This window comes from Mycobacterium sp. SP-6446, assembly GCF_001954045.1.
In the GTDB taxonomy this organism is placed as follows: domain Bacteria; phylum Actinomycetota; class Actinomycetes; order Mycobacteriales; family Mycobacteriaceae; genus Mycobacterium.
On record NZ_MBEM01000187.1, the window covers coordinates 1 to 55,914 of the forward strand.

Sequence of the window (55,914 nt, forward strand, 5' to 3'; positions counted from 1 at the left end):
TCGATCCACATCGACGTCGGCAGCTTGCCCTTGGTGAGCACCCAGCGCACCTCGTCGTCGAGGATCTCGGCGGCGGTACCGGGGATGGTGTCCAGCCCGGCCTCCCGCAGGCTGATCAGCCACTCGCGGACGCTCAACCCGCTCTTGGTCACGCCGTTGGCGATCTCCATCGGGGAGAACGCGTGCACGTGCATCGACGGGACGCGAGCCTTGACGGCGCGCACCAGATCGGCGTAGCCGGTGACCGGCAGCTCGGGGTCGATCCCGCCCTGCATGCAGACCTCGGTCGCGCCCTCGACGTGTGCCTCCCAGGCGCGGTCGGCGACCTCGTCGGTGGACAACGAGTACGCGTCGGCGTCGCCCTTGCGCTGCGCGAATGCGCAGAATCGGCAGCCGGTATAGCAGATGTTGGTGAAATTGATGTTGCGGTTCACCACGAACGTCACGTCGTCGCCGACCACGTCACGACGTAGCGAATCGGCCAGTGCGGCAACCGCTTCCAGTGCGGCACCGTCGGCCGTCGCCAGCGCCAGGTACTCGTCGTCGGTGCAGCCGGCGGGATCGCGTTCGGCCGACCGCAGCGCGGCAAGCACGTCGGTGTCGATGCGCTCGGGGGCGTGCGCGGCGAGCTCGTGCACGTGCGCGCGGATCGATTCCCAATCGCCGAAGGCGCTATCGAGATCGCTGCGCGCCTCGGTGTTGCGGCCCTCGGAGTCGATCGCCGCATTGAGGTCGACCCGGCCGGAGGACTCGACATCGTCGGGCTCCTGCCAGGGCATGCCGACCGGATTGACGTCGCGGGCGAGGCCGGTCGCCGGATCGGCCAGCGCCACAACGTGTCCCCGTACCCGTGGGTCGATCCACGCGGCGCCCGCCTGGACGTATTTGGGCTGCGCGGTCAACCGCTGCACCAAGTCGTATCCGGCTTCGGCGGTCACGGCGGCCAGCTCGTCCAAGGCGGGCCAGGGCCGTTCCGGGTTGACGTGGTCGGGCGTCAACGGCGACACCCCGCCCCAGTCGTCGACCCCGGCGGCCACCAGTGCCAGGCACTCCTCGCGCGACACCAGATTCGGCGGCGCCTGGATGCGCATGCCGGGACCCAACACCAATCGCGCGACCGCCACCGTCGCCAGGTAATCCTCGATCCCAGCGTCGGGGAAGCCGGCCATCGCGGTGTGTTCCTTGGCCCGGAAATTCTGCACGATCACTTCCTGAACATGCCCGAACTCCTTGTGCGACTTGCGAATCGCGTGCAAGGTGTCGGCCCGTTCGGGCAACGTCTCCCCGATACCCACGAGCAGTCCGGTGGTGAACGGAATGGACAGCCGGCCCGCATCGGTCAACGTGCGCAACCGAACCGCCGGGTCTTTGTCCGGGCTGCCGTAGTGCGCCAGCCCTTTCGTCTCGAACAGCCGCCGCGACGTCGTCTCGAGCATCATGCCCATCGACGGGGCCACCGGCTTCAGCCGCGACATCTCCGACCAGCTCATCACCCCGGGGTTCAGGTGGGGCAGCAGACCGGTCTCCTCCAGCACCCGGATCGCCATCGCCCGCACGTAGGACAGGGTGGAGTCGTAGCCCCGCTCACCGAGCCAGTCGCGCGCCTCGGGCCAGCGGTCCTCGGGCCGGTCCCCCAGCGTGAATAGCGCTTCCTTGCAACCGAGTTCGGCCCCGCGGCGGGCTACGTCGAGGATCTCGTCGGGCTCCATGTACATGCCGACGCCCTGGGCGCGCAGCCTGCCCGGAACCGTGACAAATGTGCAGTAGTGGCAGCTGTCCCGGCACAAGTGAGTGACCGGGATGAACACCTTCCGCGAATAGGTGATCGGCAACCGGCCGCCGGGGCCACGCCGACCGGCCGACTCCAGGCCCGCGTCCCGCACTCGCGCCGCGCTGGCGCACAAGTCGGCCAGGTCCGCTCCGCGCGCGGTCATCGCGACGGCCGCCTCGTCGATGTTCAGCGCGACCCCGTCCCGGGCCCGCCGCAACACCCGCCGCAGCGCCGACCGACTGGCCTTGGGCGGAATGACGGGGCTAGGCAGAGCGGCGGGCTCCGGAGGCACCGGTGTCAGTGGCACGTTTGTGTAACTTCCCCACGATCGAATTTCATCCACGCGTCCCAACATTTTTGGAAGCTTGGCAACCATGGCGGGTGCCCTTTGCGCAACAGTAGCGCCAGGCGCCGCCCGGCCCGCGCTCGCATTCCCGGCCGGAATCTCGTCGACGCTCAGCGGTGCATGCTGTACCGCCACAGCACCCATACCGGCGGCACCACGCCCAGCACGATCAGGATCAACGCCCCATATGCCATCAACCCCTTGCCGCCCAGGATGACGTCGTCGGCGGGACCGCCCATGCTGATCGCGGCCACCGTCAGCAGCCACGTCCACAGCGGCAACGCGGCCACGCGTGGCGAACTCGTCCAGCGCCCCGCGGCCCAGACCAGGGCGGCGTTGATCAATCCACTGATCAATCCGCTGATGGGAAAGGGGACCGTGCCGATATAGAACGGCAGCAGCAGAGCCCCGGCTAGTGCGGACAACACCCCGTCGACAGCCAACAGCGCCAGGACAACGACGCGAATAGCGGGGTCTGTCGTGCCGCTGTCTTCGACAGACGCGGCGCGCGGCCTGGTTTCGGTCAGGTCGGGACGCTGTCGATATTGGAGAGGATGGAGCCGAGTACCCACTGCAAGCTGTCCAGGCGGTCCTGCCAGTGCTGCAGGTTAGGGTCCAGGTCGGGGTCCATGCGAATTCCTTCCGTGGCTGCCTGGTTGGCAGCCTACCGCGTGCCGAATCCGTTGAAACCCAGTCCCGCGAGCAGATCCGTCTCCCAGCCGCGCTCATCGCGATCTCCCGCGGATCCCGCAGCCAGCACGTAATGCTCTTGCGCCAGTATCGGGAGCGCCATGTTGTTCGACAGGGCACACACTCGGCCGGTCGGGCCGACCACCACCTGGGTGGCGTGCGCGGCGAGCGCCGCCGACTTGGCCGCGAGCGCGTCCGAGCCGGCCTCGACCACGGCGTCGATATCGGAATCCGCATATCCGAAGTCGAACTCCTCCGCGGGCGGGATCGTCCACCCCGGCAGCAGATCATCGGGCTGCAGGGCGCGCCAGCCCGCCACGAAAGCGCTCGCCGCGATGACCGCCCAGTAGAACTTCGGGACCGTCCATGGCTCGCCGGGGTAGTCGCCGGTCCCCGCCGCCGCGACGGCGGCCGAGGTGACCGTGTGGGTGCGGATGTGGTCGGGATGCCCGTAGCCGCCGTTGGGGTCGTAGGTCACCACGACGTGGGGCCGCTGCTCGCGAATGATCGCGACCAGCGCCCCGACCGCTTCGCGTTCGTCGGCGTCGATGAACCGCTGCTGTCGCCGCTTTGCGGTCCCGGCCATCCCGGAGTCGCGCCAGCGGCCCGCGCCGCCGAGATAGGTCGGTCCGCCGATGCCGAGCTCGCGCAGCGCCGCGGTTAGCTCACCGATTCGGTACCCGCCGAGTTGGTCCGCGTGATCGACGGCGAGCCGGGCCCAGTGGTCGCCGATGACCTCGCCCTCCTCGCCGAGGGTGCAGGTGACGACGCTTACCTGTGCGCCGCGGGCGGCGTAGTGGGCGATGGTGGCCCCGTTGCTGAGGCTCTCGTCGTCGGGATGCGCGTGGACGAACAGCAGCCGCGGGGTCTCAGGCATGGACGCACCCTACCCGCGGCGCCGAGTTGATAGCCGTTGTTCCACCTGGCCGCGGTGAATAGGAACGCGGACGGCTACTATCGAGTAATGGCCCAGCTCACACCAGCCCGCAACGGCAGCCGCAGCCGCCGGCGGGGCGAAGTCCTGGAACGTGCCCTCTATGAGGCCACGTTGGCCGAACTGACCGAAGTCGGTTACGGCGGGCTGACGATGGAAGGGATTGCGGCGCGCGCCCACACGGGCAAGGCGGCGCTGTACCGTCGCTGGGCCACCAAGTGCGAGCTGGTGCACGCCGCGCTGGTTTTCGCGCTGCCGCCGGTCCCCGAGCCGCGGTCGGGCCGCCCGGCCAGGGACAACCTGCTGGCGATGTTCACCTCCCACCGCGACATGCTGGCCGGCAAGACCGACTTTCCGGGCCTCTACGTTGTCCAGCAGCTGCTCCACGAACCCGAGATGCGGGCCATCTTCGCCGACGCCGTCGTGAGCCCGCGATTGAAAATCATCGAATCGATCCTGCAAGCCGCGGTCGACTCCGGCGACATCGACCCGGCCACGATCACCCCGCTGACCGCGCGGATCGGACCGGCGTTGATCAACCAACACTTCCTGCTCACCGGGGAACCGCCGAATCGGCGGGAGCTGGCACTCATCGTCGACACCGTGATCCCGGCACGGGCGCCGGCGGCGGCCGTCGACTAGGAGGCCGTCACGGCCCGGTTTTGATCCATTCGCCGGCGTCGCCGACGATGCCGACCGGTACTGCGCCCGACAGGCTGACGTTCCGGACGCTCGGTCCGGCCGCAACGATCGTCGTGTCCTGCAGGATCGGCAACACGGTCGACATGTTCCACAGCCGCGGTTCGACCGCCGTGATCACGTCGTTGATGCTCTTGGTGCCGTTGAGGGCGGCGTCGATGTTCGACTGGATGCTGCGATCGCAGATCCCGGTGAGGTTCGACGGCGCCTGCACGAGCGCGCCGGGGTCGGGTGCGCGACTGGGTGGGGTCGACGTCGGCGTCGTGGCGGAGGGGCTTGGCGGGGCGGGCGACGTGGGCCCGGGAGGACTGGAGGGACCGGTGGAGGCCGCATTGGTGGGCGTGTTGGCGGTCGGCACCGTCGTCGACTGCAGCGCGGGGCAGCCGTAGCGCGAGGCCAGCAGGGTCGCCAGGTTTCCGCCCGCTTGGTGCCATCCGACGATAGCGTCCACCTGGTTGTTGTTCAGCGCGTCGCGATACAGCGTCACCGGGTCCAGCGCCAGCACAGTCGCGGCGATCCCGACGTTGCGCAGCTGATCGGCGGCGGTATTGGCCACGGCGACCGCGGTCGGGTCGTTCGCGGCGACCCCGATGACGAGCGACAGCTGCTGGCCGTCCTTGCTGATCCGCCCCCGAATGACTTCGGGCGGCCCGGTGCTCACCGGCGGCGTCGCGCTGGGCGGCGGCGGCACCGGCGACGCCGAGGTGCTGCTCTCGATTTGGTATCCGGACGACGTCAGCAGGGCCAGCGCCGCCGGCGTCGTCATCGCGGGAGGCGCGGTTGGCTCATAGCCCGGGTCGCTGGGCGAGCGGATCTGGGCCTGCGCCAGCGTGACGGTGTTGTCGCTGCCGGCGCCGACGGCGGCGAGCAGGTCGACGTCGAGCAGCCCCAGGATCGCCTTGCGGACCTGCGTGTCGGACAGCTTGGGCTCGTTGGCGCGCAGGGTGAGCTGCATGACCCGCGGTGTGACGATCCGCGCCGTCCGCACGTCGGGGATGGCGGACAGCTGCGCGAAGGCCGCGGACCCGCCGTGCACCTGGGCCACCTGGGTATCGCCGTTGCGCACCGAGTCGGCCAGCGCCGCCGGCGCCCCGGCGCGGCGGAACAGGATCAGTGCGGGCTTGGCCGGCGGACCCCAGTAGCGGTCGTTGCGGGCGATCAGGATCTCGTCGCGCTGCGGGTCGATGTTCTCGACGCGGAACTGCCCGCCGGTGACCGGCAGGGCCCGCGCCAGCCCGGCCGCGAAACCGCCCGGCACGTCCTTGACGATGTGCGCGGGCAGGATGTCGCTGAACAGCTCCTTCCACGCCGGGTAGGGCTGCGCGAAGGTCACCACCGCCTGCTTGCCGCCCTCGAGCGACTGCACGCCGGTGATGAGGTCGTAGCCGGCGGGATCGACGACCCCCGGCTGACTGACCATCTGATGCCACAGGTACCAGAAGTCGTCGGCGGCGATCGGGGCGTTGTCGGTCCATTGCGCCTCGGGCCGGATCTTGTAGGTCACCGTGAACGGGTTCTGGTTGGTCACCTCCGCCGACACCAACAGCGTGGGATCCATCTCCCAGCGCGAACCCGTCGGCGTCCCGGGATCGGGCACCGGCCGAAATGCGCTGGGCAGCACCAGCGAGCTGATCGCCGCGTTCACCGGGGACAGATCGGACAGCAGATGCGGGTTGAACCCGGCACCGATCGAGTCGATGCCCATGATGATCTGGGTGGGCCGCTGCGGCGGCGGCGCCGAGTTGTGCGGCGTATCGGTGCTTTGCGGTGCCGGCGGCGGGCTGACCGTGCACGCCGCCAGCGCCAACCCGGCGAGCGAAACAACGGCGACCATCGAGACGCCGAGCTTCGCGAAGAAACGGCGGGGGCGTCTCGGCACGCCCATCAGGGTATCGAGCACCCGCCCAGCAACGCGCCCGACCACGAGCGGCCTAACCCCTGGCCTTCGCCCGCGCCCGGCCGCGGGCCCGGGAGGTGGCGTCCAGCTCGACCTTTCGTACTCGCACCACCTCGGGAGTCACCTCGACGCATTCGTCGGGTGCGCAGAATTCCATGGCCCGTTCCAGATCGAGCTCGAGCGGCTTGGCCAGCGTCTCGATGACGTCGGCGGTCGACGACCGCATGTTGGTGAGTTTCTTCTCGCGGGTGACGTTGATGTCGAGATCCTCTGGGCGCGGGTTGATTCCGACGACCATGCCTTCGTAGGTGTCCTGCCCGGGTTCGACGAAGAACTGCCCGCGATCGGCGAGCTGCAGTAGCGCGAACGGCGTGATGGTGCCGGAACGATCGGACACCAGCGACCCCGTGTGCCGGGCCCGGATCTCCCCCGCCCACGGCCGGTACCCGTCGAACACCGCATGGCCGACGCCGGTGCCGCGGGTCTCGGTCAGGAAGTCGGTGCGCCAGCCGATCAGGCCGCGGCTGGGAACGACGAAATCCATGCGCACCCAGCCGGTGGTGTGGTTGGCCATCTCCACCATGCGGCCCTTGCGCGCGGCCATGAGTTGCGTGACCGCCCCGACGTACTCCTCCGGGCAGTCGACGGTCATGGCCTCGAACGGCTCGTGCAGCTTGCCGTCGATGGTCTTGGTGACCACCTGCGGCTTGCCCACCGTCAATTCGAAGCCCTCGCGGCGCATCTGTTCGACCAGCACGGCCAGCGCCAGCTCGCCGCGCCCCTGCACCTCCCATGCGTCGGGCACGCCGATGTCGACCACGCGGATCGACACGTTGCCCACCAATTCGGCGTCCAGCCGGTTGCGCACCATGCGCGCGGTCAGCTTGTGCCCGGACACCTTGCCGGCCAGCGGCGAGGTGTTGGTTCCGATGGTCACCGAGATCGCCGGCTCGTCCACCGTAATCCGCGGCAGCGCAACGGGATTCGCCAAGTCGGCTAGCGTGTCGCCGATCATGATCTCCGGCAGGCCGGCGACGGCGACGATATCGCCCGCGATGGCCTCGTCGGTCGGGCTGCGTTCGACGCCCTCGGTGGCCAGCAGCTCGGTGATCTTCGCGGTTGCGATGGTCTCCTGGCCGTCCACTTCGCGGATCCACGCCACCTGCTGGCCCTTGCGGATGCGCCCGTTATAGATGCGGATCAGCGCCAGCCGGCCCAGGAAGCTCGACGCGTCGAGGTTGGTGACCAGGGCCTGCAGCGGCGCGTCCGGGTCGCCCTTGGGCTCCGGCACGTACTTTTCCAGGACCTCGAACAGCGGGTCCAGGTTCGAGCCGTCGGGGACCTGGCCATCGGGCGGCTGCGTGGTGCTGGCCACCCCGGCCCGTCCGGACGCGTACAGCGTCGGCAGGCCCAGGGCGTGCTCGGCGGCCGCGGCGGCCTCGTCGTCGAGATCCGAGGCGACATCGAGCAACAGGTCGTGGCTGGCCTCGACGACCTCGTCGATGCGCGCATCGGGCCGGTCCGTCTTGTTCACCACGAGAATCACCGGGAGGTGGGCGGCCAGCGCCTTGCGCAGCACGAACCGGGTTTGCGGCAGCGGGCCCTCGGACGCGTCGACCAGCAACAGCACCCCGTCCACCATGGACAGCCCGCGCTCCACCTCGCCACCGAAATCGGCGTGGCCCGGGGTGTCGATCACGTTGATCACCGTGACGGTCCCATCCGGGTCATGGCGGTGCACGGCGGTGTTCTTGGCCAGGATGGTGATGCCTTTTTCCCGTTCCAGGTCGCCAGTGTCCATCACGCGTTCCTGCACTTCACCGCGTTCATGCAGCGCGCCGGACTGCCGCAGCATCGCGTCGACCAGCGTGGTCTTGCCGTGGTCCACGTGGGCGACGATGGCGACATTGCGAAATGGCACGTCGGTGATTCTGGCAGCGGGGGCTTCAGATAGCGAACTGGCGGATGCTCGACCGCCCCGCGGCGTTGAGTGTGCGGTGACGGCGGTGAGTGTGCATTGGCGTCGCCCTAGGTGCACAACCAAAGCCCGGGAGGCGCACTCACCAGCCGCGGCGCCGCGGTGCCGCGCTGATCAGTTCTTTGTCGGCCACTTCCCGGGTCCGGTACACGATGTAAGGGCGGAACAGGTAGGCGACCGGCGCGCTGAACGCGTGCACCAGTCGGGTGAACGGCCACAGGGCAAACAGCGCAAGCGCGATGAACACGTGAATTTGGTAGTAGAACGCGGCGTGCGCCATCAGATCCCCCCGCGGATCGAGGATCCAGATCGACCGGAACCAGACCGACACCTTCTGCCGGTAGTCGTGCAGCTCGCCGAAGTGGGTGGCCCCGGCCAGGGTGCAGCACAGCCCCGCCACCAGCGCGCACACCAGCACCAGATACATCAGCTTGTCGTTGCGGGTGGTGGCCAAGAACACCGCCCCGTACCTGCGCCGCCGGTAGATCAGCAACCCGATGCCGATCAGGGTGGCAAAGCCGGCGGGCACGCCGAGCAACAACGCCTGCAGGTGATAGATGTGATCGCTCATCCCGACCGCGCGGGTCCACGATTCCGGAATGAACAGCCCCATGACGTGGCCCATGATCACCAGCAGGCTGCCGAAGTGAAACAGCGGGCTGCCGATCGACAGCAACTTTGACTCGTAAAGCTGCGACGAACGGGTGGTCCACCCGAACTTGTCGTAGCGATACCGCCACCAGGTGCCGACCGCCGCGACCGACAGCGCGACGTAAGGCACGTCGTCCCAGAAGATCTCGACCAATTTCATGTGAACCACGGTCAGCCTCTTTCGGTCCGCTTCGGCGGGACGGTCAGGGTAAACGGTTGCAGCCCAACGGCTTCCGCGGGAGGACCGGCCTTCGCCAGCCGTTCCGCGCGGCGCGCCTCCTGATCGGTTGCGCCCGGCAGCGTTTCGCAAACCGCCGCCACGGCGTGCCGGTACGGCGACTCGGCTTGCGCCAGCGCCCCGTGCAATACGTCGATCGGGACCCGGTGCTCGGTGAGCAGCCGCCGGCCCGCCTCGGGATCGACGGTCGCGGCGAATTCCAGCACGACGGGTAGGTGATCCGGGGCCTCCTTTCGCGGCGGCTCGACACCCGCGTCCCGGTAAGCGCTGGCGAACACCAGCATCTCCCTGCCGCGGTTACGGGTATCGCCGGCGGTCCAGTAGGTGAGGTACATCGTTGCGCGGCGGCGCAAGTCGAAGGTCTCGACATACTCCGCGGCGGCGGTCATCGGGTCGCGGCCGCGCAGCGCGACAAGCGTCCGTTCGAGCAGCGCCGCCGCGGGCCCGCTGATGTGGTCCAGCAGCTCGCTCACGGTGGCCAAGCGCTGCGCCTGCCCATCGTCGGGATAGGCCAGCAACAGCGAGGCCGCCTGCCACACCAGTCGGTCCTGCATCTCCCGGGAGGTCCCGCGCTCGGAGATCTTGGACAACAACCTCATCGCTACCCCGGATCTTCGTTGGAATCGGGGAACAGGCCCGCGGGTGCGCCGTTGCCGTCCCAGTTGAGCAGGTTGATCCTGGAGCGGCCGCCGCCGCCCGTGCCACCAGTCCCGGCGACGGCACCCGTCTGGCGCTGTTGCAGGGCGTGGAAGGTTTCCACGGCGATCGGGACCGGCGCGCCGCTGCCCTCGCCGAACGGTCCTGATTCGTACATGCCCGGCCCTCCCTCGAACGACAACGAGCACCCCATCTCGTCGGCCATCGCGGCGGCGGGCACGTCGGCCACGTATGACGTCGGAATCACGTAGCGCTCTTCGTATTTGGCGACCGCGAGCAGCCGGTACATGTTGTAGATCTGTTCTTCGGTCATCCCGACGGCATGCGGGATGTGCGGTTGCGTCTCACGGCCGAGGTTGATGTCGCGCATGTACGACCGCATCGCGGCCAGCCGCTTCAGCACCCCGGCGACCACTTCGGTGTCGCCCGCGGTGAACAGCTCGGCCAGGTACTGGATGGGGATGCGCAGCGCTTCGAGGGCGCCGAACAGGTTGCCCAGGTCCTCGCCGTCGTGGCCGTCATGGCTGACCGCGTCGACCACCGGTGACAGCGGTGGGATGTACCAAACCATCGGCATGGTCCGGTATTCCGGGTGCAGGGGAAGCGCCACCCGGTAGGTGTTGATCAGCGCGTAGACCGGTGACCGCTGCGCCGCTTCGATCCACTCATCTGCGATGCCCTCCGCCCGCGCGGCGGCGATCACCTCGGGATCGTTGGGGTCCAACAGGATCCGGCGCTGCGCCTCGTAGAGGTCCGTGTCGTTTTCCACCGACGCCGCCTCCAGCACGCGGTCCACGTCGTAGAGCACCAGCCCCAGATAGCGCAGGCGTCCCACGCAGGTTTCCGAGCACACCGTGGGCAGGCCGACCTCGATGCGCGGATAGCACAGTGTGCACTTCTCGGCCTTGCCGGTCTTGTGGTTGAAATACACCTTCTTGTAAGGACATCCGGACACGCACATCCGCCAGCCCCGGCAGCGATCCTGGTCGACGAGAACGATGCCGTCCTCGCTGCGCTTGTACATCGCGCCCGACGGGCAGGAGGCCACGCACGACGGGTTCAGGCAGTGCTCGCAGATCCGCGGCAGGTAGAACATGAAGGTCTCTTCGAGCTTGAGCTTGACCTCTTGGCTGACCTTCTTCAAAACCGGGTCGTTGGGCACGATCTCCGGCGAGCCCGCGAGGTTGTCGTCCCAGTTCGATCCCCAGGACACCTTCATCGGTTCGCCGGTGATCTGGCTGCGCGGCGCGGCCGTGGGGAAGGTGTCGCCGGCCGGGGCCTGGGTCAGGTTTTCGTAGTCGTAGGTCCACGGCTCGTAGTAGTCGTCGATGGTGGGCAGCTTGGGATTGGCGAAGATGCGCAGCAACTTGTTGATGCGGCCGCCGTCGCGCAGCCGCAACCGGCCCCTCTTGTCGCGAACCCAACCGCCGCGCCAGCGATCCTGGTCCTCATAGGTGCGCGGATAACCCACTCCCGGACGGGTTTCGACGTTGTTGAACCACACGTACTCGGTGCCCGCGCGGTTGGTCCAGGCCTGCTTGCAAGTCACCGAGCAGGTGTGGCAGCCGATGCATTTGTCGAGGTTCATCACCATCGCCATCTGCGCCATGACCTTCACTAGTAGGTCACCTCCTGGCTGCGACGGCGTACCACGGTCACCTCGTCGCGCTGGTTGCCGGTGGGGCCGAGGTAGTTGAAGGCGAACGCGTGCTGGCCGTAGCCGCCGGCCAGGTGACTGGGCTTGATCCGCACCCGCGTCAGCGCGTTGTGGTTGCCGCCGCGCTTGTTGTTGGTCTCGGTGCGCGGCATGTCAACCGTGCGCTCCTGCACGTGGTAGACGAACACCACGCCGTCGGGCATGCGGTGGCTGACGATGGCCCGGCACACATAGATGCCGTTGGCGTTGCTCGCCTCGACCCAATCGTTATCGCGCACTTTGATTTTCGCCGCGTCCCCCGGACTCATCCACATCGTCGGGCCGCCGCGAGACAGCGACAGCATGTACAGGTTGTCCTGGTAGGTCGAATGGAACGACCACTTCGAGTGCGGCGTCAAATAGCGCACGGTGAGGCCGATTCCGTCGTATCCGAGCTCGGGCTGGTTGAACAGCCGCGCCATGTCCAGCGGCGGTCGGTACACGGGCAGCTGTTCGCCGAGCTCTTCCACCCAATCGTGGGCGAGATAGAAGTGCATCCGCCCGGTGAGCGTGTGGAACGGTTTGAGGTGCTCGATGTTGATCGTGAACGGCGCGTAGCGGCGTCCGCCGGTCTCGCTACCGGACCACTCCGGGCTGGTGATCACCGGGACCGGGCGAGCCTGGGTGTCGGCGTAGGTGATCCGCCGTTCCTCACTGCCCTCGGCCAGGTGCGCCAGCCGTTGCCCGGTGCGCTTCTCCAGTTCGAGGAAACCCTCGACTGCCAGGCGCCCGTTGCACGTCCCGGACAGGGCGAGGATGACGTCAGCCATCCGCGCGGCCGTGGTGATCGCCGGACGGCCCGCTGCCGCACCGGAATTCATCACCCCGAACTTCGCGGCCAGCTCGCTGATCTCGCGGAACGGATGGACGGTGTAGCCCTTCACGGTCATGCCGAACTGGTCGACGAGCGGGCCCAGGGTCACCCATTTGTCGTAGATCGCCGCGTAGTCGCGTTCCACCACAGTGAGTTTGCTCATCGTCCTGCCCGGCACGGGCACGTCGCCGGTGCGCAGCCAATTGCGTTCGGTGCCATCGGGATACGCCATCGCATCCGGCGTGTCGTGCTGCAGCGCGGTCAGGACGACGTCGTTGCGCGTGCCCAGATGCTTCCGGGCCATGGCGCTGAAGGCGCGGGCGATGGCGCCGAATGCCTCGAAGTCCGAACGTGTTTCCCACGGCGGGTCGATCGCTGGGGAAAACGCGTGCACGTACGGGTGCATGTCGGTGCTGGACAGGTCGTTCTTCTCGTACCACGTCGCGGCGGGCAACACCACGTCCGATACCAGAGTCGTCGACGTCATCCGGAAGTCGATCGACATCATCAAATCCAGCTTGCCCTCGGGAATTTCCCGGTGCGCGGCCACATCCACGGGCCGCACGCCGTCGGCGGGCGCCTCGCATTGCACGTTGGAGTCCGTGCCCAGCAGATGTTTGAGGAAGTACTCGCCGCCCTTGCCCGACGAGCCGATCAGGTTCGACCGCCAGACCGACAGCACGCGCGGCCAGTTGACGGGATCGTCGGGATCGGTGATCGATAGCTTCAGCTTGCGCTGGGCGAGCTGTTCGGCGACGTACTCGGTGACGTCGCGCCCCGCCTGGGTTGCCTCGTCGGCGACATCGAGGCTGGAGCGGTCGAACTGCGGATAGAACGGGCTCCAGCCCATCGCCGTCGCCGAGGCCAACAGGTCAATCGTGTGCTGGTCGTCGAACTTGCCGCGGCCCAGCGGGCTGGACAGCTTGTCCGCCCCATAGGTGTCGTAGCGCCACTGGTCGGTGTGCGCATACCAGTACGAGGCGCCGGGCACCTGCCGCGGTGGCCGCGACCAGTCGGTGGCATTCGCCATCGTCTGCCAGCCGGTCAACGGGCGCACCTTCTCCTGGCCGACGTAGTGCGCCCATCCGCCGCCGTTGCGCCCCATCGACCCGGTCAACATCAGCAGCGCCAGCACCGAGCGATACATGACGTCGCTGTGGAACCAGTGGCAGATGCCGCCACCCATGATCACCATGGAACGTCCGCCGGATTCCTCTGCGTTGCGGGCGAATTCCTTGGCGACCCGAATCGCTTGCGCGGCAGGCACACCGGTGATCGGTTCCTGCCAGGCCGGGGTGTTCTGCTGGCTGGGGTCGTCGTAACCGGTCGGCCATTCGCCGGGAAGACCGTCGCGCTGCACCGCGTAATGGGCCAGCATCAGGTCGAACACCGTGCACACCTGGTGCTCGCCGACGCGGCGCACCGGCACGCCGCGGTGCACCGTCTCCCCGTGGCCGTCGATCGTGTCGAAGCTGGGCAGTTCGACCAGTTGAACGTCCTGCGTGCCCGCAACGCTCAGCGCCGGGACAACTGGGCCCAGGTCGAGGTTCCATTTCCCGACGCCGTCCTCACCGAACCGGAATCCCAGGGAGCCGTGCGGCACGACGACCCGGTCGGTGACCTCGTCGACCAGGGCGGGTTTGAACGTCGCGTTCTCGACTTCCTCGCCGATGTCGGCCGCGGTCAGGAACTTGCCGGGCACTAGCGAGTCGCCGCGCCGCTCCAGCTTGATCAGGAACGGCAGGTCGGTGTAGCGGCGAACATAGTCGACGAAGAACGGAACCTGCTTGCGCACATAGCATTCCGAGAGAATGACGTGGCCCATCGCCATCGCCAGTGCGGCATCGGTTCCGGCGGCGCAGCGTATCCACTCGTCGGCGAACTTGGTGTTGTCGGCGTAATCCGGGCTCACCACAACGACTTTGGTGCCCCGATAGCGAGCCTCGGCCATCCAGTGCGCGTCCGGGGTTCGGGTGATCGGGACATTGGAACCCCACATCATCAAATACGACGCGTCCCACCAATCCCCGGACTCGGGCACATCGGTCTGGTCTCCGAACACCTGCGGCGAGGCCACCGGCAGGTCGGCATACCAGTCGTAGAACGAGGTCATCACCCCGCCCAGCAGCGAAACGAATCGCGAACCCGCCGCATGGCTGACCATCGACATGGCCGGAATCGGCGTGAAGCCGGCGACCCGGTCCGGGCCGTACGTCTTGATGGTGTGCACGTGGGCCGCGGCGATCAGCTCGGTCGCCTCGGCCCAGGTCACCCGGACCAGCCCGCCCTTGCCGCGGGCCTGTTGGTAGCGGCGACGACGTTCCGGATCGGCCTGGATATCCGCCCACGCGAGCACGGGGTCACCGAGCCGCGCCTTGGCCTCACGGAACATCTCGACCAGCACGCCCCGCGCATACGGATAGCGCACCCGCGTGGGCGAATAGCTGTACCAGGAGAACGACGCGCCCCGGGGGCAGCCACGCGGCTCGTATTCGGGGCGGTCGGGGCCCACCGACGGGTAGTCGGTCTGCTGGGTTTCCCACGTGATGATCCCGTCCTTGACGTAGATCTTCCACGAGCACGATCCGGTGCAGTTGACCCCGTGCGTGGAGCGGACCACCTTGTCGTGGCTCCACCGGTCGCGGTAGAACACGTCACCTTCGCGGCCGCCCTCGCGCGTGACGGTGCGCAGATCGGCGGAGAACTCGCCGGGCGTGAAGAAACGCCCACTACGCTCCAACAACTCCTCGAGCGGTCCACCAACGTGAGGTGTGGCAGTCAAACGGTAAACCCCCTACTCAAAACAACGGCGTGTCTCGCTGCTGGGTTCGAATGCGGTAGTCCGCCCGCGCGATCCGCACAATCGGCAATCGCGTGTCCGACGGCGTTGGCGACCCGCGCGCTGGGCGGCAATCGACCCTCAGCGTAGGTCCCGGATGACCGTCCTACCACATCGACCACGCGGGGCCTGTGAGTAGAAATTACTGCCATCGACGTGGGGTTTCCGTATTCGCGTACGCCGGATCACGGCGTGGAAACAGCGCCCACGCCGTCGGGCCAACCATCGGGATCGCTACCGGCATGCAAATCGAGGTTAGGGTCTATTTGAGCTTGTTAGCTTCCAGTTTCACGCGTGTCTGCTGCAATAGCGCTGTACGTTCCCTGCGGAGAAACTGTGGACTCGTCAGGAGCTTGCTCGCAGCGCCCGAATCAGGTCCGCTAACCAGGCCCGGTCGGCCGGCACCCAATCGACGTCATGCAGTTCGTACGCCGTCACCCAACGCAGCGCCCGATGGTCATGCGGGTGCGGTTCCCCGCCGAGCAACCGCACGCGGTACGCCCGCAGCGTCGTCATGCCGTCCAGCGCAATGTCGTCGCCGAGGCGGTCGCCCACCGCGACATCGCCGACGTCGAGACCAAGCTCCTCGGCCAATTCGCGGGCCAGCGCGTCGCGCTCGGTCTCGCCGGTCGCCACCTTGCCGCCGGGCAGCTCCCAGCGGCCGGCCAGCTCCGGCGGCCGGACGCGTTGCGCCACCAAGAGCGTCGAGCCGGCGATGACTGCCCCGGCGACGACGATCTGGGTCGGCATGGCCAGTCACGGTATACCGCCCGTCGAGGGCGCGGCTGGACTTACCTAATGCTGCGGTTGGCCGGGGTGGCGGCGAGACCCGCCCAGATTCCCTGCTCTAGCTGTGCCTCCATCGCCGGGCCCCCGGGCGGAGCTGTCTGTTGGCAGCCACAGCCGAGCGCGCCGAATGGATTCGGGTCGGTGCCGGTTTGATTCGCGTCGGCCCGGGCGGTTGCCGCGCCCCCAACGCCGACGCCGAGAACGACGGCGGCGCCGACGATAATTTTGGTGATCACCCGGTGGTGATGGGTCGTCATGTCATCCTCTTTCATCAGTCTTCCGTGAAATCCCCGCGCCTGGATGCTCCGCCGCCGGGCCACACCCCACGAACCCACCATTTCGTGTCCTTTGTTGGTGTGCAACGCGATTGGCTGATTACATAGACGCTTCATGCTTTTGATTGATTCGACGCCCGTGCGCTGAGATGGTTCCGAATCCTGAGAAAACGCAAAGTGTCACGTGACAAGCAGGTCAAACAGGCCTGCGCCGCAACGCATTTACGAGGGAGAGTCAGCTACGCGTCGGTCATTGCCGGGTGAGGACGAATGCCTCGATGTGGCGGTCGCCCGCCCGTGCTTCGTACTTCGCCCAGCCCGGATAGAGCTCAACGCCTCTGGCCCAGATCTCGTCTCGCTCGCTTGGCGTGGCACGTCGTGCGGTGCCCTGCCAGGTGTCGCCCTCGATGGATACCGTGGCTTGCGGGTTGGCCTTCAGGTTGTGATACCAGGCCGGGTGTTTTGCGCCGCCCCAGTTGGAGGCGATGAGGGCTAGGCCGTCGGGGTGCGGAATTCCGTACACCGCGACGGTGCGGGGTTCGCCGGACTTGGCGCCCTTCGTGGTGAGGATGACCACCGGTACACCGGTGGCGATCCCGGCGAAACTACGTCGGCCGCCGGTGACCTTGGTGATGAGTTGGTCGAGGCGGTTCGCGGTCGGCCGCAGAAGGGCCACACCGACTTTCGTGGCCGCAAAGGTTCGCATCACCCGATGGAAGGCACTGGCATCCTCGAACGACCGCTGTGGCATGGTGACATTCTTGCCCAAACGCGGCGCCGTTACGACCCCGAACAACGGTTGGCGCGCGGAGTATGTTCGGGGTATGGCTGTGTTAACGGATGAGCAAGTAGACGCCGCACTGCCCGACCTCGACGGCTGGGAGCGTGCCGAGGGTGCCCTACGCCGGTCGATAAAGTTTCCGAGCTTTCTGGCCGGCATCGACGCGGTGCGTCGGGTCGCCGAGCACGCCGAGAGCAAGGATCATCACCCTGATATCGATATTCGTTGGCGGACAGTGACTTTCGCTCTGGTGACGCATTCCGAGGGCGGTATCACCAAGAACGACATCGACATGGCGCGCGATATCGACGGGATCGTCGCGGACTAACCGGGCGACGAAGCGGCCCGCTCGGCGGGCTGCGCAGAAGCCTGCCCTTCGGAGGGGACGGCGCGGCGGCCGGCGACAGCGACCCAGATCAGGGTCGCCAGCGCGGCCACGATGTAGACCAGCCCGGCCCACGCCAGATACCACGGGCGGCCGAGTTGCCAAATGGTCGGCTGCGCGAAGCTCAGCAGCCACGGCACGCCAACGATGGTGAGCCCCAACCAACCCCAGCCCACAATCGATGCGCCGGGCCATCGGCGCACCGGCCCGTGAATCGCCCAGATCATCAGCGGGACCAACCACACCCAGTGATGGGTCCACGAAATCGGCGAGAGCAGCAGCCCGAACAACTCGACCACCAGGAGCTTGCCCAGCCGATCGGAGGGGTCCAGCGCCCGCCACGCGAGGACGGCCAGGACTGCCGTGACGGCGATGGCGGCCAGCACAAGCGGACCGAAGCCGGCGTCGTGGCCCAGGATCCGCGAAATGCCGCCACGCCAGGACTGATTGAACGAGGTGGCGATGGGCCCGACCCGGCGCGCGTCGCCCAGCAGGTCGGTGAAGTAGTAGCGCGCCTGATCGCCGACGACGAGTAGCGATATCCCGACGGTGCCAAGGAAGACGACCGCGGAGGTCACCGCCGCGCCGACGCGCCGGACGCCGAGGAGGTAGACACCGGCGATCGCCGGTGTGAGCTTGATCCCGGACGCCACGCCGACCAACAGTCCCGATAGCCACCACCGTGTGGTGCAGGCGGCCCAGAGCACCCCGATCATCAGCAGCACATTGATCTGCCCGTAGTCGAAGGTGCTGCGCAACGGCTCGATCCAGATGCTGACGGCCGTCCAGGCCATCGCGACGCGCCGGCTGCCCCCGCCCAGCAACCGTTGGCTGATCCGAATCGCGCCGTACAACGCCGCGATCGTCGCGATCTGCCACAGGAAAGCCACGAGGCCAAACGGCAACAGGTGCAGGGGGTAAAAGACGACGGCCGCAAACGGCGGATAGGTGAACGGGAGCGGGAAGTCCGGCGTCTGATCGGCGTACGTGTAGCCGTACAGGCTGCCGGGGTGGTCGATAGCCGCCGCGCCGCCGAGGTAGACGTGCAAGTCGACGAAGTTCGCCCCGTGGGGTGCCAGGTATGTCCAGGCGAGGCGCGCGGCGACGCTGACGGCTAGCAGCACCGGCGCGGCCGCGACGAGCAGATTCGCCAGCCGCCGGGTGTTCGATGCCGCCGGGGCGGCCGAGGTGGCGTCTATCCGCCCGACTTTAGCGATCGACGCAGACGCTCGATCACCGCCGTCACACGTATCCATAACGATCGAATAAATGCCACACGTGTCACTTGAGTCACACCAGCATCAACGTACCTTCAGGCCGGGACCTGTCGTCGATAACTCAGGGAGAGTCATGCCAACCATCTGGACCTACATGCGGGCATCCGCCGTTCTGGTCGGTTCGTCCGCCGCGCTACTCACGGGCGGTATCGCCCACGCCGACCCCGTGCCGGCGGACCCAGTACCCAACATTCCGCAACAGCTGATCGCTTCTGCGGCCAACGCGCCGCAGATTCTGCAAAACCTCGCAACCGCACTCGGGGCGACCCCGCCGGCCACACCGGCGGCTCCCGGTATCACCTTTCCGGGACTGACTCCGGCCGCGGCCGCGCCCGCGGCGTCGTCTCCGGCTGCTATCCCGTCCCTTCCCGGGATCACGGCGCCGGCAGCCACCTCACCCATAGCGCCCGCGGCTACCTCCGCACTCCCGGGGCTCAACTCGATCCCAGGGTTGGCACCGGCGGCACCGGCGGCGCCCGCCGTGCCGGCGGCTCCGACGATTCCGGGCCTGCCGGTTTCGATCCCGGGCGTGCCGGCAACTCCGGCCGTTCCGGCGGCACCGGCGACTCCGGCGGCGAGGGTGAACATGCCGGCACTGCCGGGCTTACCGCTGAATGTGCCACCGCAGCTTTCGCTTCCGGGCGACCTGTCGGCGCTGGCCAACGGCGGCGTCCCGGGTGCCCCGGCAGCGGCGGCACCGGCAGCACCGGCACCGCTTACCCCGCCGTCGCTGCTTTCCGCCCTGCCCTGAGCTGCCCACTAGACAGCTCACCCACCACCTAGGACCGGAGGACACCGTGGCAAGCACTTGGAATCTGTCCAAAGGTTTGGCCGCTGTCGCCACGGCGTCGGTTGCCGCGTTCGGGCTCTGCCCGAGCGCGGCGGCCGACCCGGCGGCGCCACAGCCGACACCGCAACCGAACTCCGCTCAGCAGTTACCCGGCCTGCCGGCGTTATCGCAGCTGAGCCCGATCATCCAGCAGGCGGCCAGCAATCCCGCGCAAGCGACGCAGCTGCTCATGGCCGCGGCACAGGCATTCGCCCACAATCCGACCGCGCCGACCGAGTCCAAGAACGTGGCCGCGTCGGTGAACCAGTTCGTCCGAGAGCCCGGCGCGCCGGATGCCGTCGCCCCGGCGGATACCGGACCGGTGCCACACGTGCCACCGGAGGGTGTCGTGCCCGGCGTGCAAGCGCACCTGCCGACGGGCGTCGATCCCGTCCGCGCGGCGGGTCCGGCTCCGGCCTCAGCACCCGTCGCCACCCCACCCGTCGCCACCCCGCCCGCGCCGGTGGCAGCACCGGCCTCACCGGCGCCCGACGCCGCGGCGCCAGCCCCCGACCCCGCACCGGCAGCGGCTGCTGCGCCGGCCGCGCCCGCGGCGGCTCCCGGTTTCGGCCCTGACGCCCCGCCGACGCAGGACTTCATGTACCCCTCGATCGGCACCAATTGCCTTGCGGACGGCACCAGTTCGATCGCGACCGCGCTCTCGGTGGCGGGGCCGACCAAGATTCCGACGCCGGGCCCCGCGGCCGGCCAGACGGCCTACGTGTTCACCGCCGTCGGGACCCCCGGGCCCGCCGAGGTGCAGAAGCTGCCGTTGAACGTCACCTGGGTGAACCTGACCACGGGCAAGTCAGGGAGCGTCACCCTCACGCCACGCAACGACATCAACCCGGACGGTCCGACGACCTTGACGGCGATCGCCGATACGGGGTCGGGCAGCATCATGTCGACGATCTTCGGACAGGTCACTACCAAAGAAAAGCAGTGTCAGTTCATGCCCACCATCGGCTCGACGGTGGTGCCTTAGCACCACCCGACCGTCACGCGGTCGCGGCTAGTACGCCATGAACAAGATGGCGTCGCGGTCGTACTCCAGGCCCGGATGAACGCTGGCAAGGTGGGCCTGGGTCAGTTCGACCAGCTCGTCCTCGTCCTTGCCGACGATGGCTTCGCCGCACGGACACGTCAGGTGTGTCTTCACGTTGCCGCCTTTCCCTTCGCTGCTGCCTTCATCTGCTTCTTGTAGGACCGCACTTTCCCGAGTGATTGGGCGTCGACGATGTCGGCGACGGACAGGTGAGCGCCGGACTTGCCGAACTCCCCGGCGGCGGCCCGCCAGCCGGTCGGCGTCACGCCATACTGCTTGCCCAGCAGCGCCAGGAAGATCTTCGCCTTCTGCTCGCCGAAGCCGGGCAGCCCCTTGACCCTCCGGAGCAGTTCCTTCCCGTCGGGCTCACCGGCCTTCCACAACCCGGCCGCTTCGCCGTCATAGCTATCCACGATGATCTGGGCCAGGGCCTGGATCCGCTTGGCCATCGATCCCGGAAAGCGGTGTATCGCAGGCCTTTCCGCGCACAGCGCGGCGAACTTGTCCGGGTCGTAGGCCGCGATCTGGCCGGCATCCAGGCTGCCCAGGCGGTCCGCGATCTTCTTCGGCCCCGCGAAGGCCGTCTCGAATGGCACCTGTTGATCAAGCAGCATGCCGATCAACAACGCGAACGGGTCGTCATCCAGCAGCGCGTCGGCGGCGGGATCGCCGGCCAGTCGTAGGTTCGGCACTCACACATAGTAAAACCGTGCCGAAGGCCCCGCGCCGTGGGCGCTGCGGCGCCACGGCCAGGTCATCCATGACGGCACACACCGTTCGGCTGCACCAACGGCTCGGAGGGTGCAACTATTTGCCGATGGAACAGGACGACCCCGAGCGACGCATCGCCGAGCTGGAACGTCAGCTTGCGGCGCAGAATCGCGGCGCAGATGTGCCGCCGGCAGGCGCGGACCGCGCGGCTGAGTCGCGCCGTTTCGTGGCAACCACCTCGCGGATGCAGACGTGGCTTCTCATCTACACATACGGCTGGTGGGCGGCGATCCCGGCGATGTTCGCGGTGATGGTCGCGGTTCGTCCCGCGTACGCCACTGGCTGGGCGGTCGTCGGCCTCATAGTTGTCGGAATGATCCTTTTTGGTGTACTCGGCAGTCGGCGGTGGGGTTGGAGCAGGAAGATTCCCATTTGCGTCACGAGCGACGGCCTGACTGTCGAAGACAGGCCGGGCGAGGTTTTCTCATTCAAGGACGCGCAGCTCGGCCGGTGGACTCTGGGGCAGGACATCACGATCTCGGGTACGGCACTTCACCTGCAATGCGGCCCCACCGCTTCATTCTCGGCGGACGAGATCATCGCCTCGGCACCGCAACACCGCTCAAAGCGCCGCCCACCGGCCGCGTCGACGGCTGGTTGCAGGCCGCAGACTTCGACGAGGTTCTCACCCTGGCCGCCCGACGCTCTGAGTTGGATGTACGCGGGCCTGCACCGGGCGAGCCGCTCCGTTGTCTGCTGTATCCGCCTCCCGAACCCATGGGGCGGTTCCAATTACGAGTAAACCAACAGCCCGCGCAAGCACGCCTAGCCATTGACGTCGGTACAGATTTGGTCCGGGTAATCGACCCGAACACCAATGCGATCGTTGCCTCGGCTTCGCGCGCGCAGGTGACCGCGACACCGGCAAATTACAAGCACGTCGATCCAGAGCAGTCGTACAACGTGCCGGTCCTAGTCGTGCGCATCCCCGGTTGGCAACCACTCACCATCAAATGTCGTGGCGCGTGGCGCGGCAACGTGCCCATGGAGAAGAAGGAACCCGAATTTAGGGTGTCGGACCCGGATTCGCGGGCGCTTGTTGAGCAATTCGGCTTGGCGGCGAACTTGAAAGACTAAGCCCGACGTAGTATGCCGATCAGCAGCGCGAAAACCCTTGCCCGCCAACGACTACGGCTCTAGCCGCTCTTGCGGCGGAATTCCCGGCGGCTCTCGGCTGGACCGTGCGCCCGCGGCTGCTTGTCGCCGCCGTCCTTGTGGTCGGATCCGCCCGACGACTTCGCCTTCTTGCGGTCGAGCGCCTCGCGGAACCTGCGCTTGGTCTCGTCCTCTTGCTGAGGGTTCGATTCGGCCATGACGGCAGCTTAACCCGGACTCCCCGCGCCTGGCGCGTGGATTTACCGCTTGCCCGGCGGCATGCCGTAGACGTGCGAGACCCGCAACGTCAGCAACACCCGCCGATCGGTGACCATCGCCTCGCGGAACTCGTCCCAATCCGGATGTTCCCCGGCGATGTTGCGATACAAAGCAATCAGCGCCTCGACGGTGTCGTCGTCGGGCGCGGCCGCCGGGGGCGTCAGTTCCGCCGTGCCCTCAGCGACGGCGTACGACCATCCGTCGTCGGCGTCGACCAACAGCGACGCGCGCGGGTCGCGGCGCAGGTTGCGCGTCTTGGCGCGCGGCTCGGTGATGGAGACCCGCACGGCCAGCTCGCGCGGATCGAAGTGATAGCTCACGTTCGACAGCTGCGGGCGCCCGTCACGCTTGATGGTGGCTAATACCCCGAGAGAGTTCCCACTGATGACGGCCAACAATTTGTCGTCGAAGACTTGGCGTCCCATGTCGAAAGCCTACGTCGTGGTGAAATCGCACTATGACCAAGTACGCGGCCTTCCTGCGGGGTGTCAACGTCGGCGGCGTCAACCTCAAGATGGCCGAGGTGGCAGCCGCGCTGACGGACGCGGGATTCAAGAATGTGCGCACCATCCTGGCCACCGGCAACGTGGTGCTGGAGTCCTCGGCCAAGGCCGCCGCGGTGCGCAAGAAAGCCGAATCGGCCCTCCGCGAGCGATTCGGCTACGACGCCTGGGTGCTGACCTATGACATCGACACGGTGCGTGCCATCAGCGACGGCTATCCCTTCGAGCGCGAGGTCGAGGGGTATCAGTCCTATGTCACGTTTGTCGCCGACGCGGCGGTGCTCGACGAACTCGCCGGGCTGAGCGGCAAGGCCGGCGCGGACGAGAAGATCAGCCGCGGCGACGGGGTCGTCTATTGGCAGGTGCCCAAGGGCGGAACCCTGAACAGCACCATCGGCAAGACGATGGGCAAGCCGCGCTACAAATCGTCGACCACCACCCGCAACCTGCGCACGCTGGACAAAGTCTTACGGTGAGCGGCCCAATACCCCAGTGCGCCAACGGGTTTCCGGCGATCGGCTAGCCGGAGTCCTGATCGTCGGGCACGTCCTCGATGTAGCGCACCGCGTCGGCCTTGTCCAGGCCCAGTCCCCGGGCGACACGGACGTATTCGCGGGCCGCGGCCGCCATCGCCGCGTCGGTCGGGTCGTAGCGAGCGACGAAAGTGCCGAAGCGGCCCCGGGTTTCGACGATGGCCGCGGTTTCCAGCTCCCGGTAGGCGCGGGCCACGGTATTGACGGCCACGCCGAGTTGGCCGGCCAGCTCACGCACGGTCGGCAGCCGGGTGCCGGGCGGCAATGCGCCGTCGCGGACCCCGTCGATGACCTGCGTTCTGAGCTGGTCGAACAACGGCCTGCGCGCCTTCAGGTCGACCTTCAACCAGTCCGCCAGCTCCACGTACCCAGTATCACCTACGCACCGCTATCTTGGGGGGATGCGAGTGACGGTGCTCAGCGGCGCGGGAATCTCCGCGGAGAGCGGCGTGCCGACATTCCGTGACGACAAAAACGGGTTGTGGGCCCGCTTCGATCCGTACGAGTTGTCCAGCACCCAGGGGTGGCGCAACAACCCCGAACGGGTCTGGGGATGGTACCTGTGGCGCCACTACCTGGTGGCCAACGTCGAACCGAATGCGGGGCACCGTGCCATCGCCGACTGGCAGGACCATGCCGAGGTCAGCGTCGTCACGCAGAACGTCGATGACTTGCACGAGCGCGCCGGCAGCGCCGCCGTGCACCACCTGCACGGAAGTCTTTTCGAATTCCGTTGTGCGCGTTGCGATATGCCGTATACGGAGGCATTACCCGAGATGCCGGAACCGGCGCTGGAGGTCCAGCCACCGGTCTGCGGCTGCGGCGGCCTGATTCGGCCCGACATCGTGTGGTTCGGTGAGCCGTTGCCCGACGAGCCGTGGCAGCGGGCGCTCGAGGCGACGGAGACCGCCGACGTGATGGTGGTGGTCGGGACATCCGCGATCGTCTACCCGGCGGCTGGCCTGCCGGAACTGGCGCTGGCCCGCGGCACGGCCGTCATTGAAGTCAACCCCGAACCGACGCCGCTGAGCGGCGCCGCCACCCTCAGCCTGCGCGAGACCGCGAGCCAGGCATTGCCGGAGCTGCTGCAGCGACTGCCCGCCCTGCTCGGCTAACCGCAGACGCTAGGCGCGGCGCGCCCGGCCCAATAACAACTCCGACACCGGCAGCGGCACCCACACCGGCAGCGTCCACTCCCGCCGAGAATTCAGCACCTTGAACCCGGCGTCGAGGATCGCGCGCTCGGTGTCGCGATGGGTGTGGCAGTTCCCAAAGAGCCTGGGCCACAGGGTCGCATCGGCGAGACGCTGCAGCCGGCCCCGCCCACCGGCGCTGGCCACATGCTCGAGATAGCGCAGCTCGCCGCCCGGCCGCAGCAACGAATGCAGGCGCCCCAGCACCATCGCGGGATCCTCCACCGAACACAGCACCAGCGAGCACACGACCGCGTCGAACGGCGTCGCGCCGCCGAACGCCTCGACGGTCTCGCCGGTCACGACGACCGGGACGGCCGCGGCGGCGGCCGCCTTGCGGGCCCGCGCCGCCAGCCGCGGCTCGGGCTCGACGGCCACCACTTGCTCGACGGAATCCGGGTAGAGCCCGAAGTTCGTCCCAATGCCCGCACCGATTTCCAGCACTCGGCCCGACAAGCCGGCCAGGTTCTCCCGGCGCAGCGCCCGCACTGCCTCGACCTCGCGGGCGGCCACCAGGGGCCAGATCCGGGCGAAGAACGGATTGTCGACGGTGGATGCCGGCGTCGTAGCCGTCATGTTCGCAGTCCCTCCCTAACCGACGTTGGTCACCGTCTCCGTGACCTCGTGACCATTGTGCTGTGCCGCGACCCCGACGGGTTCGAGTTGGACATCTTTCGTCGGCGCCTCGCTGATGCCGAACCGCTCGTGCAGCCGCACCAACGGCTTGGGCGCCCACCAATTCCATCGGCCCATCACATGCATGAACGCCGGAACCAGCACCATCCGCACCAGGGTCGCATCTGCGAACACGGCCAGCGTCAGGCCCAGGCCGAACATCCGCATGAACGACACGTGCGCGGCGATCAGCGCGGCGAACGACATCGACATCACCAGCGCGGCCGCGGTGATCACCCGCCCGGTGCGGGCCACGCCGTGCGCCACCGCTTCGTCGTTGGCGGCGTGCGCCTGCTTGGCGATTGGCTTCGCCGGCCGGTACTGCAGCCAGTACTCGCGGATCCGGGAGATCAGGAACACCTCGTAGTCCATGGACAACCCGAACGCGATGCAGAACAACAGCACCGGCATGTTCGCGACGAGCGTGCCGCTTGGGGTCGTTCCCAGCGCGCCGAGATGGCCGTCCTGGAAGATCCACACCAGCGCGCCGAACGCCGCGGTCAGCGACAGCACGTTGCACATCAGGGCCTTCACCGGCATCACCACGCTGCCGGTCAGCAGGAACAGCAACACGAAGGTCACGGCGGCCATCAGCCCCAGCACCAGCGGAAGCCGATCCGTCACCGCGTCGACGCTGTCGCGGTTGACTTGCGCGACGCCGGCAAGCTCGGCGGGCCTGCCGGCGGGACCGGGTACTGCGCGCAGGTTTTTCAGCTGCGCGTCCGAGGCTGCGGAAAACAGCGGCGCCGCGCTGCTCACCGTCAGGAAGGCGCTGCCGTCGGCCATGCCGGTGGCCGCCGCCGGCGGTCCTACCCGGTTTCCGTTCACGAACGTCCCGCCCGGCGCCGATACCTCCGACACGTCGGAAACCCGGGACAAATCCGCGGCGTACCGGTCCAGGTCGGTCGGGCTCACGCCGCCGGCGTCGGGAATGACTACTGGCACCGACGTCGAGAAGTCGTGCGCGAAATTGGTGCGCAACTGGTCACCGACCTGATGCGCCGACGCCGAGCGCGGCAGGACCCGGTCGTCCGGGAACCCCCACTTGACCGAGATGAAGGGAAGCCCGAGCACCAGCAGCAGGGCACCGACGCCCAGGCTGAGGGGCAGCCAGCGGCGCATCACGAACTTGCTCGACCGGTACCAGAACAATTGCTCGACCGGCTTGTGCACCGGATCCGGGCGCCTCATCTTTTTAGGCAGCGCCCGGCGCACCAGTGTGCGCGCGTTCAGCGAGTCCAGTCGCGGTCCCAGCAGCACGATGGCGGCCGGGGTAATCACGATGGACGCGGTCGCGACGAAACCCACGGTCGCCACCCCGGCGTAGGCGAACGACTTCAGGAAGTACATCGGGAAGAGCGCCGTCGCCGACATCGACAAGGCGACGGTGACCGCGGAGAACAGCACCGTGCGGCCCGACGTGGCCATGGTCCGGATCAGTGCCTGGTCTCGGTCACCGCCCTCGGCCAGCTCGTCGCGATAGCGGCTCACGATCAGCAGCGTGTAGTCGATGGCCAACGCTAGGCCCAGCGCGGTGCTCAGGTTGAGCGCGAAGACCGACACCTGGGTGCCGAGCGCGATCAGCCGCAGCACCGACATCGAGCCGACGACGGCCAGCGCGCCGAGGGACATCGGCAGCGCCGCCGCGAGCAGGCCGCCGAACACCCAGATCAGCACCAGGAAGCTCAGCGGGATCGCGATCGCCTCCATGACGACCAAGTCGTCCTGGTTCTGTTTGTTGATCTGGGCGTACTGCATCGCCGAACCACCCGCACGGACGCTGACGCCGTCGCGGTCGTGGGCGAATTCGTCGGCCAGGGTCTGGGCGTTCTGCTGCGCGTTGGTTTCGCCGCCCTTGAGGTTGATCACGATCAAGCCCGATTTCCCGTCCTGGCTGACCAGATCGGCACCGGCCCCCGCGGGCGTTCCCGTCCACGGCGAGGCGACGTTGTACACCAGCGGCGACCGCTGCAATTGGTCGACCAACTCGGTTCCCACGCTGCGGGCCTGCTCGCTACCGGCGCCCGCGGGCGCGGTTAGGAGGATCAGCATTTGCTGACCGCTCTGCCCGAACTTGTCGGTCAACACGGCGATGGCGCGGGCCGACTCCGAGTCGGGATCCTGGAAACCGCCGGGCGCCAGGCTCTTGGCGACGGGAACGCCGAAGATCGCGGCGGCTATGAAGACCAGGACGGCAACCGCAACGATGCGGCGCGGCGCCGCGATGGCCAGCCGAGCGGTCGCCTGCAGCATGATCGTCCTTCCGCCAGGCCAGGCAACGCTCGCCCGCACCCAGAGCCGCGGCAACCATCCGGCAGGGTTACCGGTGCCAAACGACACCTTCTGTGGACACGCATACGCACGCCCACATGGTTCAACGCAGTGCCAAACCTGCGCGATACTAAGAGTCTAGAAAGAAAACTGGGCCGCAGGTAGGCCCGCTGACCGGCCCAATCCGTCGCTCGACGACGGGCGAACCTACCGGCGAGTAAATTGCCACCATTTTCCGAATCGTGACTCAAAGATTCCTTAATGGTGGCCCATACGCTCAGTCTCATGTGGATCGACGACTCGAGTGCTGACGTCATCAAGGCTGACTTCGAGGCCCTTTACCACGGCGACATGCTGGTGGAAGGTGAGACCTCCGAGCAGTTCGAAGACTCGCACCCGCTGCCTACGGCAAGCTGACCGCCATGAGCGTGCTCGCGCGGCTACTGATGGCCGAACCCGCCATTACCCGATGGTTCCGTCGATAACTTCGTTCTTGTTTCCCAGACAGCCCTCCGCATGCGGGGGGCTTTCTTTTTGCCCCTGAACCTCAGCGGGGCGCCATGCGGATGGCGCCGTCGAGGCGGATGACCTCGCCGTTGAGCATCGGATTTTCGATTATGTGGAGGGCCAAGGCGCCGTACTCGTCGGGATCGCCCAGCCGGGCCGGGTGCGGCACCTGCTTGCCCAGCGACTTCTGCGCCTCCTCGGGCAGCGAACCCAGTAGCGGCGTCTTGAACAATCCCGGCGCGATCGTCACCACGCGGATGAGCTCGCGCGACAGGTCGCGCGCGATCGGCAGCGTCATGCCGACGACGCCGCCCTTGGACGCCGAGTAGGCGGCCTGCCCGATCTGGCCCTCGAACGCGGCAACCGATGCGGTGTTGATGATGACGCCGCGCTCTTCTCCGATTGGTTCGGTCTTGGCGATGCGCTCGGCGGCCAGCCGCAGCACGTTGAACGTCCCGATCAGATTGACCCCGATCACCTTCTTGAACCCGTCCAGCGGGAACGGGCCATCCTTCGACAGCGTCTTGATGGCGTTGCCGATGCCCGCGCAGTTGACGTTGATGCGCAGCGGGCCGAGCGACTCGGCCGTGTCGAGCGCGCCGGACACGGCGGTCTCGTCGGTGACGTCGGCCTCGACGAAACACGCCCGATCGCCCAGCTCGCCAACCGCGTCTTCGCCGCGCAGGTCCAGCACCACCACCTGTGCGCCGGCGTCGAGCAGCCGCTTGGTGGTGGCCAGGCCCAGACCCGACGCTCCCCCGGTGACGACCGCTACGGCGTCTTTGATCTCCATCCGAGTCCTTCCCTATCGCCATCCCGCCAACCAGTTGGTTGGGGACTATACCCAGTCGCTGAGCACGGCCTCGACATCGGCCACCGGCGACGCGGGCCGCGGCGTTTCGGCCGCCGTGCGGGAGAACCGCGGAGCGGGCAACGGCTGCAGCGCGCCGTTGACTTCATAGAAGGTGTTCCGCTCGGTGATGTGCGGCTCGGTCTGCACCTCACCGAAGGCCAGCACCGGCGTGACGCAAGCGTCGGAGTCGGCGAACACCTTCGTCCAGTGATCGCGATCGTGGGCGATGAACGCCTCGGTGAGCGCGGCCCGCAGCTCGGGCCAGCGGGTCGTGTCGTTCTGTGGCGGCAGGTTCGCGGCGTCCAGACCGAGGCCGGCCAGCATGGCCGCATAGAACTGGGGCTCGATGGCGCCGACCGCGACGTAGCGGCCGTCGGCGCACTCGTAGGTGTCGTAGTAGGGCGCGCCGCCGTCGAGCATGTTCGTGCCACGCTCGTCGGTCCACATGCCTGAGGCGCGCATCTGCCACATCATCTGGATCAGCACGCTCGAGCCGTCGACCATCGCGGCGTCGACGACCTGACCCTTGCCGGAACGCTGCCGCTCCCACAGCGCGGACAGGATGCCGACCAACAAGAACATCGAGCCGCCGCCGAAGTCGCCGACCAGATTCAGCGGTGGCACCGGCCGCTCGTTCGCCCGGCCGATGGAGTGCAGGATCCCGTTGAGCGAGATGTAGTTGATGTCGTGGCCGGCCTGCTGGCTGCGCGGACCGGTTTGACCCCAGCCCGTCATCCGGGCGTAGATCAGCCGCTCGTTCACCTCCGCGCACTGCTCGGGGCCGATGCCGAGGCGCTCCGTGACGCCGGGACGGTAGCCCTCGATCAACACGTCGGCCTTGGCGACGAGTTTGAGCACGAGTTCGCGTCCCTCGTCGGACTTGAGGTCGGCGGTCACGATGCGCCGGTTGCGGCTCATCGCGTCTTTGACCACACCACCCGGGGCGCCCGACGGGCGGTCGATGCGCACGACGTCGGCGCCCAGATCCCCGAGGATCATGGCGGCGTGCGGGCCCGGCCCGATCCCCGACAGCTCGACAACGCGTAGTCCACTCAGCGGTCCCGCCATGATCCACCGACCTTTCGTCTGCTTTGACGTCGTTCGCATCTTCGCAGCCGCGGTTCTGAGCCGCGCACCCCGGTCACCTAGGGTGTGGCCATGTCGCAATCCGTGCTCGACACGCTGACCCCCGTAGCAGGTCTTGACGTCACGCTGGCCGACGGCGTGCTGTCGGTGACCATCGACCGTCCCGACAGCCTGAACTCGCTCTCCGTTCCGGTGATCACCGCGCTCGCCGACGCGATGGAATGCGCGGCCGACGACCCTGAGGTCAAGGTCGTGCGGCTGGGCGGCGCCGGTCGCGGCTTCTGCTCCGGAGCGGGGATCAGCGCCGACGACATGTCGGGCAGCGGAATGCCGCCCGACGAAATCGTCCTGGAGGTCAACCGGCTGATCCGCGCCATCACGGCGCTGCCGCGTCCCGTCGTCGCCGTCGTCCAGGGCCCGGCGGCCGGCGTCGGCGTTTCCCTGGCCCTGGCATGCGACCTCGTATTGGCTTCTGACAAAGCGTTTTTCATGCTTGCCTTCACCCAGATCGGGTTGATGCCCGACGGCGGCGCGTCGGCCTTGATCGCGGCCGCGATCGGTCGTATCCGCGCAATGCGCATGGCGCTGCTGGCTGAGCGGTTGCCGGCCGCCGAGGCGCTGGCCGCGGGACTGGTCACCGCGGTCTATCCCGCCGAGGAGTTCGACGCCGCGGTCGACAAGGTGATCTCGAAGTTGTTGGCGGGACCCGTCGTTGCGTACTCCAAGACCAAACACGCGATCAACGCGGCCACATTGACCGAGTTGGACAACGCGCTCGAGTGTGAATACCGCGGCCAGTCGGTGCTGCTGCGATCACCCGACTTCGTCGAGGGCGCAACGGCATTCCAGCAGCGCCGCACCCCCAACTTCGCCGACCGCTGAGCGGACGGTCAGGAGAACAGCGGGGGCAACGCGAGCACCATGATCAACCCCCACACGAGGTGGGTCAGCATCGGAGCCAGCACGCCGCCGCTGGCCCGACGCTCCAGCGCGCACACCGTCCCGAGAACGATCGCGGCAAAGCCGAGCACCGCGTTGCCGCTGGCCATGATCGCGGCCACGTACAAAACCGTCGAAATGACCGCCGGACGGTGGCGGCCCAACGCGCTGTAGAGGGCGCCGCGAAAAAACACCTCCTCGGCCACGCCGTTGATCAAGGTGATCGCCATGATCGCCCAAAGCGATCCATGATGGGCGAACGCGAGCACCCTGGTGATCAAGGCGGCGACGGCCGGAATCTCCCGGGCGATCAAGCCGCCCAACACGAAGACGCCGCCGAGGGCGAGGCCGATGGTCGTGCCGGAGATGACCGGGCGCTGGTTGCGCCCCCGCCAGCAGATGCCGCCGAGGTGCAGCGGGCCCGACGTGAATCCGCCGCCGAGCCACACCGCCGCCAGCGCAAGCGTCAGCCAATAGAAGCTCGATTCCCCCGGATGACGCCGCATCGAGAAACCCAGCACGATGGCACCGATCACCAGCGTGACGCCGACGACGACGCGCCGACGCCGCACTACCGCGGGCGGTTCGTTATGTGGCACAGCGACATTGGTGATCGCGCGGCGCAGCTCGAAAAGCACACTGGTGCGGTAGGGGGTGCCGGACTGGCTCATGCGAGCCGCGCCATCGGGGTGGGGGTGATCAGGGCGGCGCCGGTGACCAGAATCCGCATATTCCCGACCCTAGTAGGCGCGGGCCTGGTTCAGCGGCCGGCTTCGTCCGTCGAGGCGCGATGCAGGTCGAGCAGCCGCCGGTACACCTCGGCGTTGTACCGGTTGTTGGCGACCTCGGCCTCGCTGAGTTCGCGTTGCACTCGGGCCGGCACACCGGTCACCAGCGACCGGGCCGGCACCACCATGCCCTGCGGCACCAGCGCACCGGCGGCCACCAGCGCGCCCGCGCCGATCACCGCGCCGTTGAGGACGACCGCCCCCGAGCCGATCAACGCGTCGTCCTCGACGGTGCACCCGTGGATGACCGCGTTGTGCCCGACACTCACTCCGGCGCCGATGCGCACCGGGAATTCCTTGTCGACGTGGACGGTGACGCCGTCTTGGATGTTGGTCCCGAACCCGACCTCGATGTGCTCGGCCTCGGCGCGCAGCGTCGCCGCGTACCACACACTGACCCTGGCGGCGAGGCTGACCTTTCCGATCACGCTGGCATTGGGCGCCACCCAGGACTCGGCGTGCAGGACAGGCACGTGGCCCCGAATGGAAACAATCAGTGGCGCGGACATGGACGCCATCGTAAATGCCCGCAAGCCAACCGTTTACCGCACGGTTTGAACCGACGCGGCTACGCCACCGTAACCCGGTACGTGAACCCTGCTGGCGTGGCAGTGCCCGGTCACGAGATAGTGAAGACATGTATTACCTGCTGATCCTGGCGGTCGGGATCGAACGCGTGGCAGAGCTGGTGGTGTCCAAGCGGAACGCGCGGTGGTCTTTTGCCCAGGGCGCCAAGGAGTTTGGCCGTCGGCACTACTTGGTGATGGTCGTCCTGCACACGGCGCTGCTGGTGGGCTGCATCGTCGAAGCCTGGGCGCTGCACCGCCCGTTCATCGCCTGGCTCGGCTGGCCGATGCTGGCCGTGGTGGTGCTGAGCCAGGGGCTGCGCTGGTGGTGCATCGCGACGCTGGGCCGGCGGTGGAACACCAGGGTGATCGTGTTACCGGACGCGCCGCTGGTGCGGCAGGGCCCCTACCGGTGGCTGCATCACCCGAACTATGTTGCAGTGGTGGCCGAAGGGTTTGCGCTGCCGTTGGTGCACACGGCGTGGCTGACCGCGGCCATTTTCACCCTGGCCAACGCGATGTTGCTCAGGGTGCGTGTGCACGTGGAGAACTCCGCGTTGGGCTACACATGACGAACTTTGACACCGATCTGCTCATCGTCGGCGGTGGCCCCGGAGGCCTCGCCACAGCGTTACACGCTCGCCGGCAAGGGCTTTCGGTGATCGTTGTCGAGCCGCGCGACAGCCCCATCGACAAGGCGTGCGGCGAGGGGCTGATGCCCGGCGGGCTTCGCGAGCTGATGTCGTTGGGAGTTGACCCGGCCGGCATGCCATTTCACGGCATCGCCTACGTCGGTGAACATCGTCGTGCCGAGGCGCGATTTCGCGCCGGCCCTGGCCGCGGCGTGCGGCGCACCACGTTGCACGCGGCGCTGGCCGCACGGGCCAAAGAGCAAGATACCGAGTGGATCCGGGCAAAGGTGGCAGGCGTCGAGCAGGACGCGCACGGCGTGACGGCCGCGGGCGTGCGCGCGAAATGGTTGGTGGCCGCCGACGGATTGCATTCGGCGGTCCGGCGTGCCGTCGGAATCACGGCGAAGGCCGGCAGGCCGCGCCGTTTCGGCGTGCGCTGGCATTTTCGGGTGCCGGTGTGGTCGGAGTTCGTCGAAGTGCATTGGTCGCGCTGGGGCGAGGCGTACGTGACGCCGGTGGAACCGGATCTGGTCGGCGTGGCGATCCTGTCCAGCGGACAACCTGACCTCGCCTGGTTCCCGCGGCTGGCGGAGCACCTGGCGGGCGCCGACCGCGGGGCGGCCCGCGGCTGCGGCCCGCTGCGCCAGGTGGTTCCCCGCCGGGTTGCCGGCCGGGTGCTGTTGGTGGGCGACGCGGCGGGCTATGAGGACGCGCTGACCGGCGAGGGCATCAGCCTCGCGGTCAAGCAAGCGGCCGCGGTGGTCGGGGCAATAATTCGTGACGACCCCTCGTCATACGAAGCCGCGTGGCACCGGATTACCCGCGACTATCGCCTGCTGACCCGGGCGCTGGTGCTGGCCAGCACGCCGCGGGTAGTTCGCCGTGCCATCGTGCCGGCCGGCGCGCTGTTGCCCGGCGCGTTCCGGGCCGGCGTGAACGTCCTCGCCGGTTAGCGCGCCTTCCAAACCGGATCCCGCTTTTCGGCGAACGCCAGCGGTCCCTCCTTGGCGTCCTCGGATCTGATCAGGACACGCATCTCGCGCATGGTGCGCTCCCAGCCCGCTTCGTCGGCGGTGATCACGCCGTCGTCGACCCCGCAGGCGATGCGCTTGCTGGCCTGCACCGACAGCGGCGCATTGACGGTCACCCGCGCCGCCAACGCCAAGGCCGCATCCAGCACCGAGCCCTCCTTGACCACCTGGTTGACCAGGCCCCACTCCCAGGCGTCGGATGCCGTCAGCGGCTCACCCGTCAACAGCAGCTCCATCGCCACCTTGCGGGGCAGCTGGTTCACGATCCGGAAGACACCGCCGGCCGCGGCGATCAGTCCGCGTTTGACCTCGGGCAGCCCGAATTGAGCGTGCTCGTGGGCCACCACCAGGTCGCTGGCCAGCGCCAGCTCGGTGCCGCCCCCGAATGCCGTGCCGTTGACCGCGGCGATGGTGGGCTTGTCGATGAAGTGGTGCACGTAACCGGCGAAGCCCCATTCACCATGGTCGGGGTGGTAGAGGTTTTCCCGGCGCGAGATCGCCTTGAGGTCGGCTCCGGCGCAGAACGACTTGTCACCGGCGCCGGTGATCACCACCGCGCGCACGTCGGGGTCGTGCTGTGCTTCCTCCAGCGCGTCACCGACTCCGATGCTCACCGCACTGTTCACGGCGTTGCGCGCCTCGGGGCGGTTGATCGTGATGACCATGACGTTGCCGGTCCGGTCGACCAGCACCGCCGGCTGCGCGGCTTCGGTCACAGGAGTTCCACGATGGTGGCGTTGGCCTGACCCCCGCCCTCACACATGGTCTGCAGGCCGTAACGAATTCCCTTGTCCCGCATGTGGTAGAGCAGCGTGGTCATCAGCCGCGCGCCCGAACCGCCGAGCGGGTGGCCGAGCGCGATCGCGCCGCCGTTGGGGTTGAGTTTCTTCTCGTCGGCACCGATGTCCTTCAGCCACGCCAGCGGCACGGGCGCGAACGCCTCGTTGACCTCGTACGCCCCGATGTCGCCGATGCTGAGCCCGGATTTCTTCAGCACCTTCTGCGTCGCCGGGATCGGCGCGGTCAGCATGATCACCGGGTCGGCTCCGGCCAGCGTCGCGGTGTGCACCTTGGCGAGCGGCTTCAGACCGAGCGACTTGGCCTTCTCGGCGGACATGAACAGGATCGCGGCCGAGCCGTCAGAGATCTGCGAGGAGTTGCCCGCGTGGATCACGCCGTCCTCCTTGAACGCCGGCTTCAGCGACGCCATCTTCTCCATCGGCGTACCGCGGCGGATGCCTTCGTCCTTGAGGACGACGTTGCCGTCCTCGTCCTTGATGCCCACAATCTGGTCGTCGAAAGCACCGGAATCCTGTGCCGCCGCGGCCTTTTCGTGCGATCCCAGGGAGAACTCGTCGAGCGCGAGCCGGTCGAGGCCCCACTGCTCGGCGATCATCTCCGCGCCCAGGCCCTGGTTGGGTGTCCGGTCATAGCGGTCCTTGAAAGCCTTGGGGTACGGGTTGCCGCCGCCCGCCAACGACGATCCCATCGGGGTCCGTGACATCGACTCCACGCCGCCGGCGACGACGACGTCATAGTGCCCGGCCACCACTCCTGCGGCGGCGAAATGTATGGACTGCTGGCTCGACCCGCACTGGCGGTCGACGGTCACGCCCGGCACGGTCTCCGGCCAGCCGGCCGCCAGCAGCGCGGTGCGGCCGATGTCGAGGGCCTGTTCGCCGGCCTGCATGACGCAGCCCCAGATGACGTCGTCGACGATCCCGGGGTCGATGCCGGCCTTGTCCGCCAACCCGTTGAGGACCTGCGCGGACAGGTCGGCGGGGTGCACCCCGGACAGCCCGCCGTTGCGTTTCCCGATCGGTGAGCGCACTGCCTCGACGATGACGGCTTCAGCCATGATGGTGTCTCCTTTGACAGACAAACTAACGAAGTGCTGTTGGGTCGATTGTCAACCATGCGTTGGGCGGTCGCAGAGCGGGGTGGTCCATTCGCGACCGGTGGTCACATCGGCCACCGCGCCGAGATTGCCGCCATGGCTGCGATCGACCCCAAAATTACAGCCCTCACGGCAATTTCGGCGCTTCAGCTCGACGCCGACGACTCAGCCGGCCGGATACCCCACGGATTTGATTTCGGTGTACTGGTCAAATCCGGCAACGCCATTCTGGCGGCCCACCCCGCTGTGCTTGTAACCGCCGAACGGCGTGTCGGCGCCGTACGGCGCCCCGCCATTGACGCCGATAAAGCCGGCCTTGATCCGGCGAGCCACCGCCAGCGAATGCTCCAGCGAACCCGACATCACGTTGCCGGCCAAGCCGTACACGCTGTCGTTGGCGATCCGGATCGCGTCCTCCTCGTCGTCGAACGGGATCACCGAAAGCACCGGCCCGAAGATCTCCTCTTGGGCGATGGTCATGGAGTTGTCGACGTCGGTGAAAAGCGTTGGGCGGATGAAGTATCCCTTGTCGAAACCAGTCTCCGCGCCGGGCCCGCCGACCAGCGCGGTGGCGCCCTCTTCGACGCCCTTTTTGATGTAGCCGGTCACCCGCTCGAACTGTCGCTGCGAAATCACCGGACCGCACAGGGTTCCGGGGTCCTGCGGGTCGCCGCACGTGACGTTCTCGTAGATGCCCTTGAGGATTGCCACACCCTCGTCGTAGCGCGACCGCGGCAACAGCATCCGCGTCGGGTTGGCGCAACCCTGGCCCGCGTGCATGCACGGGGCGATGCCGATCGCACACGCCAACCCGAAGTCGGCGTCCTCCAAGACGATGGTGGCCGACTTGCCGCCGAGTTCGAGGAACAGCCGCTTCATGGTGGCCGCGCCTTTTTCCATGATCCGCTTGCCGACCACCGTCGAGCCGGTGAACGAGATCAGGTCAACCTTGGGCGAGAGCGTAAGCTCCTCGCCCACAAAGTGATCCGACGCGGTGACGACGTTGACGACGCCGGCCGGGATGTCGGTCTTTTCGGCGATCAGCCGACCTAGCCGGGTCGCGTTGAACGGGGTGTTGGGCGCCGGTTTGAGCACCACGGTGTTGCCGGTTCCCAGTGCCTGGCCGAGCTTGTTGAGGGTGACTTCGAACGGGAAGTTCCACGGCACGATCGCGCCGACCACGCCCACCGGCTCCCGCCAGACCTTGACGGAGGTGTTGGCGCCGGTCAGGCTGATCACCCGGTCGCCGAGGTCGGTTTCCCACGCGTACTCGTCGATCAGTCGCGCCGGGTACTTCAGTCCGTCGGCCAGCGGGGCGTCCAGCTGGGGGCCGAAAGTGATGGCCCGTGGGGAACCAACTTCGAGGATGAGTTCCTCGCGCAGCTCCTCCTTCTCGGATTCGATCGCGTCGTGCAGCTGCAACAGGCAGCGCTTGCGAAGCTCACGGTTAGTCGACCAGTCGGTCTCGTCGAAGGCGCGCCGGGCGGCGTCGATGGCCCGGTGCATGTCCTCTTTCGACGCGTCAGCGACCTCGCCGAGCGATTCCTCGGTCGCCGGGTTGATGTTGGTGAAGGTGCCTGCCTGGCCCTCGACGAGCTTGCCATCGATCATCATTTTGGGCTCGAAGCGAACCTTTACAGCCTCGGTCATATCTGTCACTCTCTTCTGGGTCCGTTGAGGGGCTACGGAGAGCCTTACTGGAAACTAGCCGATTGACAAGGTGCAACCGCTGCCGGGCTGGTTACTGGGGGTCGAAGAGCACCGGAACCGACGTCGGCGACCGGAAAACCTGCCCCCGAATGTGCGGGTCATCCCCGTCCGGGTCCAGCCGCAGATTCGGTAGCCGATCCAGCAGCAGGTTGATGGCGGTACGCATCTCCAGCCGCGCCAGGTGCATGCCCAGGCAGACGTGCACGCCATGACCCCAGCCAAGGTGCCCCCGCGCCTGTCGGTAAATGTCGAACGTTTCGGGATTGGGGTAGCGGTCTTCCTGCCGGTTGGCCGATCCCAGCATCGGCATCACCGTCGAACCCTCCGGTATGGGCACCCCGCCGAGCTCGGTGTCGCGGGTGGCGACCCGGGTGATGGTCAGGAGGGGCGGTTCCCACCGCACACCTTCTTCGATGGCCTGGGGCAGCAGCGATCGGTCCGCGCGGATGGCGTCCAGCTGCGCGGGGTCGGACAGCAGCGCCAGGAGCAGGCTGCCCAGCGCGCGATACGTGGTCTCCACGCCGGCGGGCAGCAGCAGCCGCAAGAACGAGAAGATCTCCTCGTCGTCGAGCTTCTCGCCGTCGATCTCCGCCTGGGCCAGCGCGCTGATCAAATCGTCTTTCGGTTCGGCGCGGCGGGCCTCGAGGATCGGTGCGAAGTAGTCACATAGCGCGGCCGACGCCGCGAGCCCGCGTTCCGGGTTGAGGATCCAGCTGAGCAGGGAGATGGACCAGCGTTGGAACTGCGGGTAGTCCTCCTCCGGCAGGCCCAGCAGCCCGGCGATGATCTGACTGGGATAGTCGAAGGTGAATTCCTTGACCAGGTCGGCCTTGCCGTTCGCCGCGAACTTGTCGATCAGACTGTTGGCGACGCGCCCGACAAGCTCGTCTTCCCAGCGGGCTAAGGCCTTCTGCGAGAAGGCCTTTGACACCAGCGACCGCAGCCGGCCGTGCACCGGCTCGTCCATGCCGAGCATCACGCCTTCGCCCAGCACCGGCCCGAACGCCGCGATGACGGCAGCCGACGAGAACGTCTCGTTGTCGCGCAGCATCTGCTGGGCTTCCTCGTGGCGGTAGACGATGAACACCGGCTTGGACTCCTCGTGCGGCATCCCCGAGGTGTCCAGGCGCTGGACCGGCTCCTCTCGGCGCAGTCGGGCCAGTTCCGTGTACGGGTCGCGGACGTCGCCGGAGACCGCGTCGTCGAAGGCGCCGAAGTCTTCCAAGTCGTCGAAAAGCTGTTCCATTACTGCTCCTTTGATCCCAAGCGTCGCAACGCCGACGCCGGTAGAACTCGAGCGGCGAGCACCATCAGCCGTTGGCCGACGGTCAGCGGCCACGTCCCGCCGCGCATCGAACCCTGTCTGGGTATGCCCAGCACGATCCGGGACATGTGATGCATGCCCGACGCCGGGAGGATCCTGTTGAGCGCCAACAACATCGAGGCGTCCGGTCCCACCCCGCGACGGCGGAACGGCGCGCGGTCAGCGAGCGCCTTGACCAAGCCGTCGGTGAACCGCTCGGGTGGCCTGGCGAAACGGATCGCGAACCGGCCGCGGGTGTTCATGGTGGTGTGCAGTCGGGCGTAGGGGCCGTCGAAATTGCGATCGTCGGTGGTGCCCGCGTCGGTGATGATGTCGGTGTCGTACACCCCGGTCACCAAAACCGTGACACCGAGACCGAAGGGCGCGATCTCGCACGCCATCGACTCACCCCACCGCTCCAGCGCCCCCTTCGCCGCGGAATACGGCGCGGTGCCGGGCTGACCGCGCACCCCCGACGCGCTGGATATCAGCACGATGCGTCCCTCGCCGGCCGCGCGCATCGCCGGCAGCAGCGCCTGAGTGAGCGCGACGGGGCCCAGGACGCTGGTGGCGAACATCTTCTGCCACAAGTCCATATCTGTCTCTTCCACCATTCCGGCGGCCGAGATCCCGGCGTTGTGCACCAGTGCGTAGGGTGCGCCGACGGCTTCCTCGATTGTCTTGGCAGCGGCCGAGATTGACGCGGCATCGGTAAGGTCGAGCTGCACGCCGATCAGACGGTCATCGTCGCCCGCTCCGGTCGCCTCGCGCAGCGCCGCGATCCCTTTCTCAGGTGTGCGCATCGCCGCGATCACCCGCCACCCGTCGCGGTGGAGGCGCACCGCCGACGCGAAGCCCAGGCCACGGGAAGCGCCGGTGATGACGACGCTACGAGGATCAGCCATTCTTGCTCGGGGTGGCACAAGCACCCTGACCGGGCGGTGGCGGCTGCACATCGGGTCGGCCGTTGGGCTGCCCGCTCATCCACGTCGACCAAATGCCGACCGAGTAGGGGCCTTGCGCACCGGCCTTCTCGTAAAACCCTTGCGGGTCATACACTTTGGCTTCCGGATAGGGCCACGGGCAGGCGACCGAGGTCGCCGCCTTGGTGGCCTTGATGACGGCGAACCACGCGCCGTAGGCGAAGTAAGAAACATTGATGATGGCGAACATCACCAGGAAGGTGCCCAGCACCGGACGGCTCGGGAAGATCTTGGCCTTGGCGGCCAGCTTCTCCGCCACCGATTTACCCGTGTCGTCGCGATAGCACAGGATCGCCGCGGGCACCATCACGAACGTCACGGAGAAGGACTCCCAGATCAGCGGGAACTGGAACGTCGTGCCGGTGAATACCGAGCCCCACGGGATCACCTGCGAGTAGATGTACATCCCCATGTGGACGAGCTGGATCTCCAGCCACGCGTCGAAGACGAAGCCGATCGCACACGTCAGCACGCCCAGGCTGACCAGCGGGTGCCGCGACACGAATGCCTGCGGCCCGTACCTGGCCTGCAGTTTGCGCAGGATCCAGATCGCCGGGAAGTAGGGCCCGAAATAGAAAGTGACGTAACCGAATACGACGAACGGCTCGACCGTCGGCGAAAGCGACACCAGCGGCCACGACTCCGGCCAGTGGATGAGGTCGGGGTTGTACACCGCGAACGGGGCCCAGTTCATGATCGGGTCCTGCCACACGATCAGCGTGGTGCACAGGAACATCAGCATCACCGGGCTGCCGGGATTGCGCCGCCAGCCCCTGATGAACACCACGAGCAGCACCAGCAGCATGATGACGGTGGAAATGTGCAGGAACGTGATGTAGTCCAGGCCGAAGATGAATCTGACCGGGCGGGGCCGGCCCTGCACGTTCGGATTGGCGACGCGCGGGTCCAGTGCGACGCGCATGTTCGCGATGAAGAAGAGCGCAAACGCCGCCAGGGCGGCGCCGGCGATCCATCCACCCCAGCCGCGCTTTTCGGTTCGCTGCTGGGGTGCCGACTCCTCTTCCGCGGCAAGCGGTGCGGATTGCTCAGTGCTCATTTCCTCAGCCTCACTCTCCGAAGCGATCGACCAAGTACGAGTTGGTGCCGTCGGCGTCGAGGGTGCGCGCCACCAGATAGCCGGCACCCATCCACGCCCGCCGCGTCCATTTGCCGAAGGAGACCCGGGTGCCGGGCGCCCCAGAGGCGGCGGGCATCATCTTCACCCGCTCCAGCGCCTCTTTGACGCCGCGCGGGCTGAGCGGGTGCGCATCCGTGAATGCCCGCACCAGGGTGGCGGCGACGTCGCTGTTGACCACCGGCACGCAGTATTCGGGACGGCTGCCCTCGTACCTGGCGGCGTAGCGATCCAGGAAGTCCTGGCCGACTCGATTCGTCTCGTCGTACTGATCGACCCCGATCCAACCCATGAACGCGTTCCACATGATCGGGTTCACCCACGCGTTCTGGAAGGCCGTGGTGGTGAAACGTGGCGGGTCCCAATCGACGGCCTCGAGCGCCGGGTTGATGAACACGATCCCGAAGCCGAAACCCAGATGCACGATCGCTTCGGCCTTGGCGTCGTGCAGGGTGCGCACGGCCTCGTTGATGTCCTGAGCCGTCTGCGCGATCGCCGCCTCCGCGACGATGCGAATGCCCTTGCGCCGGCAGGCGCTTCGCAGATTCCTCAGATAGCTCTCGCCGATCAGGTTCTGCTCGACGAGAACCCCGATCTCGGCGAGCCCGCGTTTGGCGACGAGGTCCGCGATGAAGATCGGCTCGTCGGTCAACGAGCCCTGCGGGAAGGAGAAGGTCCATTCGCCTAGCCAGTCGTCGGTGCCGGTGACGCTGATGGCGGGCACCTTGAACCGCTCTTCGATCGCCTCGCGGGCGGGCACGCAGTTGTCGGTGATGTGCGGCCCGAACACCACGAGGCAGCCTTCGTCGACGAGCTCGCCGAAGGCGTCGATCACCGCCTTCACCGACCCCTTCGGCAGCCCCTCCACTTCGCGGTAGATCATTTGCACCGGGCGATCGATCAGGCCCTGCTCGTGCGCTTCGTCGAAGACGAGGTCAAAGCATTGGGTGAAGGACGCCTTCAGTTCTTCGGGAAAGCCCGGCGGCAGCCTGAAGTCCATCAGGTAGCCGACCTTGATCGGCTCAGCGCTGCTTTCGTAGGACATCTGACCTCCCGGATGGCGAGCTCACGCGCCCGACCGCGCAAACCTAATATTTGTTCAGACCCTAGCGGGGGCGGTTTAGACCGTCAATCATCGGGCCCAGCTCACCCCGTCAGACCCCATCGGATCCGCCCAGATAGATCTCGACCATCTCGCCCAACCCCTTGCCCACGGCCACGTCGTCGGTCAGCGGCCCCGCGATCGCCGCCCGGGCCGCCTCTCGGATGGTCAGGCCCTCCGCGACCAGCCGGCCCGCCGCGATCAGCACGCGCGTCGAGGCGACCTCCCGCAACCCGCCGGTTTCCAGCCGGCGGATCGCGTGCCCGAAGCGCACCAGCTCGGCCGCGGTCGCCTCGTCCACACCCGCTTCGTGCGCAACGATGGCTTGTTCGACATCGGCTGCGGGGAAACCGAATTCGATGGCGACCATCCGCTGACGCGTGGAATCCTTGAGGTCCTTGAGCACGCTTTGATAGCCGGGGTTGTAGGACACCACGAGGCCGAAGCCGGGTGCCGCGTCCAGCGTGACACCGAGCCGCTCGATCGGCAGCTGCCGGCGGTGGTCTGCGAGTGGATGCAGCACCACGGTGGTGTCCTGACGGGCCTCCACGACTTCGTCCAGATAGCAGATCGCGCCCTCGCGCACCGCCCGGGTGAGCGGACCGTCCACCCACACCGTCTCGTCGCCCTGCAACAGGTACCGACCGACCAGGTCCGCGGTGGTGAGGTCGTCATGGCAGGCGACGGTGATCAGCGGCCGGCCGAGGTCGAAGGCCATCGCCTCGACGAAGCGAGTCTTTCCGCACCCCGTCGGGCCCTTCAAGACGAGGGACAAACCCTGGCGGTATGCCGCCTTGAAGATGGCCTCTTCGCTGCCAATCGCCTTGTAGTAGGGACGTACCGTCTCCACTTCGGGGGTCACGCCGTTCCGGTAAACGACTCCGGACTCGTCGGCCATAGTGTCCCCTCTGTCAGCCGCAGCACCGCGGTGTTTTCGAGCCTATCCGGAACAGATGTTTGTTTCAAGCCCGCTGAACAGCGGCTTTGGGCACCCCCCGACGAACTTCCGCCGATCGCAGCGCGGATCGGAACAGCGGTCCGATCACGCCGGCGAGCTGATCGGGCCGCGCGATCGTCGCGTGCGCGGTGCTGCCAAACACCCGGCGCAGCGAACCCACATCGGTTCCCGCTCCGATCGTCAGGCACACGCAGCCGGTACCGCGGCGGCGCGCCTCGATCAGGGCGCGGCGTGCATCCGCGGCCCCGTAAGCCCGCTCGTAACCGTGGTCGTACGCGAGCCCGTCGGACAGCACCACCAATAGCCGTCGTGACGTGCCTCCGCGTGCCTCGAGCACCGCCGAGCCGTGGCGGATGGCCGCACCGAGGCGGGAGTATGCGCCGGGTTCGAGGCTGTTCAGCCGCTTCATGACTCGGGAGTCGAGGTGGTCGTCGAATCGTTTGACGGGCACCACATTCACCGCGCGCCGGCCCTGCGAGTAATAGGCGTAGAGCGCGACCCGGTCACCCAAATCGTGCAGTGCCACAGCGAGATTGGCGACCGCCGCACGCTGTTGTTCGTGCACCGTCCGTCCGACCGTTCCGGGCTCCGCCGCCGACCCCGACACATCGAGCAGGAGCAGCACCGACAGGTCGCGCCGGCGCCGCAGGCTGTCGAGATATACGGCCTCGTCGGGCACCGACCCGGCCAGCACCTCCACGCGGGCTTCGACCGCCGCGTCGATATCGATGTCGTCGCCCTGCGGCTGGCGGTGCCGGCGGTGCAGGCCCATCCCGAGTCGCGACAGCGGGCGCCGCACACCGATGGCGGCGTCGATCGCGTGCGTCGCCGATGCCTTGATCTGGGGCTCGATTTCGTGCACGGTGCACCACGCGGGGCGGTAGCTCTTGCGCATGACGTCCCATTCCGGATAGGTCACGCCGTCGGCGCCGCCGTGGGTTTCGTGGTCGTCGACCCCCTCGTTCGCGGTTGACGCCAGCGAGGAGACGGCGTGCAGACCGCGGTTGGCGGAGTTCGTACGATGCGTCGGGGTGTGCGCGCCGGGCGGACCACCGCCGCTACCGGTCTTGCGCGCCGACGACAGCATCCTTTTCAGCCACTTGCCGATGAAGCCACCGCCGCCCACCGGGCTGGTGAACATGTCGGGATCGTCGGAATCATCGATCGCGCCTTCGTCCAGCTCGTCGAGTTGCTTCGCGCCGCCACCGCGCGGGACATGACCGGCGTTGCGCCGGTCCTCGGGCTTGGCCGAGCCTGCGGCCAGCACTTTGGCCGCACGGATGACGCCGAATTCCGGCGGCGCGTCGTCGATCGCCTCCCGCCCCTCGGCGATTCGCAGGGAGTCGGCGGCCGACTTCGTGCGACTCGCGACGTCACGGTTGCCCATCGATGCCAGCGCGCCCGGCAGCAGATAGCTATTGCCGACCAATGCGCGATGCCCCTCGATCGCCAGATATCGCCTGGCGAGCCGCGGGCGGCGGACCAGGGAACGCACGACGTCGGGGTCCAGGCTGCCGGCCGCGAGCATCGAAGCCTCGACGGCAACCGCTTCGAGTTTCGCGCGGGCCGGCGCGGAAGGATCCAGGTAAATCGTCTGGCCGTCGGTCCATGGCGGCTCACCCGGTCGCAGTTCGGCAACCGCCACCGCCCTGCCCGCAAGGGCGGAGGCCAGCAGGCCGAAAACCTGCGGCCGGTCGCCAGGAGCGTTGCTTGGCACGCTCCACCTCCGAACGTTGGGACCGCGTTGACCAAATATCTGTTCCAACGTAAAGTCCGGGGCTTGGCCCAGTCAATCGCGCGAGGTAAACAAGAGAACGTGGATTTCTCCTACCCGGCGGAGGTCGAACAGTTCCGCGCCGAGCTGCGCGACTGGCTGTCCGCGAATCTGACCGACGAGCTGATCGCCGCCCGTCGTCCCTCCGGCCGCGACGACACCACCTTCGCGATGCTTCGTGCCTGGAACCGCGCGATGGCCGACGCGGGCTGGGCGGCCGTGTCCTGGCCGCGCGAGTACGGTGGCCGCGGAGCGACGATTCTGGAGCAGCTGGTCTACACCGAGGAAACCACACGCGCTCGGGCACCGTTGCCGCTCAACGTCATTGGCATGAACAACATCGCGCCGGCGATCATGCAATACGGCACCGAGACGCAAAAGACGACGCTACTCCCCCGCATGATGCGCGCGGACGACATCTGGTGCCAGGGGATGTCCGAGCCGGAAGCGGGATCCGACCTCGCCGCGCTGCGCACCCGCGCGGTGCGCGATGGCGACGACTTCGTCGTCAACGGGCAGAAGATCTGGACCTCGCTGGGGCATCGCGCCGACTGGTGCCAGCTCTATGTGCGTACCGATCCCGAGGCCCCGAAACACAAAGGGATCTCGTGCCTGATTGTCGAGATGACGCTGCCCGGCATCGAGGTCCGCCCGCTCGTCACGCTCAACGGCGACACCGATTTCGCCGAGATCTTCTTCCACGACGCGCGAGTTCCGGCGGACGCCCTGCTGGGCCCGCTGAACGGCGGCTGGCAGGTGGCCACCACCACGCTGAGCCACGAGCGCGCCGGGGCCGCACGGCTCTACGCCGAGATGCAGGTGCGGCTGGAGGAATTGGTGGCCGACTTCGCCGCCGCCGATGACCCGCACGGCATCCTGCAGGACCCGATGACGTTACGTCGCCTCGGCGAAATCGAGGTGCGCATCAAGTACCTCGAATTGCTTTGCCAGCGCTCGATTTCGGCGACGCTGCACGGCGGCTCAGACAAGACCGCCATGGGTTCGGCCAGCCTCGCCAAGAGCGTCTGGGGTGAGATCGGACAGGACATGGCCGCCCTGGCCTTCGACGTGCTGGGCACCGGCGGCGAGCAGCACCGGTGGGCCGACTACCGCCTGACGTCGCGTTCGCTGACCATCGCCGGCGGCACGACCCAGATCAACAAGAACATCACCGCCCAACGCGTGCTCGGATTGCCGCGCCAATGAACCTCGAATTGACCGACGAGCAAGTCGCGCTGCGCGACACGGCGCGACACTTCCTCACCGAGAAAGCCCCGATTTCTGGACACGTCCGCGCCCTGCTCGACGACCCGACCGGTACCACCGGCGCCGTCTGGCGCGGCCTCGCCGACCTCGGGACGACCGGGCTGTTGGTGCCGCCCGAGTACGGCGGCGCCGGCATGACGATGGTCGAGGCGGGCATCGTGGCCGAAGAGCTCGGCGCCGCATTGCATCCGGGGCCGTGGCTGTCGAGCGCGGTCGCCGCGCCGCGCGCGCTGGCCAGGCTCGGCGCCGGGGGCGAAGCGGCCGAGCTTTTGACCGGGCTCGCCGACGGAACCACGATCGCCGCGGTCGGACCACTGGATCGCAATGACGCCGCGGTCAGGGCCGGCGGGCGCGACGGCGACGTCGTGCTGCGGGGCGAGTTCGCGATGTCCGACGCCGCCGCGGCGGACGTTCTTCTCGTGCTCGCCGAGAACGAGGACGGGACCGGGCTTTTCGCGGTGAATACCGACTCCGCGGGCATTTTGGTGGCCGCCCAACGGGGTATCGACCAGACCCGCAAGCACTTTCGAGTCACTCTCGATGACGTGCCCGCGCTCCGGCTGGCCACGTCGTCCCCGGATGCCGTTGCGGCCGTGGTCGACGACGTGCTCATCGCCACCGCCGCCGACGCGCTCGGCGCCGCGCGGGCCATCATGGACCTAGCGATCGAATATGCCAAGGTGCGAAAGCAATTCGGCCAGGTCATCGGCTCGTTCCAGGCCATCCAGCATCTGTGCGTCGACATGTACGAAACGGTCGAGCTGGCCCGCAGCGGGGTGATCCACGCGCTGTGGGCCGCCGACCACGCCGACGCGCAGCAGCGCCATCTGGCCGCGTTACGAACAAAGGCATTCGCAGGACGATTGGCCACCGTGGGCGATACCGCGATCCAGGTGTTCGGCGGCATCGGCTACACCTGGGAACACGACGCCCACCTCTACCTCAAACGGCTGCTGAGCTGGAGCGCATTTCTCGGTGGGCCCGACGGCTATCTCACGGAACTCGGTGCGCGCCTTGCGAAAGGTACTGTGTCATGATCGATTTCACCGACCAGGTCGCGATCGTGACGGGAGCGGGGCGGGGACTCGGTCGGCTATATGCGCTGGAGCTGGCGCGGCGCGGCGCCTTGGTGATCGTCAACGACCTCGGCGGCACGATGCACGGCGACGGCTCCGACGCCAGCGTCGCGGACCAGGTCGTCGCCGAGATCGTAGGCGAGGGCGGCGTGGCCGTGGCCTCGCACGACTCGGTCGCAAGCCCGGAGGGTGGCGAGGCGATCGTCGAGTTGGCGCTCACGCGCTTCGGCCGGCTCGACGCCGTGGTCAGTAATGCCGGAATTTTCAACAGCATTCCGTTCGACGAGCTGTCCGCGGACGACTGGCGCAAGATGCTCGGCGTGCATCTCGACGGGGGGTTTTATCTGAGCCAGTCGGCATACCGGGTGATGAAGAGGCAGCGCTATGGCCGGTTCGTGTTCATCTCCTCCTCGGGTGGCATGTTCGGCCAGCCGTTGGAAGCCCACTATGCGGCGGCCAAGGCCGGGCTCGTCGGGTTGTCAAACGTGATCGCGATCGAGGGCGCCGAGCACGGCATCCTCTCCAATACCGTGCTCCCGTTCGGCTTTTCGCGCATGGTGACCGAAACCGTGGGCGACCCGAAAGCCCTTGAGGAGATCGGCTTCCTGGGGGTGATCAAGCCCGAGCTGGTCGTACCGATGGTTGTTTTCCTGGCGAGCCGGGCCTGCGAATTCAGCCACCAGAACTACTCGGCCTGCGCCGGTCGTTTCGCCCGTGTATTCGTCGGCCTCGGCCAGGGCTGGTTCGCGGAGAAAGACAGCAACCCGACCGCCGACGACATCGAAGCTCACCTTTCGGAGGTGTCGGCGACCGAACCGTTCACGGTCCCCGGCTCGATCTTCGAGGAAGTCTTCGCCGTGGCGGCCCAGCTCGGCGTGGGCACGTGATGGACATCGAGTACCTCCTTACCGCGACCCGTTCCGCGCGCAAGTCGCTCGACCTGGATGCGCCGGTCGACATCGACGACATTCGAGAGGCCCTGCGCATCGGGTTGCAGGCCGCCAACGGCTCGAATCAGCAGGCGTGGCGGTGGCTGGTGGTGACCGATCCCGCGTTGCGGGACAAGATTGCCGAGCTGTACCGCGAGGCGTATCTGCTCAGGGTCGGCGGCAACCTGCTCGCCGACATGCTGCCGGCCGGAACGCCCGAGGGCCGGCTCATGTCGTCGACGGAGTGGTTGGTCGAGAACATGGCGCGGGTGCCGTTGCTGGTGATCCCCTGCTATCAGCCATACCTGCCGCGCATCGACAGCGACGAGTCGTTTCACCAGGCCACGCTGTACGGATCGATCTTCCCGGCGGTGTGGAACTTTCAGTTGGCGTTGCACACCCGCGGCTACGGGACGTGCGTCACGACCCTGCACCTGCACCGTGAAGACGAGGTCCGTCGGCTGCTCGGGATTCCGCAGACGTACGTCCAGGGCTGCCTGCTGCCGGTGGGCCGCCTGAAGGCCGGACATGCGTTTCGGCCGGCCCGACGGCGGCCCGTCGAGGAGGTGGTCGCGCGCGACCGCTGGGACGGCCCCGGCCTTTAGAATGGGTCCGTCACCGCTGTATGCAGCGAGTTTATTCCGGGAAGTCTGGTAGCCTTTAACAAAGATTTGGTTCGGCGGGAGGACGAATGGCCAAGGCCGAATCATTGGCTGCGGGGCGACCGGTGGATCGTTTCGATCAAGGCGGCACGGACGACTCGGGAACGCGGCGCACCGAGATCCTGCAGACGGCTGCATCGCTGATCGCCTCCTCGGGACTGCGGACGTCGTTACAGGAAATCGCCGACGCAGCAGGCATTCTCCCCGGCAGCCTCTATCACCATTTCGAGTCCAAAGAGGCGATCCTCGTCGAGCTGATACGCCGGTATCAGGACGATTTGGACCGCATCGGGCTGGCGGCACAGGCGAGACTGGACGAACCCGACTCGAGGCCCGTCGCGGAGCAGATCATCCAGCTGGGATCCGCGATCGCCAATTGCGCCGTGCAACACGCGGCTGCCCTGCAGATGTCGTTCTACGAGGGGCCGAGCGCCGATCCCGAACTCGTGAAGCTCACCCAACAGCAGCCCACCGCGATTCAGCAGGCGATGCTGCAGACGCTGCGCGCCGGCCGGTGGAGCGGCTACATCAAACAAGACATCGACCTTCCCACGCTGGCCGACCGCGTCTGCCAGACCATGCTGCAGGTCGGGCTCGACGTCATGCGCCACACCGCTCCCGCCGACCAGGTGGCCGAGCTGCTGTGCCGAATCATCTTGCAAGGGTTGGCGGCCCGGCCATCTACCGATTCGGCGCTGGACCGGTCCAACGCTTTCAAGGCCGCCAGTGACGTGATCGAGACGTGGGCCGACGACAGCGAGGCCGATCCCCGCGACAAGGCGGCCCACATCCGGGCCGTGGCACGAACGGAGTTCGGCCGCAAGGGATATGAAGTCACCACGATCCGGGACATCGCCTCGGCCGCGGGCATGGGTACCGGGACCGTCTATCGCGTGATCGGATCCAAGGACGAACTCCTCGCGTCGATCATGGAGTCCTTCGGCAGGAAGGTCGAGGCCGGATGGGTCAGCGTGCTGCGTTCGGATGCCACCCCCATCGAAAAGCTGGACGCGCTCAGCTGGGTCAACGTCAACGCACTGGACCGGTTTTCCGACGAGTTCCGGATTCAGCTCGCCTGGATGCGGCAATCCCCGCCGAACACTCCCAACCCCGGTTGGCTGTACGCAACGCGCCTTCGCCAGATGAAATCACTGCTCTCCGATGGAATCCGGTCGGGCGAGATCCGCGTCGACGCCGCCTCCACCGCGATGCTGGCACGGTGCGTCATCGGCCTGCAGTGGATACCGGAGAACATCCTTCGCGCCGTCGGCCGTCGGACGGCGCTGGTGCACGCCCGCGACACCGTCCTGCGTGGTGTTGCCGTGCGCGGCAAGTAGGGCCGCCGCTAATCCGGACCCGGTATTGAGCCAAATAACTGTTACCCATACAGTTGTGCAGTTAGAACCGGGTTGGCAGTTACCGAGAAGGGGATTTCCATGACCATTGTCGATCGGCTGCGCTACGACGGCAAGCGCGCGCTCGTTGTCGGTGGTGCGACAGGCATGGGCGCCGCGGCGGCCAAGTCGGCGGGCGAGCTCGGCGCCGAGGTCATCGTGATGGACTACGCGCCGGTGAACTACGACGTCGCCAAGTCCATCCAGGTGGACCTGCGCGATCCCGCGTCGATCGACGCCGCGCTCGAGCAGCTGGACGGCCCGGTCCACGCCGTGTTCTCGGCCGCCGGCATTGCGGAGGGAACGACGGACCTGATGGCGATCAACTTCCTCGGCCACCGGTACCTGCTCGAGCGCCTGCTCGAGAAGAACCAGCTTCCCTCGGGCGCGGCGATCTGCTTCATCTCCTCGGTCGCCGGCATGGGCTGGGAGAACGACTTGGACTTGCTGAACGAGTTCCTGGCCACGCCGGACTTCGCGACGGCCCAGGACTGGGTCAAAGCGCACGAATCGGAAGGCATCATCCACTACGGCTTCTCCAAGAAGGTGGTCAACGCCTACGTGGCCACCCAGGGCTATCCGCTGCTGAAGAAGGGGATCCGCATCAACGCGATCTGCCCGGGCCCCACCGATACCCCGCTGGCCCAGGCCAACGCCGACCTATGGCTCACCTTCGCGCAGGACTACCGCGACGAGACAGGCTCCAAGGTGCATACCCCGGAGCAAATGGGCGATGTCATGTGCTTCCTCAACAGCGCCGCCGCGTTCGGCATCAGCGGGATCACGCTGCTGGTGGACTACGGGCACACGATGGCGTCGCTCACGGGCGCCTACCCGCCCGGCAAGCCGATCATCGACCTGATCATGGGGCGGGTAAAACTCTAGGGGCGATCGCGAGCGCGGCGTAGCCGGGCGAAGCGGATCGCCGCATAGTCCAAGCCTCGCTCAGCCGTGAGTGCCCGGCCAGCCGGGCGCAAAGCCGCGACTGCCCGGCCAGCCGGGCGCTCGGCGCAAACGCAGTACCGTCGGGGCATGGCACGCATCGTCATCATCGGCGGCCACGGCAAGGTCGCGCTGCAGCTGGCCCACATCCTCTCCGAGCGTGGCGACGAGGTGACCTCGGTCTTCCGCAATCCCGAGCACTCCGACGACGTCGCGGCCACCGGCGCCCAGCCGGTGGTGGCCGATATCGAGCAGCTGGATACCCCCGCGCTTGCCGAATTGCTGAGCGGGCACGACGCGGTCGTCTTCTCCGCCGGAGCCGGCGGTGGCAATCCGGCACGCACCTATGCCGTCGATCGCGACGCCGCGATCCGGGCCATCGATGCGGCCGGGCAGGCGGGCGTGCCGCGGTTCGTGATGGTGTCGTACTTCGGTGCCGGCCCGGATCATGGTGTATCGCAAGATAATCCGTTCTTTGCATACGCCGAGGCCAAGGCCGCCGCCGATGCCCATCTGCGCTCCAGCGCGCTGGACTGGACGGTGCTGGGACCGGGCCGGCTCACCCTCGAACCCGCCACCGGCCGGATCGCGATCGGCAAGGGCAATGGTGAGGTGTCGCGAGCCGACGTCGCGCTCGTCGTCGCGGCCGCGCTGGCAGACGACTCCACCATCCGCCGCACCATCGGATTCAACAATGGCGAAGTGCCCATCGCGGAGGCGCTGGCCGACTGACGCGCCGGCATCGAGCGAGGCATGTTAGACACGCGTCGCGAGAGGGAACCCGGTGAAAGTCCGGGACAGTCCCGCAGCGGTAAGCCCGTAGGAGCACCACGACAGTGCGCCTGCGAGTCCGAAGACCTGCCGGCTGTGCCGGGCGCGCCGTGTCCGGCGGGCTCATCGCCTCGTGGAATGGGCGTTTGGCCGTGGCCGTTGCGGTTGGTGTGCCAAACCGTCGAATGAAGGACGACATCGTGACTCACTTGGTAAGTAGTCCACCATTCACCGCCACGGTTACCGGCTCGCCGCGCATCGGCCCGAAACGCGAACTCAAGCGCGCGACCGAAGGCTACTGGGCCGGACGCACCAGCCGATCGGAATTGGAGTCCGTCGCCGCCACATTGCGCCACGACATGTGGGCAAGCCTGGCAGCCGCCGGCCTGGATTCGGTGCCGGTGAACACCTTCTCGTACTACGACCAGATGCTCGACACGGCCGTCATGCTCGGCGCCCTACCGGCCAGGGCCGCGGACGTCCCCGATGAGCTGGACCGCTACTTCGCCGCCGCGCGTGGCAATGACGAGGTCGCGCCGCTGGAAATGACCAAGTGGTTCGATACCAACTACCACTACCTGGTTCCCGAGATCGAGCCCGCAACCCGGTTCGCGCTGAACCCGGACAAGGTCCTTTCCGAGCTGAAAGAGGCGCTCGGACAAGGCATTCCGGCGCGTCCGGTGGTCATCGGGCCGGTGACCTTCCTGCTATTGAGCAAGGGCGTCAACGGCGGCGGCGCACCGATCGAGCGGCTGCAGGAGCTGGTCCCGATCTACTCCGAGCTGCTGTCGCTGCTCGCCGACAACGGCGCGCAGTGGGTGCAGTTCGACGAGCCGGCGCTGGTAACCGACATCTCCCCCGACGCGCCCGCGCTGGCCGAGACCGTGTACGACGCGCTGGGCTCGGTGAGCAACCGCCCCGCGATCCACGTCGCGACCTACTTCGGCGACCCGGGCGCGTCCCTGGCGGGGCTCGCCCGCACACCCATCGAGGCGATCGGCGTCGACCTGGTCGCCGGCGCCGACACGGCCGCGGCCGGCATCCCGGAATTGGCCGGCAAGACCCTGGTGGCCGGCATCGTCGACGGACGCAATGTCTGGCGCACCGACCTGGAGGCCGCGCTGGGCAAACTGGCGACCCTGCTCGGCTCCGCGGCCCATGTCGCGGTGTCGACGTCGTGCTCGACGATGCATGTGCCGTACTCGCTGGAGCCGGAAACCGAGCTCGACGATGCCCTGCGCGGCTGGCTGGCCTTCGGGCGGGAGAAGGTCGCCGAGGTAGTGACGCTGGCGCGGGCGCTGCACGACGGACGCGACACGGTCGCCGACGAGATCGCGGCGTCCAACGCCGCCGTCGCCTCCCGTCGCGGCGACCCACGGCTGCACAACGGACAAGTCCGGGCGCGGATCGACTCGATCGTCGCGTCGGGCACTCATCGCGGTGAGGCGGCCGCGCGCCGCGCGAGCCAGGAGGCGCGGCTACACCTGCCCCCGCTGCCGACCACGACGATCGGCTCTTACCCGCAGACGTCGGCAATCCGCAAGGCGCGCGCGGCTTTTCGGGCCGGCGAGATCGACGAGGCCGAGTACATCGGCAAGATGCGCAAGGAGATCGCCGACGTCATCGCCCTGCAGGAACAACTCGGCCTGGACGTGCTGGTGCACGGCGAGCCGGAGCGCAACGACATGGTGCAGTACTTCGCCGAGCAGCTCGAGGGCTTCTTCGCCACGCAGAACGGCTGGGTGCAGTCCTACGGCAGCCGCTGCGTCCGGCCACCGATCCTGTACGGCGACGTGGTGCGCACCCATCCGATGACGGTCGAGTGGATCACCTACGCGCAGTCCCTGACCGACAAGCCGGTGAAGGGAATGCTGACGGGCCCGGTCACCATCCTGGCCTGGTCGTTCGTGCGCGACGACCAGCCGCTGGCCGACACCGCCAACCAGGTGGCCCTGGCGATTCGGGACGAGACCGTGGATCTGCAGGACGCGGGTATCGCCGTCATCCAGGTCGACGAGCCGGCGCTGCGCGAGCTGCTGCCGTTGCGTCGCGCCGAGCAGGCCGCGTACTTGCGTTGGGCCGTAGGCGCTTTCCGGCTGGCTACGTCCGGGGTCGCCGACTCGACGCAGATCCACACGCATCTGTGCTACTCGGAGTTCGGCGATGTCATCGGGGCCATCGCCGACCTCGACGCCGACGTCACGTCCATCGAGGCGGCGCGCTCACACATGGAGGTGCTGGACGACCTGAACGCCGCCGGCTTCGCCAACAGCGTGGGTCCGGGCGTCTACGACATCCACTCGCCGCGAGTGCCGAGCGAGGGCGAGATGGCCGAGTCGTTGCGTGCGGCGCTGCGCGCCGTTCCGGCACAACGGCTTTGGGTCAATCCCGACTGTGGGCTGAAGACGCGCAATGTCGACGAGGTCACCGCGTCGCTGCGAAACATGGTCGCCGCGGCGCGGGAAGTCCGAGCGTCGGCCTGACTCCACGGGCGTAACACCACGGCGGCTTTTAGCCCGAAATTTCGCCCTGGCGTTACGCCCGGCGCGCCTCGTCCGACAGCACCTGGACTGGGACGTCGTCGGCCCAGGGTTGGCGGGTCACCATGTCGGCGACCCGGACGATGCCGCGCTCGAATTCGCCTGTGGCGGCGTCGACTAGGCGATACTCCTGGGTCTGCTTGTGGATGGGCTGCGCGTCGAGCAGGACCACACGCACTTCGCCCGGCTCGAAGTGACAGCGCTCCTGCATCGCGGCGATCAGTTGTTCGTTGTGCATGTGGCCGTCGCCGAAGTTCCAGCCGATGGCTGTGCTGCAGATCCGCTCGCCGTCGGTGATGACGTAGTCGTCCTCGTTCTGGCCGGCCATCGCGCGGTGCGCCAATGTGAACAGCGCGCGGCCGTGCGTGTTGAATCCGCGGAACGCGTACCCCATGTAGATCGGGATCTGCGCGGCTTCCGGGCTGCCGTAGAAGCGCTCCAGCTGAGCCTGCGGCATGCTCGCGATCGCCACGATGCCCCTACCGATCTTGTCGTTGGCTGACGGCTTGATGCACCACAGCGTGGTGTCCCAGTTTCCGGCGTAATAGCGCATGCCCGGCAGGAACGAGATCTTGCGCGGGAACAGGTTGCCCAGCGCGACGATGCCCGCGATGACGACGAACAGGATCGCCACCGGCACAGGGTGTTTCAGGTCGCCCAAGCCCAAGCGGGCATGGGCGACGAACAACGACAACACACCGAAGATCATGAAGACGTTCCACTCCAGCGGCACCCCCATGGGGATGGACACCAGGATTCCCAGATGGAAGCACACCATGACGATGGCAGCGATCGTGGTCGGCCAGCCGCCGTGGCAGAAGAACAGCGGCAGCGGAACCAACATCTCGATGGCGGTACTGAGGTGAGCGAGCAACCGCGACAGCAGCCCCGGCCGCAGGTCGTCGGGGAACTTCTCGAAGAAGCGCCGTTTCAGCCACCGGGGCCGCATCAGCGGGTTGTTGGACATCATCGTGGAGATCACGAACGGGAAGTGCTTGTTGAGCTTCGACGTCGCCGCGCCCATCCAGATCACCAGGAACACCAGCTTGGCGGCGACGATCATGTCGACGCCCCCGAACAAGAACGTCACCGTCATGGTCACGTACACCTCGCCGCGAGCGGCGAGAAAGATCACCTTGTCGCGCAGCCCCAGCACGCC

At 67.4% G+C, this 55,914-nt stretch carries 54 protein-coding genes and 1 riboswitch (1 of these 55 only partly in view); of the genes, 20 read left to right on the plus strand and 34 right to left on the minus strand.

Features of this window, described 5'->3' with window-relative positions; translation table 11 throughout:
- The 3 genes from A5736_RS17060 to mshB all read right to left on the minus strand — a co-directional run.
- Window positions 1–2,126, minus strand: a 2,126-nt coding sequence (locus tag A5736_RS17060; protein ID WP_076247581.1) for a bifunctional FO biosynthesis protein CofGH, incomplete at its 3' end; no start/stop codon positions are given.
- A 101-nt stretch (window positions 2,127–2,227) separates the two neighbouring features.
- A complete protein-coding gene (locus A5736_RS17065; RefSeq protein ID WP_076127805.1) occupies window positions 2,228–2,689 on the minus strand; it encodes a hypothetical protein in 462 nt (153 codons plus the stop codon).
- Between the two features lie 92 nt (window positions 2,690–2,781).
- Window positions 2,782–3,684, minus strand: coding sequence for an N-acetyl-1-D-myo-inositol-2-amino-2-deoxy-alpha-D-glucopyranoside deacetylase (mshB, locus tag A5736_RS17070; RefSeq protein ID WP_076127803.1), 903 nt, complete (start codon window positions 3,682–3,684; stop codon window positions 2,782–2,784).
- Between the two features lie 87 nt (window positions 3,685–3,771).
- On the opposite strand from mshB, the gene A5736_RS17075 reads away from it, so the two are divergent.
- A complete protein-coding gene (locus A5736_RS17075; protein WP_076057789.1) occupies window positions 3,772–4,383 on the plus strand; it encodes a TetR/AcrR family transcriptional regulator in 612 nt (203 codons plus the stop codon).
- A 7-nt stretch (window positions 4,384–4,390) separates the two neighbouring features.
- Here the strand turns inward: A5736_RS17075 and A5736_RS17080 are convergent, their stop codons facing one another.
- The 9 genes from A5736_RS17080 to A5736_RS17120 form a co-directional block, all read right to left on the minus strand.
- On the minus strand, window positions 4,391–6,325 hold the full coding sequence (locus A5736_RS17080; RefSeq protein WP_175611312.1) for an ABC transporter family substrate-binding protein: 1,935 nt from the start codon (window positions 6,323–6,325) through the stop codon (window positions 4,391–4,393).
- A gap of 46 nt (window positions 6,326–6,371) precedes the next feature.
- Window positions 6,372–8,258 (minus strand): translational GTPase TypA, encoded by a 1,887-nt coding sequence (gene typA, locus A5736_RS17085; RefSeq protein WP_076127795.1) that lies wholly within the window; start codon window positions 8,256–8,258, stop codon window positions 6,372–6,374.
- A 139-nt stretch (window positions 8,259–8,397) separates the two neighbouring features.
- Window positions 8,398–9,126 carry a respiratory nitrate reductase subunit gamma gene (gene narI / locus A5736_RS17090; protein WP_076247514.1) on the minus strand — a complete coding sequence of 243 codons (729 nt, stop codon included), beginning with the start codon at window positions 9,124–9,126 and terminating at the stop codon, window positions 8,398–8,400.
- Between the two features lie 11 nt (window positions 9,127–9,137).
- Entirely contained in the window at window positions 9,138–9,803 is a 666-nt protein-coding gene (gene narJ, locus A5736_RS17095) for a nitrate reductase molybdenum cofactor assembly chaperone (protein ID WP_076247515.1), read from the minus strand.
- Window positions 9,804–9,805: 2 nt separating this feature from the next.
- Entirely contained in the window at window positions 9,806–11,479 is a 1,674-nt protein-coding gene (gene narH / locus A5736_RS17100; protein ID WP_076127787.1) for a nitrate reductase subunit beta, read from the minus strand.
- Window positions 11,479–15,153, minus strand: coding sequence for a nitrate reductase subunit alpha (locus tag A5736_RS17105; protein ID WP_076247517.1), 3,675 nt, complete (start codon window positions 15,151–15,153; stop codon window positions 11,479–11,481). The genes narH and A5736_RS17105 overlap by 1 nt, the downstream gene beginning before the upstream one ends.
- A gap of 402 nt (window positions 15,154–15,555) precedes the next feature.
- On the minus strand, window positions 15,556–15,960 hold the full coding sequence (locus tag A5736_RS17110; RefSeq protein WP_076127782.1) for a (deoxy)nucleoside triphosphate pyrophosphohydrolase: 405 nt from the start codon (window positions 15,958–15,960) through the stop codon (window positions 15,556–15,558).
- Window positions 15,961–16,001: 41 nt separating this feature from the next.
- Window positions 16,002–16,271: a hypothetical protein gene (locus A5736_RS17115; RefSeq protein ID WP_139333376.1), complete on the minus strand. Its 270-nt coding sequence runs from the start codon at window positions 16,269–16,271 to the stop codon at window positions 16,002–16,004.
- 253 nt (window positions 16,272–16,524) lie between these two features.
- Window positions 16,525–17,025, minus strand: a complete 501-nt coding sequence (locus A5736_RS17120) for a nitroreductase family deazaflavin-dependent oxidoreductase (protein WP_076247583.1) — start codon at window positions 17,023–17,025, stop codon at window positions 16,525–16,527.
- Window positions 17,026–17,098: 73 nt separating this feature from the next.
- Between A5736_RS17120 and A5736_RS17125 the strand changes: the two genes are divergently transcribed.
- Window positions 17,099–17,383 carry a 4a-hydroxytetrahydrobiopterin dehydratase gene (locus tag A5736_RS17125; protein WP_076127780.1) on the plus strand — a complete coding sequence of 95 codons (285 nt, stop codon included), beginning with the start codon at window positions 17,099–17,101 and terminating at the stop codon, window positions 17,381–17,383.
- Here the strand turns inward: A5736_RS17125 and A5736_RS17130 are convergent.
- Window positions 17,380–18,696: a mannosyltransferase gene (locus A5736_RS17130; RefSeq protein WP_076247518.1), complete on the minus strand. Its 1,317-nt coding sequence runs from the start codon at window positions 18,694–18,696 to the stop codon at window positions 17,380–17,382. The genes A5736_RS17125 and A5736_RS17130 overlap by 4 nt on opposite strands.
- 94 nt (window positions 18,697–18,790) lie before the next feature.
- Here A5736_RS17130 and A5736_RS17135 point away from each other — a divergent pair, with 94 nt between their 5' ends.
- Together A5736_RS17135 and A5736_RS17140 are read left to right on the plus strand one after the other, a co-directional pair.
- Window positions 18,791–19,468 (plus strand): hypothetical protein, encoded by a 678-nt coding sequence (locus A5736_RS17135; RefSeq protein WP_076127772.1) that lies wholly within the window; start codon window positions 18,791–18,793, stop codon window positions 19,466–19,468.
- 1 nt (window position 19,469) lies between these two features.
- Window positions 19,470–20,531, plus strand: coding sequence for a hypothetical protein (locus A5736_RS17140; RefSeq protein ID WP_139333383.1), 1,062 nt, complete (start codon window positions 19,470–19,472; stop codon window positions 20,529–20,531).
- Between the two features lie 27 nt (window positions 20,532–20,558).
- Here the strand turns inward: A5736_RS17140 and A5736_RS17145 are convergent, their stop codons facing one another.
- A complete protein-coding gene (locus A5736_RS17145; RefSeq protein WP_007169078.1) occupies window positions 20,559–20,705 on the minus strand; it encodes a hypothetical protein in 147 nt (48 codons plus the stop codon).
- The gene (locus tag A5736_RS17150; RefSeq protein WP_076247522.1) at window positions 20,702–21,283 is read right to left on the minus strand and encodes an HhH-GPD-type base excision DNA repair protein; all 582 of its coding nucleotides are present in this window, start codon (window positions 21,281–21,283) and stop codon (window positions 20,702–20,704) included. The genes A5736_RS17145 and A5736_RS17150 overlap by 4 nt, the downstream gene beginning before the upstream one ends.
- Before the next feature lie 125 nt (window positions 21,284–21,408).
- On the opposite strand from A5736_RS17150, the gene A5736_RS17155 reads away from it, so the two are divergent.
- Window positions 21,409–22,104, plus strand: a complete 696-nt coding sequence (locus tag A5736_RS17155) for a hypothetical protein (RefSeq protein ID WP_076247524.1) — start codon at window positions 21,409–21,411, stop codon at window positions 22,102–22,104.
- A gap of 47 nt (window positions 22,105–22,151) precedes the next feature.
- Entirely contained in the window at window positions 22,152–22,439 is a 288-nt protein-coding gene (locus tag A5736_RS17160) for a hypothetical protein (RefSeq protein ID WP_076247525.1), read from the plus strand.
- A 59-nt stretch (window positions 22,440–22,498) separates the two neighbouring features.
- Here the strand turns inward: A5736_RS17160 and A5736_RS26060 are convergent, their stop codons facing one another.
- Window positions 22,499–22,675 carry a DUF5302 domain-containing protein gene (locus A5736_RS26060; RefSeq protein WP_139333377.1) on the minus strand — a complete coding sequence of 59 codons (177 nt, stop codon included), beginning with the start codon at window positions 22,673–22,675 and terminating at the stop codon, window positions 22,499–22,501.
- 42 nt (window positions 22,676–22,717) lie between these two features.
- Window positions 22,718–23,161, minus strand: coding sequence for a PPOX class F420-dependent oxidoreductase (locus A5736_RS17165; protein ID WP_076057775.1), 444 nt, complete (start codon window positions 23,159–23,161; stop codon window positions 22,718–22,720).
- 32 nt (window positions 23,162–23,193) lie between these two features.
- Between A5736_RS17165 and A5736_RS17170 the strand changes: the two genes are divergently transcribed.
- Window positions 23,194–23,715: a DUF1697 domain-containing protein gene (locus tag A5736_RS17170; protein WP_076247527.1), complete on the plus strand. Its 522-nt coding sequence runs from the start codon at window positions 23,194–23,196 to the stop codon at window positions 23,713–23,715.
- Window positions 23,716–23,758: 43 nt separating this feature from the next.
- Here A5736_RS17170 and A5736_RS17175 read toward each other — a convergent pair whose 3' ends face one another.
- A complete protein-coding gene (locus A5736_RS17175) occupies window positions 23,759–24,136 on the minus strand; it encodes a GntR family transcriptional regulator (RefSeq protein WP_076247528.1) in 378 nt (125 codons plus the stop codon).
- Between the two features lie 37 nt (window positions 24,137–24,173).
- Between A5736_RS17175 and A5736_RS17180 the strand changes: the two genes are divergently transcribed.
- Window positions 24,174–24,887 (plus strand): NAD-dependent deacylase, encoded by a 714-nt coding sequence (locus A5736_RS17180; protein WP_076247530.1) that lies wholly within the window; start codon window positions 24,174–24,176, stop codon window positions 24,885–24,887.
- Between the two features lie 9 nt (window positions 24,888–24,896).
- Here the strand turns inward: A5736_RS17180 and A5736_RS17185 are convergent, their stop codons facing one another.
- Together A5736_RS17185 and A5736_RS17190 are read right to left on the minus strand one after the other, a co-directional pair.
- Window positions 24,897–25,541, minus strand: a complete 645-nt coding sequence (locus A5736_RS17185; RefSeq protein WP_076127758.1) for a class I SAM-dependent methyltransferase — start codon at window positions 25,539–25,541, stop codon at window positions 24,897–24,899.
- A 15-nt stretch (window positions 25,542–25,556) separates the two neighbouring features.
- Entirely contained in the window at window positions 25,557–27,893 is a 2,337-nt protein-coding gene (locus tag A5736_RS17190) for an MMPL family transporter (RefSeq protein WP_076247531.1), read from the minus strand.
- 303 nt (window positions 27,894–28,196) lie between these two features.
- Between A5736_RS17190 and A5736_RS27050 the strand changes: the two genes are divergently transcribed.
- On the plus strand, window positions 28,197–28,328 hold the full coding sequence (locus A5736_RS27050) for a hypothetical protein (RefSeq protein WP_139329413.1): 132 nt from the start codon (window positions 28,197–28,199) through the stop codon (window positions 28,326–28,328).
- 130 nt (window positions 28,329–28,458) lie between these two features.
- Here the strand turns inward: A5736_RS27050 and A5736_RS17195 are convergent, their stop codons facing one another.
- Complete coding sequence (locus A5736_RS17195) at window positions 28,459–29,211, minus strand: 3-hydroxyacyl-CoA dehydrogenase (RefSeq protein ID WP_076247534.1); 753 nt, start codon at window positions 29,209–29,211, stop codon at window positions 28,459–28,461.
- 45 nt (window positions 29,212–29,256) lie between these two features.
- Window positions 29,257–30,339 carry a CaiB/BaiF CoA-transferase family protein gene (locus A5736_RS17200; RefSeq protein ID WP_076247535.1) on the minus strand — a complete coding sequence of 361 codons (1,083 nt, stop codon included), beginning with the start codon at window positions 30,337–30,339 and terminating at the stop codon, window positions 29,257–29,259.
- 90 nt (window positions 30,340–30,429) lie between these two features.
- On the opposite strand from A5736_RS17200, the gene A5736_RS17205 reads away from it, so the two are divergent.
- Window positions 30,430–31,239, plus strand: a complete 810-nt coding sequence (locus A5736_RS17205; protein ID WP_076247537.1) for an enoyl-CoA hydratase — start codon at window positions 30,430–30,432, stop codon at window positions 31,237–31,239.
- A gap of 8 nt (window positions 31,240–31,247) precedes the next feature.
- Here the strand turns inward: A5736_RS17205 and A5736_RS17210 are convergent, their stop codons facing one another.
- Both A5736_RS17210 and A5736_RS17215 read right to left on the minus strand, forming a co-directional pair.
- A complete protein-coding gene (locus A5736_RS17210; protein WP_076247538.1) occupies window positions 31,248–31,967 on the minus strand; it encodes a CPBP family intramembrane glutamic endopeptidase in 720 nt (239 codons plus the stop codon).
- A gap of 89 nt (window positions 31,968–32,056) precedes the next feature.
- Entirely contained in the window at window positions 32,057–32,593 is a 537-nt protein-coding gene (locus A5736_RS17215) for a gamma carbonic anhydrase family protein (protein ID WP_076127907.1), read from the minus strand.
- Between the two features lie 128 nt (window positions 32,594–32,721).
- On the opposite strand from A5736_RS17215, the gene A5736_RS17220 reads away from it, so the two are divergent.
- Window positions 32,722–33,222 (plus strand): isoprenylcysteine carboxyl methyltransferase family protein, encoded by a 501-nt coding sequence (locus tag A5736_RS17220; protein ID WP_076247540.1) that lies wholly within the window; start codon window positions 32,722–32,724, stop codon window positions 33,220–33,222.
- Window positions 33,219–34,235 carry an NAD(P)/FAD-dependent oxidoreductase gene (locus A5736_RS17225; protein ID WP_076247542.1) on the plus strand — a complete coding sequence of 339 codons (1,017 nt, stop codon included), beginning with the start codon at window positions 33,219–33,221 and terminating at the stop codon, window positions 34,233–34,235. Before A5736_RS17220 ends, A5736_RS17225 begins: the two co-directional genes overlap by 4 nt.
- On the opposite strand, the gene A5736_RS17230 is transcribed toward A5736_RS17225, so the two are convergent.
- The 9 genes from A5736_RS17230 to A5736_RS17270 form a co-directional block, all read right to left on the minus strand.
- A complete protein-coding gene (locus tag A5736_RS17230) occupies window positions 34,232–34,978 on the minus strand; it encodes a crotonase/enoyl-CoA hydratase family protein (RefSeq protein ID WP_371328393.1) in 747 nt (248 codons plus the stop codon). The genes A5736_RS17225 and A5736_RS17230 overlap by 4 nt on opposite strands.
- A 47-nt stretch (window positions 34,979–35,025) precedes the next feature.
- The gene (locus A5736_RS17235; protein ID WP_076247545.1) at window positions 35,026–36,171 is read right to left on the minus strand and encodes a thiolase family protein; all 1,146 of its coding nucleotides are present in this window, start codon (window positions 36,169–36,171) and stop codon (window positions 35,026–35,028) included.
- A gap of 204 nt (window positions 36,172–36,375) precedes the next feature.
- Window positions 36,376–37,860, minus strand: coding sequence for an aldehyde dehydrogenase family protein (locus tag A5736_RS17240; protein ID WP_076247547.1), 1,485 nt, complete (start codon window positions 37,858–37,860; stop codon window positions 36,376–36,378).
- Between the two features lie 91 nt (window positions 37,861–37,951).
- Complete coding sequence (locus A5736_RS17245) at window positions 37,952–39,166, minus strand: cytochrome P450 (protein ID WP_076247548.1); 1,215 nt, start codon at window positions 39,164–39,166, stop codon at window positions 37,952–37,954.
- Complete coding sequence (locus A5736_RS17250) at window positions 39,166–40,128, minus strand: SDR family oxidoreductase (protein WP_076247550.1); 963 nt, start codon at window positions 40,126–40,128, stop codon at window positions 39,166–39,168. Before A5736_RS17250 ends, A5736_RS17245 begins: the two co-directional genes overlap by 1 nt.
- Window positions 40,121–41,263 carry a spirocyclase AveC family protein gene (locus A5736_RS17255; protein WP_076247551.1) on the minus strand — a complete coding sequence of 381 codons (1,143 nt, stop codon included), beginning with the start codon at window positions 41,261–41,263 and terminating at the stop codon, window positions 40,121–40,123. The genes A5736_RS17250 and A5736_RS17255 overlap by 8 nt, the downstream gene beginning before the upstream one ends.
- 10 nt (window positions 41,264–41,273) lie before the next feature.
- Window positions 41,274–42,386: an ABC transporter substrate-binding protein gene (locus A5736_RS17260; RefSeq protein ID WP_076247553.1), complete on the minus strand. Its 1,113-nt coding sequence runs from the start codon at window positions 42,384–42,386 to the stop codon at window positions 41,274–41,276.
- A gap of 109 nt (window positions 42,387–42,495) precedes the next feature.
- A complete protein-coding gene (locus A5736_RS17265; protein WP_076247555.1) occupies window positions 42,496–43,341 on the minus strand; it encodes a CbbQ/NirQ/NorQ/GpvN family protein in 846 nt (281 codons plus the stop codon).
- A 64-nt stretch (window positions 43,342–43,405) separates the two neighbouring features.
- A complete protein-coding gene (locus tag A5736_RS17270; protein ID WP_076247557.1) occupies window positions 43,406–45,118 on the minus strand; it encodes a nitric oxide reductase activation protein NorD in 1,713 nt (570 codons plus the stop codon).
- A 99-nt stretch (window positions 45,119–45,217) separates the two neighbouring features.
- On the opposite strand from A5736_RS17270, the gene A5736_RS17275 reads away from it, so the two are divergent.
- The 8 genes from A5736_RS17275 (at window position 45,218) to metE (ending at window position 54,698) form a co-directional block, all read left to right on the plus strand.
- Entirely contained in the window at window positions 45,218–46,381 is a 1,164-nt protein-coding gene (locus A5736_RS17275) for an acyl-CoA dehydrogenase family protein (protein WP_076247558.1), read from the plus strand.
- Window positions 46,378–47,478, plus strand: a complete 1,101-nt coding sequence (locus tag A5736_RS17280) for an acyl-CoA dehydrogenase family protein (protein ID WP_076247560.1) — start codon at window positions 46,378–46,380, stop codon at window positions 47,476–47,478. The genes A5736_RS17275 and A5736_RS17280 overlap by 4 nt, the downstream gene beginning before the upstream one ends.
- Window positions 47,475–48,404 (plus strand): SDR family NAD(P)-dependent oxidoreductase, encoded by a 930-nt coding sequence (locus A5736_RS17285; RefSeq protein ID WP_076247562.1) that lies wholly within the window; start codon window positions 47,475–47,477, stop codon window positions 48,402–48,404. The genes A5736_RS17280 and A5736_RS17285 overlap by 4 nt, the downstream gene beginning before the upstream one ends.
- Window positions 48,404–49,051 (plus strand): nitroreductase family protein, encoded by a 648-nt coding sequence (locus A5736_RS17290; protein WP_076127716.1) that lies wholly within the window; start codon window positions 48,404–48,406, stop codon window positions 49,049–49,051. The genes A5736_RS17285 and A5736_RS17290 overlap by 1 nt, the downstream gene beginning before the upstream one ends.
- Before the next feature lie 86 nt (window positions 49,052–49,137).
- On the plus strand, window positions 49,138–50,445 hold the full coding sequence (locus A5736_RS17295; protein WP_076247564.1) for a TetR/AcrR family transcriptional regulator: 1,308 nt from the start codon (window positions 49,138–49,140) through the stop codon (window positions 50,443–50,445).
- Between the two features lie 99 nt (window positions 50,446–50,544).
- A complete protein-coding gene (locus A5736_RS17300) occupies window positions 50,545–51,387 on the plus strand; it encodes an SDR family oxidoreductase (protein ID WP_076127712.1) in 843 nt (280 codons plus the stop codon).
- 147 nt (window positions 51,388–51,534) lie between these two features.
- Window positions 51,535–52,176, plus strand: a complete 642-nt coding sequence (locus A5736_RS17305; RefSeq protein ID WP_076127710.1) for an NAD(P)-dependent oxidoreductase — start codon at window positions 51,535–51,537, stop codon at window positions 52,174–52,176.
- Window positions 52,165–52,325, plus strand: a riboswitch (cobalamin riboswitch). Its footprint overlaps the gene before it by 12 nt.
- A 75-nt stretch (window positions 52,326–52,400) precedes the next feature.
- The gene (gene metE / locus A5736_RS17310; protein ID WP_076247565.1) at window positions 52,401–54,698 is read left to right on the plus strand and encodes a 5-methyltetrahydropteroyltriglutamate--homocysteine S-methyltransferase; all 2,298 of its coding nucleotides are present in this window, start codon (window positions 52,401–52,403) and stop codon (window positions 54,696–54,698) included.
- A 52-nt stretch (window positions 54,699–54,750) separates the two neighbouring features.
- On the opposite strand, the gene A5736_RS17315 is transcribed toward metE, so the two are convergent.
- Window positions 54,751–55,914: the 3' portion of a DUF3556 domain-containing protein gene (locus A5736_RS17315; RefSeq protein WP_076247567.1), read on the minus strand. It continues 576 nt past the right edge of the window; 1,164 of the gene's 1,740 nt are visible here — the last part of the coding sequence; its start codon lies off the right edge, out of view; the stop codon is at window positions 54,751–54,753.

Excerpts from the sequence above, each read along its gene's own strand:
- mshB (WP_076127803.1), bottom strand. The coding sequence starts at position 3,684 with ATGCCTGAGACCCCGCGGCTGCTGTTCGTCCACGCGCATCCCGACGAC.
- A5736_RS17075 (WP_076057789.1), top strand. The coding sequence starts at position 3,772 with ATGGCCCAGCTCACACCAGCCCGCAACGGCAGCCGCAGCCGCCGGCGG.
- A5736_RS17080 (WP_175611312.1), bottom strand. The coding sequence starts at position 6,325 with ATGGGCGTGCCGAGACGCCCCCGCCGTTTCTTCGCGAAGCTCGGCGTC.
- narI (WP_076247514.1), bottom strand. The coding sequence starts at position 9,126 with ATGAAATTGGTCGAGATCTTCTGGGACGACGTGCCTTACGTCGCGCTG.
- narJ (WP_076247515.1), bottom strand. The coding sequence starts at position 9,803 with ATGAGGTTGTTGTCCAAGATCTCCGAGCGCGGGACCTCCCGGGAGATG.
- A5736_RS17110 (WP_076127782.1), bottom strand. The coding sequence starts at position 15,960 with ATGCCGACCCAGATCGTCGTCGCCGGGGCAGTCATCGCCGGCTCGACG.
- A5736_RS17115 (WP_139333376.1), bottom strand. The coding sequence starts at position 16,271 with ATGAAAGAGGATGACATGACGACCCATCACCACCGGGTGATCACCAAA.
- A5736_RS17120 (WP_076247583.1), bottom strand. The coding sequence starts at position 17,025 with ATGCCACAGCGGTCGTTCGAGGATGCCAGTGCCTTCCATCGGGTGATG.
- A5736_RS17125 (WP_076127780.1), top strand. The coding sequence starts at position 17,099 with ATGGCTGTGTTAACGGATGAGCAAGTAGACGCCGCACTGCCCGACCTC.
- A5736_RS17130 (WP_076247518.1), bottom strand. The coding sequence starts at position 18,696 with ATGGATACGTGTGACGGCGGTGATCGAGCGTCTGCGTCGATCGCTAAA.
- A5736_RS17135 (WP_076127772.1), top strand. The coding sequence starts at position 18,791 with ATGCCAACCATCTGGACCTACATGCGGGCATCCGCCGTTCTGGTCGGT.
- A5736_RS17155 (WP_076247524.1), top strand. The coding sequence starts at position 21,409 with ATGGAACAGGACGACCCCGAGCGACGCATCGCCGAGCTGGAACGTCAG.
- A5736_RS26060 (WP_139333377.1), bottom strand. The coding sequence starts at position 22,675 with ATGGCCGAATCGAACCCTCAGCAAGAGGACGAGACCAAGCGCAGGTTC.
- A5736_RS17165 (WP_076057775.1), bottom strand. The coding sequence starts at position 23,161 with ATGGGACGCCAAGTCTTCGACGACAAATTGTTGGCCGTCATCAGTGGG.
- A5736_RS17170 (WP_076247527.1), top strand. The coding sequence starts at position 23,194 with ATGACCAAGTACGCGGCCTTCCTGCGGGGTGTCAACGTCGGCGGCGTC.
- A5736_RS17180 (WP_076247530.1), top strand. The coding sequence starts at position 24,174 with ATGCGAGTGACGGTGCTCAGCGGCGCGGGAATCTCCGCGGAGAGCGGC.
- A5736_RS17185 (WP_076127758.1), bottom strand. The coding sequence starts at position 25,541 with ATGACGGCTACGACGCCGGCATCCACCGTCGACAATCCGTTCTTCGCC.
- A5736_RS17190 (WP_076247531.1), bottom strand. The coding sequence starts at position 27,893 with ATGCTGCAGGCGACCGCTCGGCTGGCCATCGCGGCGCCGCGCCGCATC.
- A5736_RS27050 (WP_139329413.1), top strand. The coding sequence starts at position 28,197 with ATGTGGATCGACGACTCGAGTGCTGACGTCATCAAGGCTGACTTCGAG.
- A5736_RS17195 (WP_076247534.1), bottom strand. The coding sequence starts at position 29,211 with ATGGAGATCAAAGACGCCGTAGCGGTCGTCACCGGGGGAGCGTCGGGT.
- A5736_RS17200 (WP_076247535.1), bottom strand. The coding sequence starts at position 30,339 with ATGGCGGGACCGCTGAGTGGACTACGCGTTGTCGAGCTGTCGGGGATC.
- A5736_RS17205 (WP_076247537.1), top strand. The coding sequence starts at position 30,430 with ATGTCGCAATCCGTGCTCGACACGCTGACCCCCGTAGCAGGTCTTGAC.
- A5736_RS17210 (WP_076247538.1), bottom strand. The coding sequence starts at position 31,967 with ATGAGCCAGTCCGGCACCCCCTACCGCACCAGTGTGCTTTTCGAGCTG.
- A5736_RS17215 (WP_076127907.1), bottom strand. The coding sequence starts at position 32,593 with ATGTCCGCGCCACTGATTGTTTCCATTCGGGGCCACGTGCCTGTCCTG.
- A5736_RS17220 (WP_076247540.1), top strand. The coding sequence starts at position 32,722 with ATGTATTACCTGCTGATCCTGGCGGTCGGGATCGAACGCGTGGCAGAG.
- A5736_RS17225 (WP_076247542.1), top strand. The coding sequence starts at position 33,219 with ATGACGAACTTTGACACCGATCTGCTCATCGTCGGCGGTGGCCCCGGA.
- A5736_RS17230 (WP_371328393.1), bottom strand. The coding sequence starts at position 34,978 with ATGGTCATCACGATCAACCGCCCCGAGGCGCGCAACGCCGTGAACAGT.
- A5736_RS17235 (WP_076247545.1), bottom strand. The coding sequence starts at position 36,171 with ATGGCTGAAGCCGTCATCGTCGAGGCAGTGCGCTCACCGATCGGGAAA.
- A5736_RS17240 (WP_076247547.1), bottom strand. The coding sequence starts at position 37,860 with ATGACCGAGGCTGTAAAGGTTCGCTTCGAGCCCAAAATGATGATCGAT.
- A5736_RS17245 (WP_076247548.1), bottom strand. The coding sequence starts at position 39,166 with ATGGAACAGCTTTTCGACGACTTGGAAGACTTCGGCGCCTTCGACGAC.
- A5736_RS17250 (WP_076247550.1), bottom strand. The coding sequence starts at position 40,128 with ATGGCTGATCCTCGTAGCGTCGTCATCACCGGCGCTTCCCGTGGCCTG.
- A5736_RS17255 (WP_076247551.1), bottom strand. The coding sequence starts at position 41,263 with ATGAGCACTGAGCAATCCGCACCGCTTGCCGCGGAAGAGGAGTCGGCA.
- A5736_RS17260 (WP_076247553.1), bottom strand. The coding sequence starts at position 42,386 with ATGTCCTACGAAAGCAGCGCTGAGCCGATCAAGGTCGGCTACCTGATG.
- A5736_RS17265 (WP_076247555.1), bottom strand. The coding sequence starts at position 43,341 with ATGGCCGACGAGTCCGGAGTCGTTTACCGGAACGGCGTGACCCCCGAA.
- A5736_RS17280 (WP_076247560.1), top strand. The coding sequence starts at position 46,378 with ATGAACCTCGAATTGACCGACGAGCAAGTCGCGCTGCGCGACACGGCG.
- A5736_RS17285 (WP_076247562.1), top strand. The coding sequence starts at position 47,475 with ATGATCGATTTCACCGACCAGGTCGCGATCGTGACGGGAGCGGGGCGG.
- A5736_RS17290 (WP_076127716.1), top strand. The coding sequence starts at position 48,404 with ATGGACATCGAGTACCTCCTTACCGCGACCCGTTCCGCGCGCAAGTCG.
- A5736_RS17295 (WP_076247564.1), top strand. The coding sequence starts at position 49,138 with ATGGCCAAGGCCGAATCATTGGCTGCGGGGCGACCGGTGGATCGTTTC.
- A5736_RS17300 (WP_076127712.1), top strand. The coding sequence starts at position 50,545 with ATGACCATTGTCGATCGGCTGCGCTACGACGGCAAGCGCGCGCTCGTT.
- A5736_RS17305 (WP_076127710.1), top strand. The coding sequence starts at position 51,535 with ATGGCACGCATCGTCATCATCGGCGGCCACGGCAAGGTCGCGCTGCAG.
- metE (WP_076247565.1), top strand. The coding sequence starts at position 52,401 with ATGAAGGACGACATCGTGACTCACTTGGTAAGTAGTCCACCATTCACC.